Genomic DNA, 43,179 nt, shown 5'->3' with positions numbered 1-43,179 from the left:
TTATGAGTTCAGTATAAAAACCACGAATTTCACGGATTAACACGAAGATATTTGATGTAATTTAAATAAAAACAATAGGCAAATTTAAATAAAATTCGATAATAATACCTTTTTAGAGTGGACTCATATTATGTAAAGAATCAAAAACATTTTAGCATGCTAAAGTGTTAGATCTTTGGAAAGAAGTATTCTAAGGCAGCAAAGCCGCAACGTAATTCGAGCTTCAGCTCGAGGCTTTGGTAAGAACAAAGCATTCACAAAGTTCGAAAAGATTGCAATTGGAAAATTGCAAAACATCTTAACATATAAAAGTAAAATTCAGCAAAGCGTCACAATTTGCTCCCCTTCCCTTCTTTTAATACAAGGAAGGGGGCGGGGGGTTAGGATCTTCAGCCTTTTCTTGGTACTGTAAAACAAAAGGAAAATGGCACGCATCGATTTCCATTTGATGTTGTACCTGAAAATGTGTAAATTGCTTTAAGTAATGTTAATTACCGGCTGTCTGAGCCACAGGAGGAAGAACATGGACAAAGATCATTTGATTGTAGAATATTTGCGCATCTATTTTCATTCCCATCCGGAGAAGGTGCCCGAAAATCCGGATGAAGCGTTTGCCCTTTTCCAGAAGATGCATAAAAAATACAAAGCGCGCTACATTAATGAATTCAAGGAAAAAAGCGAAAAATACGTGGATCGTTTTTTCGATCAGAAAGATAAAAATAACTACTATTAAAGCGTAATGAACGTAGCGCCCAGGACGATCAAGAACGTCCCGGTTAAGGCTTTCACGTAGTTGCGTTCTTTTAAAATAAAAAAGGCCAGCAGAGTGCTTACAAGTACCCCGGCTCGTTTGAAAGCGATGACGTAAGAAACGTAGGTAATCTTGATGGCCACCAATTGACACCAGGCCAGCGCTGCGCTCACCAATCCCAGTCCTAAAAGCCCCTGCTTTGTACGCGTTGATGGGGTAGGCAAAGATGAGTTCTCCTTTTTATGCCCCCATCTTATTCCTCTTTCCAGTACAATAAAAGCCATACCCAGGGTCAGATGGATGGTCGCTCCGTAAAATTCCGGAGAACTGGAGTTTACTGCAATTTTCTCAACGCTGGCTGTGATGCTCCAGATAAAAGCGACCAGTACCATAAGCCATATGCCCTTTTCCTGCCAGTTGAAGGCGTGTTTCCAATCTTTAATTTGCCAATCTTTTGGCAGTTGAAGAATAAAGGCTCCGCTGACAATTAGTACAATTCCTACGACTTTAACACTGGTCAGACTTTCGCCTAAAATCAGATAAGAGGTTACTGTCAGGAACAGTGGGGTCAGTCCGACAAAAGGCATGACCACCGAAACCGGATAATGACGGATGGCTTTTAATAATAAACTGTAGGCTACAATATTGAGTGCCAGGCTGACAAAGAAACTTGTAAAAAAGGGGCCTGGTTTAACGATTGTTGTACTAAAAAAAATTGCAGGAAGGAGAAAGATTCCTGCAATGAGAAACAAATATTTTAAAATAACGGTTTGCGGCAAAGAAACCGAAAGCATTTTAAGGAAAATAGATTGAACCCCAAAAAGAACTCCCGTTAAAACGGCTAATAACACCCATAATTCCATTTAACGCTTATTTTTTGGAGTGATTGTTCTTTCGGTCTCTGGAGATTTTCCCAAATGAAACTCCTTTAATTCTTGTATAGAGTTCTTCCCTGTAAATTTCCACATCTTTAGGAGCATCAATTCCAATTTTGACCTGATTACCGCTGATATCAACGATTACAATCCGGATATCATCCCCTATGGTAATGGCTTCTCCCAACCTCCTTGTTAATACTAACATATATCCTCCTCCCGCTTGGTTCAACTTTTCCACTTTGGATTTCGTTTTTCCAGAAAGGCATTAATACCTTCCAAAAACTCGTCGCTGGCTCTGAACTGTGCATTGAGTTGAGACAACTGCTCAATTTCTTCAAAAATGTCCTGATCGGTGTGTTTTAAGAACAATTGTTTTGTGCTGGCCATGGCCTGCGGACCGTTGGCGCACAGAGTTTCAATCTGTTCTTTAACCGTACGGTCAAGCTGTTCAGGTGCTACCAGGCTATTGATCAGGCCATAATCCAGTGCCTGCTGAGCCGATAAAATTTTACCGGTTATTAACAGCTCACGGGCTTTTCTTTCTCCGATCTGTCTTTTTAAAAAGGCTGAAACAAGGGCAGCGACAAAACCAATTTTAACCTCAGGATAACCGAATTTAGCATCTGGCGTGGCAATAATCAAATCGCACACCGAAGCCAGACCACATCCTCCAGCCAGCGCCGGCCCTTCGACCACGGCAATAACCGGTTTGGAGAACGAATACAGCTGCAGGAACAGATTCCCTAAATGACGGGAATCGGTTAAATTGTCCTGGTAATCAAATTGGCGCAGTTCTTTTAAATAGGCCAGATCTGCTCCGCTGCAAAAAGCCTTGCCTTCCCCTTTTAAAACGAGCACGCGTACATTTTCGTCGGACTGTAGCTTGCTTAAAGCGCTCTTTAACTCATCCACCATCTGGCGATTTAAGGCATTCCGCTTTTCCGGCCGATTGAGAATGATTTCTACCCAGTTTTCTTGGCGAACAATTTTAATCGTCTGAAATGGGCTCATGTCTGGAGCACTCCCGGATTAAACGGTTCAATTTCAGGAATGTGGCTCACGGCCTGCAGCGCAACTATGAGCTGTTGCCTGGTTTCTTCAGGTAAAATCAATTCATCGACCCACAAACGGGCTGCTGCATAGCGCGGATCGGTTTGCGCATCGTACGTTTGCTTGATGTTCTGTAAGAGCTCTTCTTTTTCCTGGTCGCTCAGTTTTTTACCGGAGCGCTCCAATTGCCGGACGCGCAAATCCAGCAATGTATTAGCGGCCTGTGCCCCGCCCATCACGGCGTATTTGGAGGTCGGCCAGGAAAAAATGAAATTGGGGTCGTAAGCCTTACCGCACATGGCGTAATTACCCGCGCCATAGGAGCCACCGATGATCAGGCTAATCTTGGGAACTACTGAATTAGAAACCACATTTACCATTTTGGCTCCGGCTTTAATAATGCCACTTTGTTCGGCCTCCCGTCCGACCATAAAACCATTTACATCATGAATGAAGAGCAAGGGAATGGTATTCTGGTTACAATCCATGATGAAACGGGCTGCTTTTTCGGCGCTTTCGGTGTAAATGACCCCTCCAAATTCAGGCGGTTTGCCCGGCTTCTTAATGTGCAGTTTCTGATTGGCAATAATCCCCACTGGATAGCCTCCGATATGCGCATAGCCACAAACCAGGGTCTGGCCATATTCTTTTTTATACTCAATAAATTCAGAATTATCGATCAGACGAGCAATGATTTCCCTCACATCATACTCTTGCATGGGGTTGAAAGGCATGATTTTGTAAAGGTCGCCGATGGGATACCGCGGCTCTCTGGCTTCTGTTTTACGGATGGGGGAAGGTTTGGGATGCCCCATCTGTTTGACCAGTTTGCGAATATGTTGAAGAGCCGAAGGATCGTTGGGCTCTTTAAAGTCGATGGTGCCGCTTATTTCGGCATGCATCTGAGCTCCGCCCAGCTCTTCCGCAGAAACAACCTGACCTATAGCGGCTTTTACCAGAGCCGGGCCGCCCAAAAAGAGTCCGCTGCCTTCGGTCATCAGAATGGTGTCGGTCATGACCGGCAGGTAGGCACCGCCAGCTACGCACATGCCCATGATGGCTGTAATTTGAGGGATGCCCCTGGCGCTCATTCGGGCATTTAGATAGAAAACGCGTCCGAAATCATCCTGATCGGGAAACACATCTTCCTGCAAAGGAAGAAAGATACCGGCAGAATCGACCAGGTAGATGGTTGGCAGATGATTTTTGTAGGCAATGGTCTGGGCGCGGATCACCTTTTTTGCTGTCATAGGGAAAAATGATCCAGCTTTAACTGTGGCGTCATTGGCAATAATCATACAGAGCCGGCCTTCGATGTAGCCAAGTCCGGTAATGGTTCCGGCGGCCGGGGCGCCGCCCCACTCTTCGTACATTTTGTAAGCGGCAAACGTGCCCAACTCATAAAACGTCGATCCAGGATCGATCAAATGTTTAATGCGTTCACGAGCGGTCAGTCGATTTTTGGCGTGCTGCCGTTCGATATTTTTAGGCCCGCCGCCTAAGTGAATCGTTTTCCTTTGTTCTTCAATGCGGGCTTTTTCTTCCTGCCAAAAAGCGCGGATTTCCTGTGATATCTTTGAAGAAAAGTCAAAATTTGATTGAATGATATCTCCGTTATCTTTTTTCAATGCACTCTCCCTGTTTGATCAGATATCACCAATAATTTAATAAAAAATTAAGTTAGAAACTTTTTTAAAAAAAGCGCTGTGTCCATGATCAATTTTTTATCTTTTATTGAAAAGGGTAACACATGATTATCAGGGAAATAATCTTGATATTGTTTAAGGGTCCTCTTCAATTGATTTTTAGACAACTTATCGGTTTTGGTCAACAATATGATGAAGGGCTTTTCGTGAAACTGTAACCAATCCACCATTTGCGCATCCGACTTCATAAGTTCATCTCTCCGGCTATCGATGAGCAGGCAGAGTATTTTAAGCCGTTTTGAACCCAACAAATAGCTCTCAATCAGCTGCTGCCACTTTAATCGTTCGGATTTGGAAAGCCTGGCAAAACCATAGCCAGGCAGATCAACAAAAAAGTATTTTTTGTCCACCAGAAAGTAATTGATCCCCCTGGTTTTACCCGGCGAAGAGGAGGTCAGCGCCAGATTCTTCTTGCTTAAAAGGGCGTTAATCAAGGAAGATTTCCCCACATTGGAACGGCCCAGAAAGGCCACTTCGGGATACACGGGCTTTAAAATTTTATCGGCGCTTTTGACCGTTGTAAAAAATTCTGCTTGTTTAAAAACTGGTTTTGCCATAATGGTTCTGCTTTAAAATGAAAAAGAGCCCAACCAGGTGAGCTCTTTAGGTGATTAAGTGATTAATTATCCTAAATGAGGTAAGAGTTTATCCAGTATTACTTTTTTAGGCACGGCCCCGATAATCTGATCCACAGGCTGGCCATTTTTAAAAATTAGTAAGGTTGGGATGGAACGAATACCGTATTTCATGGAAACTTGCGGATTACTGTCAACATCCAGTTTACCCACTTTTAGTTTACTGGCGTACTCAGTGGCCAATTCTTCAACAATGGGCGCAATCATTTTGCAAGGCATACACCATTCAGCCCAAAAATCTATCAGAACCGGTACATCGGATTGAAGGACTTCCTGTTCAAAGTTATCATCGTTCAAGATAACATAATTCCCCATGAATTTGAACCTCCTGTGTTAGCTGTGAATTCTACTTTTCTTTTCCCAATTTAATAATCGTTGCTTTGATCGTCGTTGTGCCCTTTTCAATAAAATCCAGTTCCTTGGCAGCCTGTAATGAGAGATCGAGGATGCGATTGGCTTTAAACGGCCCCCGATCATTGACTCTGACTTTTACTTTTTTGCCATTGGACAAATTTTCTACTTCTAAAATCGTACCAAAAGGCAAGGTACGATGAGCAGCGGTTAAATCGAACATATTGTAAATTTCGCCGCTGGCCGTTTTCCGCCCATGAAATTTACTAGCATAAAAGGAACATTGGCCTTTAAAAACCTGTCCTTCATAAAATTTGTTACTTCGTTTTAAACCGGGCAAAGAATCCGAACGGCTACTGAAACGTACAGTTGACGAACAGTAAGATGTTGCCAACAAAATAAAAACAATTAAAATAATAAAAATTTGATTAGAAAAAAAGATGGATGCAAAAAAAGAGCTGAACTTTTTTTTCATATTACAATTCTCTTGCTTTATTCTTGTGGGGTTTAACGGGCGCTGGCTTACGCTCTTCCCTGTCTCTTTCTGCCTTGTCTTCCTGGTTCAACTGCACCGGTTTGCCTTCAATTTCCGTTTTTTGCTCTTCTGTGCTTGATGCTTCCTTGTTCTCTTCTGCCGGTTCTGGTTCTGGGGGCGGTGGCGCAATTTTCTTTTTGGCTATTTGAGCAAACCGCGAATCAGGATATTCTTTGAGCAATGCGGAATAGGCCTCAATGGCTTTCTGAACATCGTTCAAATATTTTTCATAAAGATAAGCAATGGCAAATCGTGCCTTTTGAGCCCAAATACTGCCCGAATCGCTCTGCGCAATTTGCCGGAAAAGATGCATGGCCTGTTCGTATCGTCCGGCATCCATCAAATTTTCTGCCTGCTGATACAGAGTCTGGGATTGGGAGACGGTTTCCATGTCCACTTTTTGCTCAACTATGCCACGCAGCTTCTTGCCGTATATCGTTTCAGGATATTTTTTGATAATTATCCGTTTTAAAGAATCGGCTTTAAGAGAATCGTGCATTAAATCATGGTAAATGTAATACAGAGCGTAATAGGATTTGGGCGTAAGAATGGAATCTTCGAATTGTGAAATAAAGCTGGCGTAAGCCGTGGCTGCACTGTCGTAATGCTGATACTTCAACAAAAAGAATTCGGCTTTGGCAAAGCTGTTTTTCATGTAACTCTCTTTTACCTCTTCTGGCGAACGACTGACCAGAACTTTTCTGGCCCGCTTTTTAACTTTTTTCTTTGGAAAAATTTTTAGACTATCTTCGTAGGTTAATGAGGTGTCTCTACGCACGCGCTGAATCGAATCTTTGTAAAAGCTTACCCTCTGCCAGAATTCTTCGTTTTCTTTTTCGGGAATCTCGAATTTTACTTTTGGTCGCTTACCAAATTTGGTTTCAACCATAGCCACATTCTCATTTTCTGCCTTGCCTACCACAATGCTATCACCGGTTACTTCCATGCTATCGGTTAACAGGGAGTCGCCGCGTTCCAGTTTCATCAGATCTGCATGGTCTTTGCGTAATTGATTGCGAAGTTTAAGGTACTCCTGCAACATTTTTGTCTTTTGTCGCGCATCTTCCAGAACTTCCGGATTGGATTTCAGGTTTTTTACTTTTTCGTAATAGGCCCTGGCCGAATCAAAATTGGCGTAATCGTACTCGTACATCTGGCCAAGATAGTAATAGCTTAAAATGGCTCCTTCTTTTCTGGGATATTTTTTGATGATTTCATAATAGTAATCGCGGGCCAGATCGGTTTGTCCCTGGATTTCATAGAGATTAGCCAGTCGCGTTTCAATGAGGGAATATTGATCTTTAAAGCGAGGCGAGCCCAGCATTTTGCGCAGGATTCGTTCTGCCTCTTCATATTTTTTGAGCTCAATTAACGATTCTACTTTTTTAGCCGTGGCTTCATATTCACGGATCACCGGAATATCCAGCTTACTGAGTTTGTCATAGCTGTCGATGGCGTTTTCATAGTCATTTAACTGGTAATAGGCATCACCCATCATAAACAGGGCGTCGCCCTTCATCTCATCATCGTGCGTAATATCAACCGATTTTGAAAGATATTGATTGGCCTCTTCAAATTCACCCTGCTCAAAATGCAATTTACCTAAAATGTAGAAAGCTTCCGCTGCTAAACGCTTGGGCAATTTTTGCGAAAGGAGGCTATTCAGGAGTTCCAGAGCCTCTTCTTTTCGTTCCTGAGCCACATAGGTACGCGCCAACCACAATTTGGCTTCAGGGATCAATTTACTTTTTAGAAATTTGAGTAAAAATTGTTTAAGCGTCCGTTCGGCCTTGACGTACTCCCCTAAATTGTAATAGGCCTTTCCAATCAATAATAAGGCATCGTCTGCGTACTTATTGCTGTCGCCGTAAATTTTAATCAATTTCCAGGATTTTTCAATGGCGGTCTGGTAGTTTTTCTTAACGTCTCCGGGTAAGCGTTGTCCGCTTTTGGTATTCTTTTGTTTTTCCAGCGCCTGATCGTAATAGCGTCTGGCATTAAAGAAGGTGTTGTAATAAGCACAGCCTAAAATAAATAGGAGCAGTACTATAAGGCCCGTCTTTTTATTGAAATGGTTCATGGTCACCCTAAATTAAATTTTCTCTAACAAGAGCGCCAGCCCGGTTAGTAATTTGGCCGGATTTTCATCCACAAATTCATCCATATGATCGGTTAATGGCGTGGGCCGAAGATTTAATTCAACCAGGTAAGCGCCATTGGCTTTGGCAATTAAAGGTAAAGCTTGATGATCCTGATGGACGTCATTCAGGCACACCGTGATAAAGAGCTCGGCTTCGGCCGCTGCCTGCTGCGCTCTTTTTAAGATGGTCTCATCAATCGATTCGTCATTTAGTAGTACATCCGGTCTGGCTTTCTGCCCACAGGAAGGACACAATGGAATTATGGGATCGCCTTCTCTCAGATGGAAAAATGACGTATGACACTTCAGGCAAACGTTACGGTGAATATTGCCGCGCAGTTCGATCAATTTTTTATTTCCGGCTCTGCGATGTAAGCCGTCAATGGAAGTGGTAATCAATGTAAAATCCTCAAAACGATTTTCCAGATCCACCAGCGCATAATGTCCTAAATTGGGTTTCAAGGCTTTAAATTCCTGTCGAATGCGTTTCACATTTTCCCAGAATTTTTGTTCATCCCGGGTTAAACGATTCATAGTAAACAACTCTTTGAGCTGGTTATTGTTCCCCTGAATAAAGTTGTCATGCGATTCAGTACACAAAGTATCTCCTGTCAAAACAACAATTTGACAGGCTTTTAAAAAACGCTGGATAAATTTATTGGAAAACATGCCACCCTTTCAAGGCAATTTTTAACACCCGAATATTTTTCTTTTACTCTACCCCGCTGGTAGAGCCTCTATTGTATTTACTCATCTTTCTTTTGAAATAGGTCTCGCTGTTCCCCTCACCTTTTGCATTTTTCTACAGGCCTCCGGGCCCTTATTGATTCTGAAGCAGTCGGTTTATTCAACAGGTTTTAAACGGGCCGTAAAATGCCTCAAGAATTCAGACTCGTATTCGATGGTAAAACCACTCAATTTATCCCGTTCCTGGTAAATCTGAATGAGGGCTTCGGCCACGTATTGCATATGCATGTTGGTGTAAACGCGCCTGGGGATTGCCAGACGAACCAACTCTAATTTAGGAGGAATCATCTCGCCGGTTTGAGGATCTTTCTTGGCCATCATCAGGCTGCCAATTTCCACGGCGCGAATGCCCGCTTTTTTATAGAGTTCCACCACCAGCGCCTGGCCAGGAAATTGATGCGCAGGAATGTGCGGTAAAAACTGTTTGGCGTCGATGTAAACAGCATGGCCGCCTACCGGCTTAACAATGGGAATCCCCTGTTCATCGAGCATTTCGCCCAAATAACGCGTCTGGTTTACACGAAAGCGCAGATAATTTTCATCCAGCACTTCTTTTAATCCCCGGGCAATGGCTTCCAGGTCGCGTCCGGCCAATCCGCCATAGGTTTTAAAACCTTCGATCAGAATGAGCATATTGGTAATGCGCTGGGCCCATTCGTCATCGTTCAAAGCCAGAAATCCACCGATATTGACCAGGCCATCTTTCTTGGCGCTCATAGTGCAACCATCGGCATAGCTAAACATTTCCTGAGCAATTTGCAAAATGGACTTGTCCTGATAGCCTTCTTCCCGTTCCTTGATGAAGTAACAATTTTCGGCAAAACGACAGGCATCGAAAAAGAATGGGATGTCGTACTGATGGGCCAGGGCGCTCACTTCTCTGATATTTTGCATGGAAACCGGCTGCCCTCCCCCGCTGTTATTGGTTACCGTCAGTATGATGATAGGTACATGCTCTTTACCAAAGCGCTGGATGGCCTGTTCCAGTTTAGCCAGATCCATGTTGCCCTTGAAAGGATGCGGGTTCTGTGGGTCCAGTCCTTCGTCAATGACGCAATCAATGGCCTGAGCGCCGTGATATTCAACATTGGCTCGGGTGGTGTCAAAATGAATGTTATTGGGTACCACATCGCCTTCTTTTAAAATATTGGAGAAGAGTAAGTTTTCGGCCACTCGACCTTGATGGGTTGGAATAATGTTTTTAAAGCCAAATATCTGGCGCACGGTCTGTTCGAAATGATAATAATTCTTACTGCCTGCATAAGATTCATCGCCCAGCATTAATCCGGCCCACTGATTGTCGCTCATGGCCGACGTGCCGGAGTCTGTAAGCAAATCGATGTAAATGGATTCGGCCGGTAGCATAAAGATATTGTAGCCGGCCTCTTTGATCAATCTTTCCCGTTCCTGTTCGCTGGTAATTTTTAACGGTTCTACCACCTTTATGCGGAATGGTTCAGCAGGAAATCTCATGGATGTCTCCCTATTTAATGACCTTTTCCGTTTCAGGATCAAAGAAGTGTAGTTTGTCTGGTTGCACGGCCATTCTCAGGGTATTGCCTACGCGGATCTGATCTGATGGCTGAAAACGGGCATTTATGAGCGTACGACCGCATTTCAGGTAGGCATAGGTTTCGGAACCCATGGGCTCAATGACCTCGATTTCGGCTTCGATTTGCGGCCAGCTCTGTAATTGAGGGTCGGCAATGATCTGAAAATGTTCCGGTCTGATGCCTAAAATGATCTCATTTTTATTGTAGGATTTCAATCTCTGTTCGTGCTCTTTGTTTAAATTCAGTTCCAGGTCAGGGGCTTTAAATTTTAATTGGCCATTACGTTGTAATTCACCTTGAATAAAATTCATGGCCGGACTACCGATAAAACCGGCCACAAACAGATTGACGGGATTGTTGTACAGCTCCAGCGGAGAAGCTACCTGTTGAATAAAACCATCTTTTAAAACCACAATGCGGTCGCCCATGGTCATGGCTTCCACCTGATCGTGCGTTACGTAAATCATAGTTGTGGCTAGCCGCTGATGAAGTTTGCTGATTTCGATGCGCATCTGAACACGCAATTTGGCATCCAGATTGCTCAGGGGCTCGTCAAACAAAAAGACCTGCGGTTGTCGGACAATAGCCCTTCCCACAGCTACGCGTTGCCTTTGCCCTCCGGAAAGAGCTTTGGGCTTGCGATCCAGAAAATCGGTTAAACCCAAAAGCTGCGCCGCCTCATGAACCCGTTTTTTAATTTCTTCCTTAGGAAATTTACGCAATTTTAAACCAAAGGCCATGTTGTCAAAAACGGTCATGTGAGGATACAGGGCGTAATTCTGAAAAACCATGGCAATATTGCGATCTTTCGGTGGCACATCGTTAACCAGTTGCTCACCGATGTAAATGTTTCCGCGAGTCACTTCCTCCAATCCGGCTATCATGCGTAACAAAGTCGATTTACCACAGCCGGATGGCCCAACCAGTACGACGAATTCTTTGTCTTTAATATCCAGATTGGCGTCATTGATGGCCGTTACCTTGTTATCATAAACTTTGTAAACATGTTCCAGTTTGACCGAGGCCATTTTATTCTCCTTTTGCTAATAATATATGAAAAAGAGAACCGGCACAGCAACCGTGAACGTCAATCCCAGCTCGCTCCAGAGATGCAAACGAGACAGATTGTACATCAGGTACTGATATTGAAAACCGGTTTTTACTTTTTGCCTGTTGTAATACAATTGAATCATCATCAAGAAAACGACTACACTGAACAGAAATATAATTATCCAGGACAAAACTGCCAAAAAAAGATGAAACTGATTCAGGATTTGCCGCAGGTCTGCAAACAGTAAATTTTGGTAATGAATAACAGTAAACAGGCAGAAAATGATCAACACCAGGTAGTTGAAACTGTAAAGCGTTAAACTAAACTTGTTGGTCTCTTTTTTCAAATTCCAGAAGGATAGTAAACTTCCCATAGCAATGATGGCCAGACCCAGTAAATACAAAGCAGACCAGGCCGGTTCCTGGAAAGGAACGCTTACGTGTTCTAGCTCAAATTGCCCTAACAGCAGGTTAGCACTAAGCAAAAAGTAGATGAACAATCCGCCCATCATATCCCAGATGGCAACGAAAACCAGTTGCGCAAAGATGTTTTTGGAAAGCGTAAGGGCAAAGCGCTGTTGAAAATTTTTTCTAATACTGAATTTAAAGATCAAATAAAAATACATGGCGCAGACCAGCAATTGCCACAAGATATGTACTGCCGTTTGCAGCACCATGTGATTATCCATGGCCTTTTGCTGAAGTTGAGCGATCAGCAATACAACATGCAAAATTTTTAAAAAGATGATCCCTAAAAAGGGACCTGTAACAACCAGGTCCAACCAGGCCCGGGCTTTGAAGCTGTCGTTGCTTGTCTGGAGTAAACGTCTTTTTAGAAGAAAGAGGGCAAAGACAGCAGTCCATTCCAAAGCGAGCGTTACAATGAAAAGATAGTCAAAAAGCAAATTGCTTTCTCCTGTTTAGCCAAACACCTGGTGGAATGTTTTGTACAATGTATCTATTGCCTGGTCAATGTGTTCTTTTTGTATGATTAACGGTGGGACAAAACGCAAAGTATTTCCGCCGGCAACATTGCACAACAAACCCTGTTCGGCTGCGGCAAACATCATCTCTGGCGCCCGTTCTTTCAATTCCAGACCTACCATCAAGCCTTCGCCGCGAACCTCGGCCACCTGTTCATGGAAGCTGGCAGCCAGCGTTTGCAGTTGCTGTTTAAAATAGATGCCCATCTCTTTTACGTGATTCAGAAATTCTTTTTCCGATATGAAAGAAACCGCTGTCAATCCACTGGCGCAGGCCAGAGGATTCCCGCCAAAGGTGGTGCCATGTTCTCCCACATTCAAAACATTGGCCAGTTTTTCATTGATCACAAAGGCGCCCAGGGGCAGTCCGCCGCCTAATCCTTTGGCCGTAGCAAACCCGTCAGGCTGAAAACCGTGCTTTTGAAAATAATAGAAAAAACCGGTGCGCCCCACTCCTGTCTGAATTTCGTCTGCAAAAATCAGGAAATCAAAATCTTGCCTTAACCGGTACATAGTCTTTAAAAATTGCGCATCAAGCGGGCGAACTCCTCCTTCGCCCATGATCCCTTCGTAAAAGATGCCTAATGTACGTTCATTCACTGCGGTTTTTAAAGCCTCGACATCGTTTACGGGGATGGCCCGGCAGTTGGCTAATAAAGGCAAAAAGCTTTTTTGATATTTTTCCTGCATGGTAATGGAAAGGGCCCCCAGAGTTCGCCCATGGAAACTGCCCTGTAAAGCCAGTATTTCCTGTTTGTGATTTAAATTTCCCCATTTTTTGGCGATCTTGAGCAAGCCTTCGATGGCTTCGGCGCCGCTGTTGGTTAAAAATACCCGGTCGTATCCCGTAAGCTGCAATAACCGACGGGACAGATCGATCTGAATGTCCTGAACAAAATAGTTGCTGAGATGCAGATTTCTTTTGAGTTGCTTTAAGATGGCCTGCTCAATCAGAGGGTGCTGATGGCCAAGTGCATTGACAGCAATACCAGAGAGAAAATCGAGATAGGCGCGTCCCCGGGTATCAAATAAGTAAACGCCCTCCCCTCTTTCGATTTCGAAAGGAAAGCGTTTATAAACATTTAAAAAAGGCTGAGCTGGATGGGAAGAGGTATCCATTATTTTTGGGCCAGCAATATGAGTTCTGCTTTCGCGTCGTTAAACCGTTTTGACTTTTTGTATTTTTCTACGATTAATTGAAAGGCATCGCGCGCTTCATCGATTTTACCGGCTTTCACAAAATTACGACCGGCTAAATAGAGATAATTGGAAGCCTCAATGAAATCGGGCGCCATTTTTTGGGCTTTTAAATAGTAGCGGGCCGCCTCCTCGTGCGCGCCTCGATGTTCCAGACAGGATGCATAACCGGCATATCCGGAGGCTTTGAGAATGGGACTTCCATCATATTCATCAATGAATTTTTTAAAAGCGGTTTCAGCTTCTTCATATTTGCCTTGCTGGTAATTCAGATTGGCCAGCACAAAATAGCCCTGAGTAGCTGCATCGGTGCCATCATATTCTTCGAACAGACGTGTGAGAAACTGACGGGCTTTGCTGTAGTTCATGTTCTGATATTCAACCTGTGCCAGTCCCAGCAATGCGTTGGCTTTCTCCAGCCGCGTTTCATGATAATTTCTGTAAACCATGATCAGCACAACCAGCGCCAGAATGGCTACCACCGCTATAGTAACCTGTTTTTGATTTTCTTCAAAATAGGTTTTTGCTTTTAAGGCCGACTCGACAAATTTATCTTCTTTCAAATTTTTTTTGGTAATCTTTTTCTTTTGTGGCTTTAACATGGACCTTCTCCTCTTTCACTTCGGTTTTAATTTTTTCGTAAATAATTAAAAGTAACAAATTTAAAGATTGAAATGGATAGAATCAAATAGAAATTTAATTCAAAAATTATTCTGATTTTTCTAAATTTAATATGTTTTGAAACAAAAACAATTATTTAGATTCATCACTGTTTTAATATCTGTTAGGGCAACTTGTAATTTCAAAAAGAGCACGAAAATTTTTCGCCTTAAGTGTAGATAGTTCGTTTTCTTATTCTTCATGTCTCTCTTTTTTTTTGTAATTGTAGTATTTTGAGATTGGCCTGGTTTTTGTAATGTTTTATTATTGTCGTAAATTAGAATGCTATTCAATCTAAGGGAGGTGATCTGAATGAAACGCCTTACCCTGATTTTTATTACGCTCTTCTTATTTTTTTCTAACCTACATTCACAGAATCAGAATTTCAATTTGATTACGCACTGGCCAGAAGGGCCGGCTACCGACATTTGCCCTGGCTTTTATGGCGGCAAATTTCTTGCACATGGCGCATCTATCAGCGTAATCGAATCTCCTATCATGGCTCCATTACGTTTATTTTACAAAATCAATACCATTGCCAAGCAGATGATCTACAGCGACTCTCTCCTTTTTATTCTGGGAAGAAAAAATAACATGAGTATTTACCAGCTATCGTTAAGCAAATTTGAGGAGATTGCTTCCTTTGCTTTAGATGAATACGGAAGAGCAGAATACATGGTTTTAAATAAAAATTTCCTTTACATCGGCACCAATCACTCGTTGCTCATTTTTGATGTGAGTAATGCCAGGCAACCCGAGTTTTTAAAAAGTCTGGATATTCCCGTCTTTTCCTTAGCATTAAAAGATTCGATTTTAATTGTTGGTAGTTATGAGCTAAAAATCTTTAAATTGCATGCTCCAGACTCTTTGACTTTAATATCCACGCTTGATCTTTTTACACAATATCCTTCTCGTTTTGCCTGGAGAGATAACTATCTTTATGTGGCCGGTAATTCTTTCACCACCTGCATCTGTTGTTCAGGAGAATTTTTTGTAATTGATGTATCTGATGTTTCAAATCCTGAAATAAAATCCAGCCTTGCTGTACCTACTGATTGCAGGTCCGGGACAAATGGTGTAACTGTAAATGACTCCATAGCTTTTGTAGGCTACTTTTCCGATCTGGGTAATGGTATTATGGTTGTCGATGTTAAGGATGCAGAGAATCCTCGAATTCTCAATTCCCGATTAGCGGCAGATGATCCAAAACAATTAATGATCGATCATGATATTTTGTATGTTGTTGATAATTACAATGGTTTGTTAAAGTACATAATTAGCGAACCTCAACATATTGAACTTATTCATCAAGAAAAAACAGGGGGGGCCTCCAGAGGCTTGTTTGTAAAAGATTCATTAGTATTTTTAGCCAATGGAAAATGTGGATTAAAAATTTTCGAATTGAAAACGATTAACCTAAAATACATGCTATTTCCATTTAGCTCGCTTGATAACTCGCACTTTACACCTTTTGATCTAAGTGATTTAGTTGTTCATGAGCAACGCGCTTACCTTTTGAATACTTCCAAAGGGCTTTACGTTGTGGATGTTTCTGATCTCAAGCAACCTAAAGAGATTGCATTTTTAGATAGTATTGGTGGCTACCATCTGAACTATAGCGGAAATCACTTATTTGTGGCCGATAGAAACAAAGGTTTAATAATTCTGGATGTTTCCCAAGCTGAACAACCTGTAGTCGTTTTCGAATCAAATGAAGCGAACGATTTTGGCCGGGATATTCAGGTAGTAGATTCTGTTTTGTTCTATTTAAATCAAGCAGGAATCAGAATTTACAAAATTAAAGATCCACATCAGCCAGAATTACTGAGTGAATTGAACAAAAAATGGATTACTTCTTTTGACGTTTTTTTAAACATACTGGTGATTGCATATTTTGAAATCAGTGCAAATCAGGAATTATTAAAAATGAGTCTTTTTGATATTTCCGATTTAACAAATCCGGTAGAACTTTCAACAAACACTTTCACACATGGATATTTAACAGAAATTGAAATTACAGAGAATGTAATTTTTTCTGCTGATTATCATAACGGTTTAAGAGTTTATAGTTTTGACAAGACGGGGGACATTCAGGAAATTGGGAATTACTCTACATTGGACATTGCCCAGGCGATTGCAGTAGATGATAAATTCATTTATTTAAGTGATAATGACGATGGTTTATATGTATTTGACCGTTATTTGACAAATGTAGCGACAAACTCTGTTCCTGAAGATTTTTTGCTTTTTCAAAACTATCCCAATCCGTTTAACCAGGCTACTACTATTGTTTTTCAAATTCCGTTTTCCGGATTAGTAACACTTAATATTTACAATATACTCGGTCAAAAAATAAGAACAATATTAAGAGGAAACTTATTAGCAGGAAAACATAGGATTCATTTTAATGCTGTCGAGTTATCATCCGGGGTGTACATTTATCAATTGGAATTTAGAAGTAACAGCGGTAGTGGCAAGTTACTTAAGAAATCAGGAAAAATGTTGTTAATTAAATAAACTTTTATTGCAAGCAAAGTTACTCAAAAAGGTGGCTTATGGTTTGCAAAATTCTCATTCTGCAAACATGATTTTAAGAACGGCATATAGAGGGAATTGTTCGATTTTGCGATTCTTTACATGATTTTTTGCTTTTACGCCACACTCTACTCTACGAAGGTTATTTTGTAAACGTAGTAAAAAATATTCTAAATGCCTCCTAACTGTTAGTTTTAATTTAAAAGGTAAATTTTGCCTTACATGTTTCTTTGTGCTAATTTTCTTTTTTTGTGAATAAGCAGGGATCAAAGTTGACGTTTGCAGAAATCGGACTCATCAGCCTGGCTCTGGCCATGGACGCCATGACCGTTTCACTTTCGGCCGCGGCTTCAGGTTTTACGCGAGAGAAACGCGCTACTTTTCGTCTGGCCTTCCATTTCGGTCTCTTTCAGTTTTTGATCCCTATTTTAGGCTGGTTAGTCAAGTCCAATTTTTTGTGTTAATTCCTTCCTTTAATGAGAACCCAGCGGAGGAACCGGAATGGAACGCCTTCCCGGCTGACACCGTCCAGACCTGTCAGGCTGAGCCTTGCCAGACTGGCGGGCCTGTCCGGATGGCTCTGTCCTTTGGTCGGATAAACCTGTCCGGCTGGTTAAACATACTGAGAAGGTTGCTGGAAAATAATCGTAATTTAATAAATTTTGCTCACTTCTCATTGTGGCTTTACTGTCGTAGAATGCTTCCTTCGTAAGATATTGCGCATTAGCGTGCGAAAATTTTTGTGCTTAAGATCCTAGCCCCCCGCCCCCTTCCCTTATTTTAATAAAGGGAAGGGGGAGCAAATTGCGCAGCTTTTCTGAGTTTTACTCTAAGGCAGCAAAGCCGCAACCAAAAAATTTCTTTAAAAAATAACAGGCAGGTTCCCTGGAACCCTTTAACTCTTACACTCTTATGCTCTTAACTCTTCCCATCCAACAGTAGAAGTCATTTCACGAATTAGCCCTCACCCCCTCGATCCCCCTATCCCAGAATGAAAATCTGGGAGAGGGGGAAGGCTTACCACCTGTGTTGAAGATTTTCTTTCATGGCCCCATTCACGATCAGTGTGAATTCAGAATGTCAGCCCGATGCTCATTCAACCATTCAACAAATCAACAATTCATCAGTTTCAATCCACCACACGGCACAAAAATTTTCGCACGCTATTGCATTACATCTTCTGAAGGAAAGTATTCTAAGGCAGCATAGCCGTAACCTTTAAAAACCGCTGAGGTCGCAAAGAAGTCACAAAGATCACAAAGCATGTTTTAAAAAAATTACCATCACTCCCCAGCCACCTCTTGCCGAAAATCGGCGAGAGGGGAAACAGTGGAGGTCTCGAGCTGAAGCTCGAGTTACGTTACGCATGCGAATTGTTGGCAGAGGAATAACGGGAACCCCCCATTGTGTTATTGCAGGAAAGACTTGGCTTCTAAAAATTTGGAGGTAATCCGTGGATGACGCATGAAAAGATTTAAAAAAAGCGTCATCCACTGTTAACCTCACAAACGGAGCTGGTTCAAGTTTTTAAACTGCCGATTACCTGTTCAACCGTTTCTAAAATTTCTGCGGATTTGACCAGCCCTTTCATTTTTGTGTGATCCGGGTAGAGGGGCCGGTCTTCATCCAGATAGGGCACATATTTGCGTATCACTTTGTGGGCCGTTTGCACGCCTTTGCCAAACCGGTGCTCTCTAAAATCGAGGGCCTGGGCTGCAGCCATGAACTCGATTCCTAATACACCGTAGGCGTTGTCCAGAATCTGATCATTCTTAATGGCCGTGTTCATCCCCATGGACACGAAATCTTCCTGGTCGGCCGCTGCCGGAATGGATTGAATGGAAGCCGGCATGGAGAGAATGCGTTGTTCCACGATCAGGTGGTCGGCTGTGTATTGACTGAGCATCAGGCCGGAAAACATGCCGGCGCCTTTGGTTAAAAAGGGAGGCAAGCCTGCGCTGAGCGCCGGATTGTTCAGGCGATTCATGCGTCGCTCGGACATGACGCTGACCATGGTAATGGCTGCTCCTACCATGTCCATGGGCAATGAAACCGGCGTACCCTGGAAATTAGCGCCGGTTAAGGTGAGTTCGTCTTCCACAAAAAACACAGGATTATCGCCCACTCCGTTGAGTTCAATTTCCACCTGGCTCCAGGCGTAGTCGAGAGCATCGTGGGCCGCTCCAATCACCTGCGGGGTCGAACGCATGGAGTAGGCGTCCTGCACCCGTTGTTTGATATTTCCGGTGTACAAATCGCTGCCCTCCAGACATTTGCGGATGGCCCGGGCGCTGCGTACCGCGCCTTTGAATCCCCGAGCCTGATGCAGGCGTTCATCATACGGTTTGAGATTGGCTAACAGGGCCTCCAGCGACATGGCAGCAGCGATCTCAGCCTGACGCAACCAGCGCTCCATGTCGTAAAGCTGCAGGGCGCTCATGGCCGTTAACAAATTGGAACCATTGATCGTGGCCAGTCCATCGCGTGCTTTCAGGCCAGGAATCCGAATGCCGGCTCTGTCCATGGCTACTTTACCCGGCAAACGCTGGCCCTGGTAAAAGGCCTCGCCTTCGCCCAGCATTAACAGGGCAATCTGCGACATGGGGGCCAGGTCGCCGCTGGCGCCTACGGATCCCTTTTGACAAACAACAGGTGTTACTCCTTTGTTCAGCATTTCCACCAGGGTTAAGGTGATCGCCGGCCGAACGCCGGAACGTCCTTTAGCGTGTACATTAATTCTGCTGGCCATGGCCGCACGAACATATTCAACAGGCGCTGGCTCGCCGATGCCTGCCGCGTGATTGTAAATTAAATATTTTTGAAATTGCTCCACCTGTTCGTCGCTAAGAATGACTTCAGAAAATTCTCCAATGCCGGTGTTAATACCGTACATGACCTCCCGCGCTGCAATCTTCTTCTCCAACATGGTTCTACAGGCCTTGATGCGTTGCAAAGCCTCATCGGCCAGTTCAACCTTTTCGTTAAAGCGCGCAATCCGAACCAACTTTTCAATCGTTAAATGGTTTCCGTCAAGAACAATGGCCATCGTTCATCCTTTCGTTTGGTTTAAAAAGAGCTTAACAAACGAAAATTACAAAGAATATGATTTGTATTCCATAGTTTAAATAAATTTTTTACAAAATATGATCGGGCGCACCCGGAGAGAGAAATGGCGCTTGAGATGGGACATAATCTTTTCTGAGAAAAGGGGCTGTTCAAGGTTTCGCCGGCCCTTATCAAAAATAGAGACGATCTGCATGCTCATATTAATGCACAGGGCTAAAAGGGTACCACTCTGTTTAAGCCAGGCAGGATGGGCTCAATGCCTTGCACTGCAACAATTACCATGTTTAACAAAATCAGAAAGCTGGCCCGTTCTGCACGTTATCGGATTTTTAGCGCCAGATTCAGAGCCTCGCCAATATCGGCAAATTTTTGGTCATAATCTTTACGGCCTCTGCGAATGACCTCAAAGGCTTCTTCCCGGTTGTAAATGCCCGTTATCTCTGTCCGATGCTTTTCGCTGCCCGGAATATCTTTGTAGGTCAGAAAGTAGTGACGCAGTCGCTCGATCAACGGAGCCGGTACATCGCCAATATCTTTCCATTTCTGAAAAATAATGTCGTTTTTAAGGTAGGCCACGATTTTATCATCGGCTTCATTGTTGTCGATCATTCGAATGCCACCGATGACCACGGCAGGAACCAGGATATTGCTTTTGGTAATGGGGCGTTCTGTTAAAACGCAAATGTCGATCGGGTCGCCATCGCCGATGATGTCATTACGCCCTGTTTTTTTATTGCAGTACTGAGCGCTGCTTTTGCCGGAATAGGTGCGTGGAATGAAGCCGTACAACATGGGCGGCATGGAGGAAAAGCGCTGAGGGCGATCTACTTTTAATAGTCCGGAAGTCTTGTCCAGTTCGTATTTTACTGTATCGGTAGGCACCATTTCGATGTAGGCGTTGACAATCTCTGGCGCTTCTTCGCCCACATCGACCCCGTGCCAGGGATGAGCTCTGAACAGCAAGCCCATCAATGATAACACCTGTTTGTCTTTTCCAGCCATAGCTTCCTCTCATTCATTTGAATTTTTTAGTTAACATGTTTATAATTAAATCTATTGACAAAATATTTCCTAATCCAGTCCAATTTTTTCGGAGGAAGGCATGAGTAATGCAGTAAAATGGCTATTAGCCGTTGTTTTAACAGTTTCCGCAGCGATTTACCAGCGTGTGACCGGTCCTACCTATCCAATTAAGGTGAAAGTTACGATTCATGAAACGGTTTACAAATTCAAATTCCCCCGAAGCCATGCCGGGTTCAGTCCGCAGACAATTCAGCTAGCCATTCCCGATACCTCTGTTCATGCTGAACTCCATTTCCGGCGATTTAAAGTGGATGAAGATTGGATGGTAGTACCCATGTCACGACAGAACGGCTTGCTTAAAGGAGAGCTGCCTGCCCAACCCCCTGCCGGTAAATTAGAATATTTTGTACAAATAACCGATGGACGCCAACAAATCACTCTTCCGGAAAAGAATGCGGTGGTTATTCGTTTTAAAGGAAAGGTTCCGCTTTATGTTTTGATTCCCCATGTACTGTTCATGTTTTTGAGCATGTTGCTGGCTATGTATTGCTTTTTTGAAGCGTTGACAGAAGGCGAAAGATTAAAAACATTTACTTTACTCACCAGCGCCATTCTGTTTTTAGGCGGGATGATCTTGGGCCCACTTGTTCAGAAGTTTGCTTTTGGCGCCCTGTGGACGGGCATTCCCTTTGGCTGGGATCTGACCGATAATAAGACCTTGATTGTTCTGATTTTCTGGCTCATTGCCTTTTGGCAGGTCTGGCGGAAAGGAACTACAAAAGCAAAATATTGGGTCATCATGGCCGTTGTGGTTATGTTTGTCGTTTATTTGATTCCCCACAGTGTGATGGGATCAGAATTCAATTACCAGACCATGCAGGTGGAGACCAGCAAGCTGTGAAGTGAATAGGAGATATTACGGCATCCGTAAAGCCTGAGCACTACTGTGTACGCGTCTTCACGTTCCGTGAGCTTTCAAAATCAATTGTAGAGTTGTTGATGTTGCAAAAAATTCGCTTCATTTTTTGGCGTCTGGGCCATAGCGCTGACCGACTCAAGCACTGCATTCATATCCAGGGGCGGCTGATTAAAGGTGATTGCGCCGATGTTAAATTCCAGGGGCCAGTTAGCGGCAATGGATTTTAAGCGAATGAGTGACTGAATTTTTTGTAAGGCTGTGCGGGCCCCACCGGCATTAACATCCGGCAACATAATTAAAAAGTTATCCTCATCAACACGCGTAAATAGGTCTGTTTTTCGCAAATTCTGTTTCATAATTTGTGCAATGTTCTGCAGAATCTCTTTTTCATACTTAAAGCTTTGATCCTGGCGAACGGCCTTCAATTTTGAACAATCCAGATAGGCCAGAGTAATTGGCCTTTTGTAGCGATGACTGCGATGCAATTCTTCCTCAGCCCTTTGTAAAAAAAGGGCTTTGCTCAACCCTCCGGTTAATTCATCCTCAAAGCGTCTGGCCCTGCTCAGGTCCATTTGTGTTTTCAATTGCAAACTAATAAAACTGATCCAGAAGAATAACAGCCCATTGGTAGCCAGATTAAACGTTGATGGATCTGAGACTTTCCAATGAATATTAACCAGCAGATAAACCGCCAGGGAGAGCACAGAAACGATTAATCCGTGCATCCTGGGGGCTAAAAAGATGGTCAGACTAACTGGAACAAGGTAGAGGATGAAAAGATTATGATCAATGGTCAAATCGAAATACGAAATAAGTCCTAATAATAACAGGGCAGACAGGCTGTAAAAATAGGAGGGCAGCGTTTTTAGTTTTTGGATCATTAACATGATCAAATTCATTGTGGCCTCCAATATTGATTTACCGTTTTAAAAAGGTACGGCAGAGTATCTGACAGCGGTGGCAGAGCGTTGAAGTTACTTTTGGAACCGCTAATATTAGTATCGGATAGTAAATCCAAAAATTAAATTTTTAATTCACTTCCCTGTAGGTTTTTAAATTCATACTCCAGGACAATCTGATAAAAACGCAATGTTTGAATTTCCATAGCTTCAAACGTAAATATGAGCTATTTAGTTCCGAGGGTGCAAATAAAAAATCCCGATAGAAAAACTATCGGGATTTTGCTCCAGTGGAGCAGGGGTGTTCAAAGAAGTGCTTACACTATTTACGGTCGGCTTAAGATTTAGTTTCATTAATAAAAAATCAAATTCTGTTAAGAATATAAATTCTATGGCAGGATAGCTACAACCATTCAACAAATCAACAATTCAACGGTTCAATAGATTTATTCCCTCACACAGCACAAAAATTTTCGCACACTAATGCATTACCTCTTTTGAGGGAAGTATTCCAAATTAGCGTTTTGTAATAATTTAAAAAGTTACTGACGCTTTTGTTTGTGGCTCTGCTGCCTTAGTTAAAAAGCAAACGAACGATAACCGCCGGCAAGGCAGCCACCAACAAACTTAAAAAAGATCCGATCAAAAAATATTCGGCAAAAGGTCTTTTATTTAGTTCGTTAAAACGAGCCAGAGATTTCAGGGCCACAATCAGGGCAATGGCTCCAATTTGATCGAAGATAATCAAAAAATAGATGAATGTGCGTTCTAAAATACCAATCCACTTGCCCCGTTCATATTCATCCTGATCGGTCTCCTGTTGATCGTCGGAAACCGGCGTTGTTTTTAACCCGTTGAGCGCCAAACGGATTACAATAGTACCCTCTTTCAAAATAAGGATGTAACCCAAAAAAATCGTGAGCAGATGTTCCGTATTTTCCGTTTCTGGAATCCAGCCAGGAATCATTTGCCCCACTGGCAGATGAAAAGGCCACAGTGCAACCAGAAAAGGAGCCACAATGAGTGCAGCGTACCAGAGTATGCGACGGCCGGTATTTTGAGGTGTCACCAATGTGTCAAGCATTGTAAAGAAAAAATAGAAACCAAAATAGATCAGAGCCAGCCAGGCATTGGGAATAAAAACAAACAATCCAAGAGCCAGAAGAATTCGATACCAGATATTCTTTTTAGGCGTTTTTTCGCCTTTTATTACCTGATTCATATCCAGAAAAAAAAGTCGGCCCAGGAAAAACAGGATTAAGTAAATTAATGCATTTTGCATAACGCCTCTCTAAAGCAAAGTCTCTATTTGTTCTTCCAAATATAGTTCACTTTTCAAAAGCAGTGAGAAATTTTCTCTGTTAATGTGTTGTGAAACAGCCGGTTGGGAGATGTTTAAAATTCGGGCAATTTCTTTCTGCCGCTTTCCCTGTCTGTGTAAAAGCAATATTTTCCGTTTTTCAGACGGCCAGCCACGAAGTGTTAGATCAATCCACTGCAATAATAGCTGCCAGGCTGTGCTGATCTCCGATTGCGGAGAAGAGATGAGCACATATCTGCGATTTTCTTTACGGGCGGTCTCAATCGCTGTTCTGGCATTATGAAAGGCGCTGCCGTCCATTCCAATGGCAGCCTTTTGATTAATTGGCGTCGCAATTGAACCCAATCCGAGTCCAAAACGCATTTCCACTGGTTGCATCTCAGCCTCAAACTGGTGCAGAGCCAGAAAAAGGTTAACGGTAGATTTGCACACAGCCTGAAATTCATCACCAATAGTCAGGGTAGGGGGAGAAAGAAATTTTTCTTTTTCTCTGATCTTCCAGTGGTCAATAGCGGAAGAAAATTTTTCCTGTACCAGGCTGCGGTCTGGCATCTGTCTTGATTTAATGATGTCGCCAATTATTACAAAATAATATTTCATCGCTCTGTCTCTTTATTCCCAGACTACACGCGTCAGAGATCACTTCTGGCAAAAATGGGCGAAACAGACATGCCGGCCATCACGGCAGTTTCTGCTCTTCCCAAAACCATTTTGCGATCTCCGGGCTCCTGTTCCGACCTTCTATAAGCTGATACCTTATAATTGGTTCGATATAAGTAATTTTCTTATTATGCGCACAATATAAGAAATATTTTTATATTGTCAAATTTTTTATAAAAACTTGACTCCAGAGTTTTCTACTCGTAAAATAAGATAACCATAGAATTCTGCAAGATGTAAATTTTAGTGTCATTTCGAGGAGTTATTAGAATCAGGACGATGAAAAATCTTTTGTTTTTGTGTTTAGGTTAAAAGATTTTTCGAAATGATATAGATGCGCATTTTTCAGAACTCTAAAGACAACCAACATTGGGAGGAGGATTTTATGGCTATCAATATTTCAACTGCCCGGGAAATTATTAAGGAATATCGCAGGGAATTGCATAAAAAACCGCATGTAGTTGCAACAGGGATTGGTTATAAAGTGGTGAATGGCGTAAAGACTGATGAACTGGCGGTAATCTGTTCTGTTGACACAAAAGTATCCAAACAGCGTTTACTGGAAAGCGAACTGCTACCTTCGAGTATTAATGGTTTGCCCACGGATGTAAAACCAACGGGTATCATACACGCCTTATTTGATCACACAGCCAGATATCGTCCGGCTCCTGGGGGCGTCAGTATCGGGCATATCAACATTACCGCCGGGACGCTGGGCTGCCTGGTGCAACGAGATGGCGAGGTGTACATCCTGTCGAACAATCATGTGCTGGCCAACAGCAATGAAGCGGAGATTGGAGATCCCATTTTACAGCCGGGGCCGTATGATGGCGGCTCTTATCCGGACGACCATCTGGCGCGTCTAAGCGAGTTTGTCCCCATCCATTTCGAAGACGAAAATGGCGGTAATAGCACATGTTCAATCGGACAGACGGTAAGCGGTGTTTTGAACGCTCTGGCTTCTCTGTTCGGCAGCCGAACCCGCTTAAAAGCCGTGCGTGAACTCGATACGCAGGCCACGGAAAATTTAGTGGATTGCGCGATTGCCCAACCTTTAAATCCGGATGATGTGGGTAATGAAATTGCGGAATTGGGAAGTATTCAGGATGTGGCCGAGGCGGAGTTGGGAATGAAAATACAAAAGAGCGGACGCACGACAGGCTGGACTACTGGAGAAATTGAACAGATTGACGTTACGGTGACCGTCAGTTATGGCGACGATAAAAAGGCTGTTTTTGTAGATCAACTGATGGCCGGTAATATGAGCGCTGGCGGTGATAGCGGTTCCGCGGTTCTCAATTTGAATAGCGAAATAGTGGGCCTGCTTTTTGCCGGCAGTAGTTCCACTACGGTGATCAATCGTATTCAAAATGTATTTTCTGCTCTTAATGTCGATATTATTCGTTATTAAAGAAAATGAAAGACGCGGATTATCAAAAGATCAGAGAACTTAAAAAAAGAGTGGAAAAAGAGTGGTTAAAGATTCCTGGCGTGGTGGCGGTAGGTATCGGTCAAACTGAAAAGGGGAGAGCCGGACTCGTGGTTTCTGTAACGGAATTTTCGCTCGAAGTACAAACCATGATTCCGGTAGAGATTGAAGGCATTCCGGTTGAGTTAAAGATTAGCGGACCAATCCAGGCCCTGTAAATCTATTTCCGTCCCTTCATTTTTTGCTTGAAGGGAGGGTGATGCCCGCCAGGTTCAAGGCCTCTGATGCGGGGCCGCCGGCCCTGCAAAAAGCCCTTTTTCCCTTTTCCGCGATGTTGCAGAAAATCATTAATGCCGTCGCCATCCAGGTCTCTGAAGGCCGGGCGTTTTTTGTGTTTGCTCTTCAACCAGTCCGGATCGAGACCATTGGGGATCCCGTCTCCATCATGATCAGGAGCATTGTCGTTGTAACCATCGCCATTTTTGTCCACAAAATTAAGAGACGGATGTTGTTTTTTGACCTTTGTGCTGTCCTGAGCCCGGATTACTGAGCTCCCGGCAAATACGATCAGTAACAATAAGGTAATAAATGGTAGCCCTTTCACTCTGACATCCTCCTTTCAATACAAAAATATAAACAAATTTCATACCAGATAAAAACAAAAAAATATTGCGCTTAATTCAATAAACCTAAAGGGGGGTAGAGCGCCATAAAATCTTGCTACAATATTTTAATTTTGATTGTTTTCTTAATGTAACATTTCGTTTTTTAAACAAAAAATCAATAAAATAACTAGAAAATAATTACTAACGGAATTTTGGGATGGAAATTAAAAGGAATAATTTGAATTCTATTTTGGGTTTAAAAAAAAAATTAATTTTAGTCGATTAATACTGCGTAGGTCGACCTGTAAGTCGATTGGTTAGTCTGGCAGGGCGAAATTTAACATAATAGACATGGTTACTTATAAAGGAGTGTAGTGATATGCCTACACAACAACTGAAAAATAAAATATTCAAATATTTCATGATCGGACTTTACCTCGTCTCCATTGGTTTTCTGGTCTATTTTATGTATTCCGGCTGGGATTACTATCGCTTACCGTTACAGCAAAGAATCCGACATCTACACTATCAGGAATTAAAGCCGGGCGGCACCATAAGTCATGGATTGGGCATTCTTGGCTCATTGATGATGATTGCACTGCTGGCCTATTCAATTCGTAAAAGAGTTAAGATGTTTAGAAGATGGGGTGCTCTGAATCGCTGGCTAAATTTTCATATCTTTTTGGGAATAATGGGGCCGCTCTTTGTCATTTTGCACACAACTTTCAAATTGAACGGCCTGGTAGCCGTGAGCTTTTGGTCGATGATTGCAGTGGCCCTATCTGGTGTTTTTGGCCGTTTTATTTATGTCCAAATTCCGCGGAATATCGTGGGTATTGAACTGAGTAAAGAAAAAGCTTTAAGATTGAACAATAAAATGAAAGAACAAATAAAAGCGGATTATCAGCTAACGGACCAGGAATTTGTAACCCTGGAGGAAGAGATCGGTGTTCATTTTACTTCCCAATCTTTTTTTAAGGTGTTTGTTTCTTTACTTTTTATTGACATGATCCTTTTTTTTAAACGACCATACATTACCAGAAAAGTAGGGGCGAAACTGAAAATTTCGAAAAAGAAAATAAAGACATTAATCGATGTAACGGTGCAACAGGCGAAACTGGAGCAACGCATTCATTTTTTAAACCAAATTCAACAGATTTTTCATTACTGGCATGTGATCCATAAACCATTTGCTGTGTTGATGTACTTAATTATGGTTATCCACATTGGCATTGCAGTCTGGTTAGGATATACCTGGTTTTAACTTGAGGGGGCATGATGTTTTTAAGAATATACATCATTGGATTTTTATTCCTAATGCTGTTTTGTTCTCTTTCTTTTGGACAATTATCACCTGGTAAATTGCACAAAGCGCATAAAAATTTAGAAGGCGTTGAAAATTGTACAAAGTGCCACATCAGTGGGCAGCAGTTGTCGGGCGATCGCTGCCTGGATTGCCATAAATTGTTAAAAGAAAGAATTCAACAGGGTAAAGGGCTGCATGCCAATAAAGAATACAAAAAGTGCCAGGATTGCCATATTGAGCATCAGGGTAGAAATGCAGAATTGGTGTATTGGAAAGGGGGTAAGGAAAAGTTTGAACATAGTAAAACGGGTTACGAGCTACAGGGAGCGCACAGCGCATTAAAGTGCGAAGATTGCCACAATGCGAAACATATTAAAAACCAAAAAGCATTAATCGATCAGAGTAAAGATTTAAAACGTACATTTTTGGGTCTGAACTCCCAATGCCTTTCCTGTCATATTGACGAACATCGCGGTCAGATGAACGAAAATTGTCTGAATTGTCATAATATGAAAGCCTGGAAGCCTGTGCCGAAATTTGATCACAATAAAACGCAATTTAAGCTCACCGGACTCCACCAAAAAGTAAAATGCCAGCAATGTCATCAAGTTAGAACGGATCGTCCCCTTGGAACAGACAGGGCCTATCTCGATTTTAACGTACAACACTTTAACAGGTGCAATGATTGTCATAAAGATCCACATGCGGGTCGATTCTGGCAAACTTGCCAGAAATGCCATACTACACAGAGCTGGAAAGCCTACAACAAAAAAACATTTAATCACGATCTAACTCCTTTTCCTTTACGCGGGAAACACCAAACGGTTGAATGCAAAAATTGCCACAAAACGACTGCATCGTGGAAGATTGCACGGTTTAAATCCTGTACGGATTGCCATCAGGATTATCATAAAGGACAAATGGCCAATAGTAAGTCAAAGGGCTACTGTGAGCGTTGCCATACGGTTGAAGGCTTTTCACCCTCCACTTTTACTATGAAAGATCATCAGAAAACCAATTACCCACTGTACGGCGCCCACCAGGCTGTTCCTTGCATTGCCTGTCATAAAAAAATAGACGCCGGTACTCCGCGGGAGACGATTCAATTCCGGTTTGAAAGCACGCGGTGTGTTGTGTGCCATAAAAATCCGCATGAGAATCAGGTAGATAAATTTTTAAACATGGTTTCTCCCAAAAATATAATGAAAAGTTGTGAGCATTGTCATAGTGTTGAACGCTGGGATTTGATTACCTTCAACCATAACCTGACTGACTTCAGGTTAGAGGGGCGCCATAAAAAGGTGGTCTGCAGGGAATGTCACCAGCCTGATGCGCGTGGTATCTTTAAATTTCGGGGCGTGTCCGATCAATGCCAGGATTGTCACGAAGATAAGCATGCCGGGCAATTCAAAACCGCGTCAGGAAGTGTAGAGTGCCAACGCTGCCACACCCCGCAGGACTGGCAAGCGCGCAAGTTTGATCATAATAAGGATTCACGGTTCAAACTTTCCGGAGCACACACAAAAGTTCCCTGTTCCGATTGCCATAAAAAGACCATTACCAACGGTAAAAGCGTTGTAAAATATAAACCCCTCTCCCTTACCTGCAAAGCGTGCCATGGAAAAATATAAAACAATCAGGAGTGAACTGATGTACTGGTTACTCGTTGTATTGCTGTTTTCCATGGTAACAGCCCAACAGCCTGCAAACTTTGTCCATGGCCCAGATTTTAATATGGATTGCATTCTTTGCCACAATACCGAGAATTGGAAAGTTGACCCACAGCATATTATTTTTGACCACAATTCGACAGGCTTCAGTCTTTTAGGAGCGCATCGTCAGGTGGATTGCCAGGGATGTCACACTTCTCTTGTCTTTTCTCATATCGGGCACAATTGCATTGATTGTCATCAGGATGTACATCAGGGACGGATGGGAAATGCGTGTGAACGCTGTCATTCTCCAAAAAGCTGGGAGAACCGTTTTGAAATATTTGAAATCCACCAGAATACGCGCTTTCCACTCTATGGCATCCATGCTACAATTGATTGTCAATCCTGTCATGATCGGGAAGACCGCCAGGACTTCACTTTAAAGAGCGTGGAGTGCCAGCAATGTCATATCAAGGATTTTATGAAGACTATCAATCCTTCGCATCAGAAGGCTCGTTTTTCTTTGCAGTGCGAAGGCTGCCATCTGATCAACGCCTCCTCCTGGAAGCAGGCGGTCTATGAGCATAGCCAGCAGTTTCCTCTTGTGGGCGGGCACGGTAAACTTGAATGTATTGATTGCCATAGCGATCGGTTTCAGGGAGTACCAGTGGAATGCTACGCCTGTCATCAGTCACAATATGAACAAACTACCAATCCTAACCATTCCCTTTTTGGTTTTCCTACCAATTGTGAAGAGTGCCATACGATTCAAAAGTGGGAACGCAGTGTGTTTGACCATTTAGCGGTCAGCGGTTTTGCCCTGGTCGGTGTGCATGCCCGTTCGCAAGAGGTACAGTGCATTGATTGCCATGTCAATAATCAAATACGTGGTTTGCCGCGGGATTGTTATGGTTGCCACCAGAAAAATTACAACCAGACCACAAATCCCGATCATGTTAATGGCCATTTCCCACAGGATTGCCTGGTGTGTCACAACCAGGAAGCCTGGTCTCCGGCAGATTTCGATCACAACCGCACAGCGTTTCCTCTCACAGGTGCTCATCAAAACCTGGCCTGTGAAGATTGCCATACTGGCGGACAGTATTCCGGCATTTCAGCGGAATGTTTTTCATGCCATGAGAATGATTTTAACCAGACCAGCGATCCAGATCATCAGCAAAGCAATTTTAGCCACGACTGTACTATCTGCCATTCAACTACGGCCTGGAGCCCGGCAACCTTTGATCACAACCAGACGAACTTTCCGCTAACCGGCGCCCATCAAAATGTACAGTGCATCGATTGTCATCAGAATGGCTATCAGAATACGCCTACCGATTGCGCTTCGTGCCATCAGCAGGATTACGATCAGACCACCGATCCAGACCATCAGGCCGCTAACTTTCCGATCACCTGCCAGGATTGCCATTCCACGACGGGCTGGAGTCCGGCCAAATGGGATCATGACGCTCAATATTTCCCCATTTATTCGGGAAAACATCAAGGAGAATGGAACACTTGCGCCGACTGTCATGTGAACAGCGCCGATTATTCGCAATTCGAATGCATAACCTGTCATGAACACAATAGAACCAAGATGGATGATAAACACAGAGAAGTGAGTAATTATGTTTATGAAAGCCGCGCCTGCTATGATTGCCATCCACGGGGAAGAGAGGAAGGTGATTAAGTATGAGTTGTAAGTTAAAAATTTTTATTGTTATTTTTTTATTATTTACAATGCACTGGGCCAGCGGCCAGGAAATGCCCCATAAAGTACTTAAGTTACCATGCGAACGTTGCCATGTAACACAAAACTGGCATGACATGGTATTCGATCACAAAACAACCAACTTTGAATTAAGCGGGGAGCATCAAAAACTTGCCTGCGCCTCCTGTCATTCTCTGGAAAATTTTTCTGACATTCAATCCCGTTGTAATTCCTGCCATGCGATGTACACCAGGATCGGTTGTACCCTGAGTGTGAACGATGCCATACAACGCAAAGCTGGATTGTAATGGATCCCTATCGTGCTCACAGCCATACTTCCTTTCAGCTCCTTGGAAAGCATGCCAATCTGGATTGCAGGACCTGCCATCGCGGTGAAATAGAAGGCGAGTGGAGAAGATTGTCATCCAATTGTACGGATTGTCATCTAAGCGAATATAAAGCCGCGACCAATCCTGTACATACTGCTCTGGGCTTTGGCCTTGTGTGTGAAGATTGTCATTCGTTGTTCGCCTGGAAGCCCGCTTCATTTAAAAAACACGATAGTCAATATTTCCCCATATTTTCAGGTGCGCATGCGGGCGAGTGGGAGAGCTGTACAACCTGTCACTATGATTCTGGTAATTATTTAACCTTTTCATGTTTTTTAAATTGTCATCAACATAATCGCGCAGCAACCGACGGTAAGCATCATGAAGTGTCGGGCTATCGATACGATAGTAACGCCTGTTACGAATGTCATAAAGGTGGAAAAGGAGGGGACTAAACATGACCCGTTTTAAAATGCTGTTCATTTTATTATTGTTATTTAGCCTGATAAAAGGGCAGCAAATAGAAATAAAAACGTTTAAGATCAAATACATTTCTGCCAGTCATGTCTATTTGCAGGGAGGCGAGAAAGACGGCCTGGAAGTAGGCGATGAATTAATCGTTTTTAGAGGGGCGGAAAACATCGGGCGCATTAAAGTTGCCTTTGTTTCGCGCTATAGCGCATCGGCCTCTATTCTTGAAAAAAAACAGGCAATTAAGGTGGGAGATGTTGCTAAATTAGTCAAAGAAAAAAAGGCGGTGAAAGTTTCCGAAAAAAAACAAAAATCGGATTCACTGTTGAGCGCCAGGAAAACGAAACCTTACAAAAAATCGCCGTCAGGGATACCATCGTTAAAAACAAGGATTGATGGCTACGTTTCAGCTCAGTATTATTATTTTAAAGACCTGGGCTCACGCCGGCTCAATTTTCGACAACCAACCATGCGTTTTCGCCTGAGAATCAAGAATCTATGGCGCCGACATTACAATTTTGAGTTAAGGTTTCGCTCGCGTTATAATGTAAGAGACAAAAGTTTTAGCGATAATGTACCTAAAAATGAATGGCAAAACCGCTTGTATGAATTTACCTTTGAATACGATGCGCCGGATGCCTTTTTAACCTATAAATTGGGTCGTGTCATCTCGAGTGCTTTTAGTGGTGTAGGTTACATTGATGGCGCTCTGGCCAATTTTAAATTGAGAAAATCATTGTATTTTGGTTTGTTTGCCGGTACTCAACCCGATTGGCGAACATCGAATTTTCAGACAGAAATCCAAAAATACGGAGGCTATCTGCAGTTTGATCGGGGAAAATTTGGCGGGCATAAAATGAACGCCACGCTGGCCGCTGTAGGCGAATACCATGCGGGTGTGGTAAGCCGGGAGTTTGTGTATGTGCAGATGTCCTATTATCACGGAAGAAAATGGAGTTTTTATCAGAATATGGAATTGGATGTAAACCGAGGCTGGCGCAAAAAACGCACCGGCCAGAGCGTTAGTTTGAGTGGGCTCTATTTGAATACAAACTATCACATTACGTCCACCATCAGCGCATCTTTGAGTTATGATAATCGGAAAAATTACTATACCTATGAATTGAGAAGTCTGGCCGACAGTCTGTTTGATGCTGCCTTTCGCCAAGGTTTGCGGGCGAACTTTTATTTTAATGCTTTAAAAGATTATCAAATTTCTATAAATTTAGGAATTAGAGAAAAATCAACCGATGTTAATTTCTCTTACAGCGGGGGAGTAAATGTTGCCCGACGCAATTTTTTCAGTAAATACAATCGACTGAGTTTTAGATTTTCTGGTTTTGACAATATTTTTGCTACGGGTTTTAATCCCAATGTAACGTTTTCAAGATATTTTTGGGGTGGGCATTCTGTAACCATCTCCTATGGGAATTATTATTACCAGCTTAAAAATTTAAAAGATAATAAATTGAACCAATGGATGCGCCTGTTGGGTCAGGTGGAATTACCTGCGCGTTTTTATCTCAATGCGACCTATGAATACAATTGGGGAAGCGATGTACAGGGGCATCGAATCTTATTTGAGCTTGGGTATCGATTTTAAGAGGATAGTAAAATGGAAAATATGATAATCTGGATTATCACTTTCGTTGTAGTTTTGATCATTTTCGTCCCATATTTTATTCAGTTCCGGAGGAAATTAAACCGGGATAAAGCGCTTAAAGCGGAAGCACAAAAACTGGGCGCCGATCAACCCATCGCTCAGTTTCCGCAAATCAATCAGTTGGAATGCATTGGCTGCGGTTCCTGTGTGGATGCCTGCCCGGAGGGCGGTGTACTGGGCATTGTAATGGGCAAGGCGACCATTATTAATGGATTAAAATGTGTGGGCCACGGAATGTGCGCTGAGGCCTGTCCGGTGGGGGCTATTGAAGTGGGTCTGGGGGATATTTCGAAAAGAGATGATATTCCTTTTACAGACGAACACTATCAAACAAACATCCCCGGATTGTATATTGTAGGCGAATTAGGCGGCCTGGCTTTAATTCGTAATGCCATTCAACAGGGCAACAAGGCAGTGGAGCATATTGCCAGTTCTTTAATTAAAGAAAATGAAGACCAGGGTATTCTGGATGTGCTGATTGTTGGAGCAGGCCCGGCAGGACTTTCGGCAGCCCTGACCGCTGTAAAACACAAGTTGAGGTATCTGGTGATAGATCGCCAGGGGGCCGGGGGAACCATATTGCACTATCCGCGCAAAAAATTAGTCATGACGCGGCCGGTGGAAATTCCTCTGTATGGCGTGCTTGAAAAACCGGAATACACAAAAGAAGAGTTGCTTGAAATCTGGGAAACGGCACGGAATAGGTTTCAATTAAATATTAAAACCGGACTGAAGCTGGAAAATGTGGAGCGCCAAAATGGGTATTTGAATGTAATCACCAACGCAGAAGATTTTAAAGCGCGTACCGTGGTACTGGCCCTGGGCAGGAGAGGAACGCCCCGCAAATTAAATGTACCTGGTGAAGAGCAGGGCAAGGTAATGTACCGATTGATTGATGCCGAATCGTACCAGCATGAAAAAATTTTGATTGTCGGAGGAGGAGATAGTGCCGTAGAGGCTGCCATCGGACTGGCGCATCAAAAGGGCAACACCATAACCATTTCTTACAGAAAACATAAATTTTTCCGTATCAAAAAACGCAATGCTCAGCGCATTGAACAATTAATAGACGCCAATAAAGTGCAGGTTATTTACAATTCTACCGTTAAAGAGATTAAAGAAAATTCGGTTGTCTTAAATACAGAAGACGGGGAAGTGGATATAGCGAATGATTACGTGTTTATCTTTGCCGGAGGCGAGCCGCCGTTTGCCTTGCTAAAAAAAATCGGTGTGCAATTTGGTGTTGGTGAAACGGATCAAAAAGCCCTGGCCGGTTAGTTTTTCTTTTTTTTAAATACCCAAAACTCACTTAGTAAAAAGTTGGAGATCATCCCCAGCCCGATGCCCATTAAATTACTTAAAATGTAAGGCCAGCCCACTACTTTGGTCAGGATTAAGAGGGTTACATAATTAATCACTCCGCCCAGCGCCGCCGAGGTGTAGTAACGAATCAGACGATGAAAGTAGGAAAAATGCCGTTGGTGGCGATCCTTTCCCCAGGTGAACAGATCGTTCCAGGTAAAATTGTTAAAAATGGCGATAGCAATGGCCAGAGGAGAAGCCAGTTCCAGCGCCAGATGCATTTGACCGTGAAAAATCCACAAAAACAAATTGTTAACAATCAAACCAGAGGTGCCAATCATTCCAAATTTGATCATGCGAATGGCGCGTTCTTTAGTCTGCTGAACCATGGTAATTCCTTGCCAGATAGCAATAGATGGTGCGAGTGTGAAAACGATCTAAAAATTTGTATTCAAATTTTTCGAGCAGTTGAACAGAATCAAAATATTGGCGCACATATTTCAGATCGTCCTTGTATTCTTTGCGGTCGTCAATAACGTACAAGGCGTCTTTACCTGCCAGCGAATCGGGGGTGCCCCAGATGTCAAACTGCAAAGCCGGACGATTGTAAATGTTTTCGGCGTAAGTGTCCTGATGATCGGGCAGGTAGAATTTAAGCAAAGCGGCGCTCTTGTAACCATTAGAAAAAATAAAAATCTGTTTGCGCCCGCCCAGCTTTTTCTGCAGATTGTAAATTTTATTTGCAGCATCCGACCATCCACTCCAGGTGTTGCCCTCGCCTAAAGGCATATTGGGCACCAGTTGAATGGAATGGGCTAAAATCAACAAAAAAACAGAGAAATAGAAACCAGCTTTCATCCAGCGGAACGTTGTAAAAGCCGTGGGTTTTAGAACCAGAGTGGCGCCCACAATCCAGCCCAGATAACCGGGCAGTAGCCAGTTCATTTTAACCAACGAACGAAGGCTGACATAGATGAATCCGCCAATGATAAAAAAACCACTCCAGAAAAGCAGGTTCAACAAGCGGTCGCTAAAGCGCGTTTGAAATTGGCGCCTGAGAAATTGGAACAACACACCCATTCCCAGTGGGGTCAATAAGAACAATTGGCTGAAAAAGAGCTGAACCACGTATTTGCTGGTGAAAGGCTTTAGTTTGGCTGCCCGATTGCTGAACTGAAAGGCGAACGAAGCCCAATCGTGCTGCGCATTCCAGAAAATCACCGGTGAAAATACGGCCAGCATGATGGCCAGCATCAGGTAGGGATGGGGCCTGAACAGCCAGCGTCGTAATTTTGCATCAAAGAGCAGAAAAGCAAACAGGCCAGGCAACAGAGCAATCATTGTGTATTTGCTGAGTAAACCCAAGCCCAGGGCGATTCCTATCCCATACCACCAGCGTGGCTGTTGGGTCTGGTAAAATTTTAAAAATAAAAAGAGAGTCAGCATCCAGAAAAAGAGCAGCGGGGTATCCGGTACAATGAGAATGGCATAAAGGTGAGCGAAGATGGTTAAATTAAAAAGTAGAATGGTCAATAAGCCGGTTTTTTCTGTTTCTTGCTGCGGCAGGCCCTTCAGCTGAGCGATGACAAGCGTACTTTTGAGTAACAAATAATTGATGCCCAGGAACCAGATCACAGCCAGGAATTTCACTCCGAAGACGGTATTGCCAAAAAGCAGGGTTCCCAGCCCGATGGAATAAGCGGCCATGGGTGGATGATCAAAATAAGAGAGCGCCGGGTATTGAATGTAATACCAGTAATAAGCTTCCTGCGGAGTAATAGGCAGGAACAAAAGATAGATCAGACGAAAGAGCGTTAAGCCCACAATGAGATTCATAGCCATTTTAACTGGCGATTTTGTTTGCACAAGCACGTTCATGTACATCCGTTTCTGAATTTATTAAAAAAACTAAGTTTACGATTCTACTGATTTTCTTGCAAATATTAATGATCCGATTTCGACGAAAGGTTAATGGACTGTGAGGATGTTTAAATACTACCCTTAAAAGATCTATCCCGCTAAAGCGGGATGCGAAAATTTTTGTGCTGTGTGAAGAAGCAAAACTGTTGAATTGTTGAATTGTTGAATTGTTCATTGGTTGAATGAGCATCGGGCTGACAGACCAAATTCCCATTGATCGTGAATTTTACATGATAGGAAATCTCTAACACATTTGGGGAAATTTAACATTCAAGTCTTCACCCTCTCCCAGATTTTTATTCTGGGAGAAGGGGATCGAGGGGGTGAGGGCTAATTCGTGAAATGACTTCTGCTGTTGGAGGAGAAGAGTTAAGAGTGTAAGAGTTAAAGGGTTCCGGGGCATCGGCCTGTCATTTTTTAAAGAAGTTTTTTGGTTGCGGCTCTGCTGCCTTAAAATAATCAAAAGACGGATTGAAACCTGATGCTTCAATCCGTCTAAAAAAAAGACAATGAGCTGAGAAAGATGCTAAGGTTTGCTCAGAAATTTTAAGGCCTGCTGCATGAACTGATCTCTAATTTTCTGATCGATGATGCTTTCAAAAGGGAAGCCCAAAGTAAGGACTCTGAAAAATCCTTTAAAGGCGATTCCGGCGCTGAAACCATTTTCGGCATAGCGTAAACAGGTCCAGGAATCGGACATGGGGTAAAGAGCATCGGCTGATTCGACCTGGTAGATGCGCGGGTGGTAACGGGTATTAAAACGAAAGACGGGCAGGTTAAAAATAGAATCACGCAGAGCCCTGGTGACCTTTCCAGTGCGGCAGGCATGATCAACCGCGCTTTGCATGCGTAACCACTTTCTGGCAAACAATATGTTGTGTGGCTTACTGGTCTTGTGATTAAAAAGATCGCTGCCCACATAAGCGCCTGAAATCAATAAGCCCTTTCCGGCTGTTAAATAGGCTTGAATAACTTTTTGCAGCTTGCCTGGAAAGGCGGCAAAAGTCGAATCATGATAAATTTTGTTTTGCGTAAATGGCCAGGGCGTATGCTTTTCTTCGCCTAAAATCAAATCCATTACCGGATAGTCCGTAGCCCGCACCAGACCTTCCATCAGAGCCTCGTCACTGCAAGAAACAAAATTGAATCCGGCCGTTTTAATCGATTTACCATGTTCATAAACGAAATCGAATGTATTGCCCGGTATGATTTTGGTTTCAAAATCAGCAAAACTGGCTCCAAAACCAGGAGCATCATTGGTCATAAAGGGCGCATTTAAAAGGAAATTGTGTTGGTAGCCGGTGAAATCAAGACTAAAGCGGTCGGGCACGCCATTATCCAGCCAGCCTAAAAATCCGCCAATGCTGTCCAACTTAAAATAGCTGGGGCCGCAAATCCGGTCAAAGCCGTTAACGATCAGGACGGTTGGAGCTGGGAGTTTTGATCGATAAACCGCCAGGACTTCGGAGGGGAAGCTCTGGCCACCGGAATTTAAAGCGCAAACTTTAAAACTGTAAATTTTACCGGGTTCAATGTTGTGAACTGTCGCCACGGTATCTTGAACCAGAAAACCATTGTCAAATCCGTTACTATCGATGCGCGTGTAAACGATGTAGGCCTCCGGTCTCGCGCTGGGCTCCAGGGCATCCGGTTGCGGTTTCCAGCTCAGAATCACATTGCCGGAGGTGTCAAATTGGGCCTTAAAATGCGTTACGGGTAAAGGTTGCACAACAAACGGTTCCTGGTGCTCAGAATTAATGAACTTGAGCATGGCTTTGTAAATGGAACGACTGACGGCAAATCGGAAGCGCGGATCAAGCCCCAATTGCATGTCCCGAAAGTTCTGGTGGGAAAGCAGTTCAAGTAAAGCGCCGGGCACATTGGGCCGGAAGCTCTCGCTGTATTGCGCCTCGAGTAAGGCCCTTCTTTGCCAGGTAGAATCAAATTGAGCGCGGATGTCCTGTACAATCTGTGTCTGCAAAATATCGGCAAAGTCGCGATTGGCCAGGCGTGAAACGCTGTCAGGAAATGTGCGTTGGGAATCGGCATCCAGAATGCTGTAAATAGAAAGCGTACCGATGGTGCTGTCGTTGTTTGTAATTCCGGCGTCGGTGTGGAACGCCACAGTAAGATCGATGGGGATACCCAGGCCTTTTGCCTGGCGGTCGCGATTGGGGCCAAATGGTCGTCCGTAGAGATAATTAGCGTACTCGGCCCGACACATGTAATCATCTTTGTAATCGTTGGAGTCGGCATGTAAATTGTAAACAAGCGTATCTGGCATGCCCGCATATTGCAGATAGTAGCGGGCGCCTTCTTGGAAACGGGGCCGTCCGCTGGTTGTGCCCTCTCTGGCGATATTGCCCATCCCACCGCCAAAACGAACGGCATCGGCCGTTACCTGTTTACCGGCTTGCTGGCTGAGATTGGTTAAGACCACGCTTCCCGAATCGGGATGCAGACCTTTTTTGAACTGAAAAGTGCCTAAATAAATCCAGGTGCCACCGCCAATGGTCTGGTTGACTTTAAAACTGGTTCGTCCTCCTGCATGGTAAACCGTGTAATCGGCATCGGTTACGGCATTGGAGTCGCTATGGTAAGAGATATAGACGGCGTATGAACCGGCTTGTGGAATGATCGGCGCCCATTGAACGAAAGCGGAGGCAACCGTGTCGCTTAAAACATAGCGGTAGCTGCCCTGTAAAAACGGATTTACTCCAGATTGATAAGGGACGTGGCCTACGGCAAAACCAGCTTCCTCACCTTTTTTAAAGAAATGGCGGTTGTCTTTTGAGGTTTCAGAATAGTGTCTGCCTGCTGGTCCGGTTGAATCATTATCCACAATGACTTCATGAACCTGAATGTCACGTTCTCTGGGTAAAAAAACGCGGGCTCCAGCATTTTCCAACATGGGAATCAGATAAGGGAGAACAAATGAAGTGGGAAGCAGGTCTTCGACGGTTTCAAACAGGCGAGGGCGTTGCCATTCCCAACGCCCGACTCTATTGTTAAAATACCAGCCGTGACTATTCCACAAGACAATATTTCTGCCAGCCAGGCCCCGATCGATTTTCCAGGGGTGTTCAGGCCGGACGATAGGTACAGGTCGTGTAACCGCTCTGGGCAGCCTTTGCTTGTCCGGAGGAAAGACTTGTTTTCTGCAGAAATTGGGCACCAGTTCTTCGATGGGGACTTGCAGGCTCAGGATAGTTAATTGGTATTTTTTGAACTTGCGGCCCAACCTGTGTCTAATTGATTCGTAAACTTGCCGAACATTCGTCTCCCTGAAAGGGACGTAGGAAAACGCTTTGTTAAAATAGATAGCAATCTGTTTGTTTTGTTCATCAACTCTTACGCTATCAATACGTGTGCCAGGAAAAATTTTGATTGGCTGACTGCTCTTGCTGGCATAAAAAAGGAATTCCTCCACTTTTTTGTGTACTCTTATCTCATTTTTACTTAAACCTGTGTAATCATAGATGGGCCGCTTTTTGATTAATTTGGGCTGACAGGAAAACAACAAGAATATTGAGAGGAAAGTAAGCAGCAGATATTTCATTCTGACCTCCGATTGATTAAATTTTTGTTGCATTAAATAAAATTTTCTTTATATTCTGTTTAAATCATTTAATCATTAGTTCGTTTTTTAATCATTCTGTTTAATCCGTATTGTATTATTTAATCAAATTAAAAACAATTTTTTTTTTGAAGAAAAGTAGGATTAATATGACAGAAATGTTCTTTCATGTTGGAGTTACCCATCAATATTGATGAATTGGCCTTTGTGTTACATCGCGGAGCAGATTTGCGCATGGAGTGTTTCCTCGACTGTGAAACAGGGGAGATTATTTACATCCCTACCGACACTTCCGCTTTAAATGCCATGTTTAAATCGGTTTTTGAACCAGAACGCCTGAATATAGAGGGCCTGGCCAGAGATATTATCCGTAAAGAGAGCGCATTAAAGTATATTCCCGACAACTTTTCCCAGTGTGTGTTTGAACTAATGAACAGCTTTGTTAATACCACCTCTTTTCCCGATTACCTGAAAAATAAATTAGTAAAAGCCATTCAAGGTAAAAATGGCTACGCCGAATTCCATTCTATATTGAAGAGTGCGCCCAAATATTTTAAAAAATTTTTGAACTTCAGGGATGAATTTTTTGTGTTAAAAGCTATTGAATGGTTAAAAGAAAACGATATCGTAATTAAGACCTGAAAATTGTTGGTAAAAAACGATTCACCGTTTTTTGATAATGTTTATAATGCGTACCAAATGTTTCCACCATCTTTCTTTCTTCTAAACTTGATCCCAAACGGAAATAGAGCACTAACCAGGTGAGCAGGAGAAATTTAAAGAGCGTCATATGCGGTTCAAAGAGGAAAATGATTATTGTAAAAAAATAAAGCGGATGGCGCATGAATTTAAAAGCGCCCTGGGTATGGAACGATTCACTATCTATCCGCGCTAATGCTGAAATAGAGGCCCCTTGATTTTTGAGTTGAGCGAGGCCAAGAAAGGCCTTTAAATCGAACGAGCTTAACGCCCAGATGAAGCCCAGCGAACCGAGAGCCTGCATAAAGCGAAAGACCCAGTAGAGCGTTCCCTGCATTTTCCATACCAGCCCCGAAGGTCGTGGCAGATAAACAAATAACAGTAACAAGAGAATACTTTGCGCTATTGTGTAAGTTATTCTGTAAAATGGGGCAAACCAGGGTAGGTGTCGCAGAAACCACTGTTTAGTTCCTTTAGCGGCAAAGAAACTATGGAGAATGGAGTAAATCAGAAAAGAGATTATGATAACGCCAATCTGGGCTAATTTAGAATCGCTGTACATTTCCATTGCTTTTTTGAATGAAACATTGTACTTTATAAAAACGAAAAAAGAGACTGGTACATTCCATGGCAAAGAAAAGAGTGGGTATAACCCTCGGTGATCCTGCGGGAATTGGGCCCGAAATTGTTTTGAAAGCCCTGTTAAATCATCCCGAAATCCATGAATTGTGTACCCCTGTTGTGTTTGGTCCTTACATTATCTTGAAAAATTATCTGCATTTGTTAGGTTTGCAAGCCAGTCTGATCACTGTGTCTAACCTGGACAAAATTCCTGAGCATCTGTTTGATGGCGACATTCTGGTTTTCAATACACCGCAGGTGGATCCGTTACCTGCGCCCGGAGAAATTTCTTCAGCGGGTGGTCAGATGGCCTTTAAAGCCATCACGGCTGCCATTGATCAGGCTCTGGAGAAAAAGATTTGTGCCGTGGCCACGGCTCCTATTAATAAACTTTCGTTGAAGGCCACCCAGGTTCCTTTCTTAGACCATACCGCTATTTTTACCAATTTTACCGATAGTTCCAATACCATGACGCTTTTTATGACAGGAAACTTGCGCATCTTTTTTTACTCAAGACACATCCCTTTCAAAGAAATTGTCAATGCTCTGGATCAGAAAAAATTATTGACCACAATTCGCCAGTGTCATCAATATCTAAAGCAAATGGGTTTTGAACACCCTCACCTTGCGGTGGCTGCTTTAAATCCCCATGCCGGAGAAGAGGGCTTGTTTGGTACCGAGGAGATCGATATCATCACGCCGGCCATTGAGCAAGCGCGCATGGAAGACATCAGAGTTACGGGGCCAATCCCGGCAGACTCTGTATTTCACCTGACCTCCCGCGGGCGGTACGATGCCGTCCTTTCTTTGTATCATGATCAGGGACATATTGCAGCTAAAACGCTCGATTTTTTTCGTACCATCAGTTTAACCCTGGGCCTGCCTTTTTTACGTACCTCTGTGGATCATGGTACAGCCTTTGAAATTGCGGGTAGGGGCATCGCCAATGAGACCAGCATGGTGGAGGCTATTAAGGCAGCGGCCCTCTATAGCTGGAGCTAAAGATAAAAATTTCTTTGTTTCTGAATAGCTCATGATTAATAATGGCGATGGAACTATTTTTTTGCTGTTCGTTCATACTACATAATGTAGTTTTTTCTTGCAATAATCCAAGGCAGCGGAGCCGCAACCAACATCAACCGCAAAGAGCACAAAGATTTAGAAAAAAATAAAATTTATTGACATGTAAGGCTAGGACTCAGCAAAGCGGCACAATTTGCTCCCCCTTCCCTTTA

General features: G+C 43.2%; 39 protein-coding genes. 15 read left to right on the top strand and 24 right to left on the bottom strand.

The annotated features are described in order from the left end of the window. Window positions 1-523 precede the first annotated feature (523 nt). Complete coding sequence (locus tag ACWB0I_RS04655; RefSeq protein WP_479386872.1) at window positions 524-733, top strand: hypothetical protein; 210 nt, start codon at window positions 524-526, stop codon at window positions 731-733. Here ACWB0I_RS04655 and ACWB0I_RS04650 read toward each other — a convergent pair. The 14 genes from ACWB0I_RS04650 to ACWB0I_RS04585 all read right to left on the bottom strand — a co-directional run bounded on the left by ACWB0I_RS04650 (window position 730) and on the right by ACWB0I_RS04585 (window position 14,178). Continuing rightward, window positions 730-1,614: an EamA family transporter gene (locus tag ACWB0I_RS04650; RefSeq protein WP_479386871.1), complete on the bottom strand. Its 885-nt coding sequence runs from the start codon at window positions 1,612-1,614 to the stop codon at window positions 730-732. The two genes, ACWB0I_RS04655 and ACWB0I_RS04650, sit on opposite strands and share 4 nt — an antisense overlap. Window positions 1,615-1,621: 7 nt before the next feature. Next, a complete protein-coding gene (csrA, locus tag ACWB0I_RS04645) occupies window positions 1,622-1,834 on the bottom strand; it encodes a carbon storage regulator CsrA (RefSeq protein WP_479386870.1) in 213 nt (70 codons plus the stop codon). A 20-nt stretch (window positions 1,835-1,854) separates the two neighbouring features. Beyond that, entirely contained in the window at window positions 1,855-2,640 is a 786-nt protein-coding gene (locus ACWB0I_RS04640; protein WP_479386869.1) for an enoyl-CoA hydratase/isomerase family protein, read from the bottom strand. Further along, on the bottom strand, window positions 2,637-4,241 hold the full coding sequence (locus tag ACWB0I_RS04635; protein ID WP_479386873.1) for an acyl-CoA carboxylase subunit beta: 1,605 nt from the start codon (window positions 4,239-4,241) through the stop codon (window positions 2,637-2,639). Before ACWB0I_RS04635 ends, ACWB0I_RS04640 begins: the two co-directional genes overlap by 4 nt. Before the next feature lie 113 nt (window positions 4,242-4,354). Further along, window positions 4,355-4,942 (bottom strand): ribosome biogenesis GTP-binding protein YihA/YsxC, encoded by a 588-nt coding sequence (gene yihA, locus ACWB0I_RS04630; RefSeq protein ID WP_479386868.1) that lies wholly within the window; start codon window positions 4,940-4,942, stop codon window positions 4,355-4,357. A 66-nt stretch (window positions 4,943-5,008) separates the two neighbouring features. Continuing rightward, window positions 5,009-5,335, bottom strand: a complete 327-nt coding sequence (trxA, locus tag ACWB0I_RS04625; RefSeq protein WP_479386867.1) for a thioredoxin — start codon at window positions 5,333-5,335, stop codon at window positions 5,009-5,011. A gap of 31 nt (window positions 5,336-5,366) precedes the next feature. Continuing rightward, window positions 5,367-5,846 (bottom strand): septal ring lytic transglycosylase RlpA family protein, encoded by a 480-nt coding sequence (locus tag ACWB0I_RS04620; RefSeq protein ID WP_479386866.1) that lies wholly within the window; start codon window positions 5,844-5,846, stop codon window positions 5,367-5,369. Window position 5,847: 1 nt separating this feature from the next. Further along, window positions 5,848-7,986, bottom strand: coding sequence for a tetratricopeptide repeat protein (locus ACWB0I_RS04615; protein WP_479386865.1), 2,139 nt, complete (start codon window positions 7,984-7,986; stop codon window positions 5,848-5,850). Between the two features lie 12 nt (window positions 7,987-7,998). Continuing rightward, on the bottom strand, window positions 7,999-8,715 hold the full coding sequence (locus tag ACWB0I_RS04610; protein ID WP_479386864.1) for an SIR2 family NAD-dependent protein deacylase: 717 nt from the start codon (window positions 8,713-8,715) through the stop codon (window positions 7,999-8,001). A 174-nt stretch (window positions 8,716-8,889) separates the two neighbouring features. Further along, a complete protein-coding gene (locus ACWB0I_RS04605; protein ID WP_479386863.1) occupies window positions 8,890-10,266 on the bottom strand; it encodes a tryptophanase in 1,377 nt (458 codons plus the stop codon). Window positions 10,267-10,276: 10 nt separating this feature from the next. Beyond that, window positions 10,277-11,374 (bottom strand): ABC transporter ATP-binding protein, encoded by a 1,098-nt coding sequence (locus ACWB0I_RS04600; protein WP_479386862.1) that lies wholly within the window; start codon window positions 11,372-11,374, stop codon window positions 10,277-10,279. 15 nt (window positions 11,375-11,389) lie between these two features. Then, window positions 11,390-12,301 carry a hypothetical protein gene (locus tag ACWB0I_RS04595; protein WP_479386861.1) on the bottom strand — a complete coding sequence of 304 codons (912 nt, stop codon included), beginning with the start codon at window positions 12,299-12,301 and terminating at the stop codon, window positions 11,390-11,392. Window positions 12,302-12,316: 15 nt separating this feature from the next. Continuing rightward, on the bottom strand, window positions 12,317-13,498 hold the full coding sequence (locus ACWB0I_RS04590) for an aspartate aminotransferase family protein (RefSeq protein WP_479386860.1): 1,182 nt from the start codon (window positions 13,496-13,498) through the stop codon (window positions 12,317-12,319). Continuing rightward, window positions 13,498-14,178, bottom strand: coding sequence for a tetratricopeptide repeat protein (locus ACWB0I_RS04585; protein ID WP_479386859.1), 681 nt, complete (start codon window positions 14,176-14,178; stop codon window positions 13,498-13,500). Before ACWB0I_RS04585 ends, ACWB0I_RS04590 begins: the two co-directional genes overlap by 1 nt. 370 nt (window positions 14,179-14,548) lie before the next feature. On the opposite strand from ACWB0I_RS04585, the gene ACWB0I_RS04580 reads away from it, so the two are divergent. Next, window positions 14,549-16,753, top strand: a complete 2,205-nt coding sequence (locus tag ACWB0I_RS04580) for a T9SS type A sorting domain-containing protein (protein ID WP_479386858.1) — start codon at window positions 14,549-14,551, stop codon at window positions 16,751-16,753. Between the two features lie 290 nt (window positions 16,754-17,043). After that, window positions 17,044-17,235: a hypothetical protein gene (locus ACWB0I_RS04575; RefSeq protein WP_479386857.1), complete on the top strand. Its 192-nt coding sequence runs from the start codon at window positions 17,044-17,046 to the stop codon at window positions 17,233-17,235. A 1,055-nt stretch (window positions 17,236-18,290) separates the two neighbouring features. On the opposite strand, the gene ACWB0I_RS04570 is transcribed toward ACWB0I_RS04575, so the two are convergent. Together ACWB0I_RS04570 and ACWB0I_RS04565 are read right to left on the bottom strand one after the other, a co-directional pair. Next, window positions 18,291-19,817 carry an HAL/PAL/TAL family ammonia-lyase gene (locus ACWB0I_RS04570; RefSeq protein ID WP_479386856.1) on the bottom strand — a complete coding sequence of 509 codons (1,527 nt, stop codon included), beginning with the start codon at window positions 19,815-19,817 and terminating at the stop codon, window positions 18,291-18,293. A gap of 338 nt (window positions 19,818-20,155) precedes the next feature. Next, window positions 20,156-20,839: an inorganic pyrophosphatase gene (locus ACWB0I_RS04565; RefSeq protein ID WP_479386855.1), complete on the bottom strand. Its 684-nt coding sequence runs from the start codon at window positions 20,837-20,839 to the stop codon at window positions 20,156-20,158. A gap of 100 nt (window positions 20,840-20,939) precedes the next feature. On the opposite strand from ACWB0I_RS04565, the gene ACWB0I_RS04560 reads away from it, so the two are divergent. After that, entirely contained in the window at window positions 20,940-21,761 is an 822-nt protein-coding gene (locus tag ACWB0I_RS04560; protein WP_479386854.1) for a hypothetical protein, read from the top strand. Between the two features lie 80 nt (window positions 21,762-21,841). Here the strand turns inward: ACWB0I_RS04560 and ACWB0I_RS04555 are convergent, their stop codons facing one another. From ACWB0I_RS04555 to ACWB0I_RS04545, 3 genes are all read right to left on the bottom strand, one after another. After that, window positions 21,842-22,678: a GGDEF domain-containing protein gene (locus ACWB0I_RS04555; RefSeq protein ID WP_479386853.1), complete on the bottom strand. Its 837-nt coding sequence runs from the start codon at window positions 22,676-22,678 to the stop codon at window positions 21,842-21,844. Window positions 22,679-23,252: 574 nt separating this feature from the next. Continuing rightward, window positions 23,253-23,960, bottom strand: a complete 708-nt coding sequence (locus ACWB0I_RS04550; protein WP_479386852.1) for a hypothetical protein — start codon at window positions 23,958-23,960, stop codon at window positions 23,253-23,255. Between the two features lie 9 nt (window positions 23,961-23,969). After that, entirely contained in the window at window positions 23,970-24,599 is a 630-nt protein-coding gene (locus ACWB0I_RS04545; protein ID WP_479386851.1) for a SatD family protein, read from the bottom strand. Window positions 24,600-25,044: 445 nt separating this feature from the next. Between ACWB0I_RS04545 and ACWB0I_RS04540 the strand changes: the two genes are divergently transcribed. Then, window positions 25,045-26,070, top strand: a complete 1,026-nt coding sequence (locus tag ACWB0I_RS04540) for a trypsin-like serine protease (RefSeq protein ID WP_479386850.1) — start codon at window positions 25,045-25,047, stop codon at window positions 26,068-26,070. A gap of 5 nt (window positions 26,071-26,075) precedes the next feature. Further along, on the top strand, window positions 26,076-26,306 hold the full coding sequence (locus tag ACWB0I_RS04535) for a hypothetical protein (protein ID WP_479386849.1): 231 nt from the start codon (window positions 26,076-26,078) through the stop codon (window positions 26,304-26,306). 2 nt (window positions 26,307-26,308) lie between these two features. Here the strand turns inward: ACWB0I_RS04535 and ACWB0I_RS04530 are convergent, their stop codons facing one another. Continuing rightward, window positions 26,309-26,692, bottom strand: a complete 384-nt coding sequence (locus ACWB0I_RS04530; RefSeq protein WP_479386848.1) for a hypothetical protein — start codon at window positions 26,690-26,692, stop codon at window positions 26,309-26,311. 380 nt (window positions 26,693-27,072) lie between these two features. Between ACWB0I_RS04530 and ACWB0I_RS04525 the strand changes: the two genes are divergently transcribed. From ACWB0I_RS04525 to ACWB0I_RS04495, 7 genes are read left to right on the top strand one after another with little or no spacing between them, the layout of a single operon-like run. After that, window positions 27,073-27,957, top strand: coding sequence for a hypothetical protein (locus ACWB0I_RS04525; RefSeq protein WP_479386847.1), 885 nt, complete (start codon window positions 27,073-27,075; stop codon window positions 27,955-27,957). 11 nt (window positions 27,958-27,968) lie between these two features. Continuing rightward, window positions 27,969-29,630 carry a cytochrome c3 family protein gene (locus tag ACWB0I_RS04520; protein WP_479386846.1) on the top strand — a complete coding sequence of 554 codons (1,662 nt, stop codon included), beginning with the start codon at window positions 27,969-27,971 and terminating at the stop codon, window positions 29,628-29,630. 19 nt (window positions 29,631-29,649) lie between these two features. Further along, a complete protein-coding gene (locus ACWB0I_RS04515) occupies window positions 29,650-31,341 on the top strand; it encodes a hypothetical protein (protein ID WP_479386845.1) in 1,692 nt (563 codons plus the stop codon). A gap of 2 nt (window positions 31,342-31,343) precedes the next feature. Continuing rightward, complete coding sequence (locus tag ACWB0I_RS04510) at window positions 31,344-31,670, top strand: hypothetical protein (RefSeq protein ID WP_479386844.1); 327 nt, start codon at window positions 31,344-31,346, stop codon at window positions 31,668-31,670. After that, a complete protein-coding gene (locus tag ACWB0I_RS04505; RefSeq protein ID WP_479386843.1) occupies window positions 31,670-32,146 on the top strand; it encodes a hypothetical protein in 477 nt (158 codons plus the stop codon). The genes ACWB0I_RS04510 and ACWB0I_RS04505 overlap by 1 nt, the downstream gene beginning before the upstream one ends. Window positions 32,147-32,148: 2 nt before the next feature. Next, on the top strand, window positions 32,149-33,765 hold the full coding sequence (locus tag ACWB0I_RS04500; protein ID WP_479386842.1) for a hypothetical protein: 1,617 nt from the start codon (window positions 32,149-32,151) through the stop codon (window positions 33,763-33,765). A 12-nt stretch (window positions 33,766-33,777) separates the two neighbouring features. Continuing rightward, a complete protein-coding gene (locus ACWB0I_RS04495) occupies window positions 33,778-35,103 on the top strand; it encodes an NAD(P)-binding domain-containing protein (RefSeq protein ID WP_479386841.1) in 1,326 nt (441 codons plus the stop codon). On the opposite strand, the gene ACWB0I_RS04490 is transcribed toward ACWB0I_RS04495, so the two are convergent. The 3 genes from ACWB0I_RS04490 to ACWB0I_RS04480 form a co-directional block, all read right to left on the bottom strand. Next, window positions 35,100-35,516 carry a GtrA family protein gene (locus tag ACWB0I_RS04490; protein ID WP_479386840.1) on the bottom strand — a complete coding sequence of 139 codons (417 nt, stop codon included), beginning with the start codon at window positions 35,514-35,516 and terminating at the stop codon, window positions 35,100-35,102. The genes ACWB0I_RS04495 and ACWB0I_RS04490 overlap by 4 nt on opposite strands. Next, window positions 35,500-37,005 (bottom strand): glycosyltransferase family 39 protein, encoded by a 1,506-nt coding sequence (locus tag ACWB0I_RS04485; RefSeq protein WP_479386839.1) that lies wholly within the window; start codon window positions 37,003-37,005, stop codon window positions 35,500-35,502. The genes ACWB0I_RS04490 and ACWB0I_RS04485 overlap by 17 nt, the downstream gene beginning before the upstream one ends. A 568-nt stretch (window positions 37,006-37,573) precedes the next feature. Further along, on the bottom strand, window positions 37,574-40,606 hold the full coding sequence (locus tag ACWB0I_RS04480) for a golvesin C-terminal-like domain-containing protein (RefSeq protein WP_479386838.1): 3,033 nt from the start codon (window positions 40,604-40,606) through the stop codon (window positions 37,574-37,576). A 186-nt stretch (window positions 40,607-40,792) separates the two neighbouring features. Here ACWB0I_RS04480 and ACWB0I_RS04475 point away from each other — a divergent pair, with 186 nt between their 5' ends. Next, on the top strand, window positions 40,793-41,266 hold the full coding sequence (locus tag ACWB0I_RS04475) for a UPF0158 family protein (protein WP_479386837.1): 474 nt from the start codon (window positions 40,793-40,795) through the stop codon (window positions 41,264-41,266). On the opposite strand, the gene ACWB0I_RS04470 is transcribed toward ACWB0I_RS04475, so the two are convergent. Then, window positions 41,256-41,885: a methyltransferase family protein gene (locus tag ACWB0I_RS04470; protein WP_479386836.1), complete on the bottom strand. Its 630-nt coding sequence runs from the start codon at window positions 41,883-41,885 to the stop codon at window positions 41,256-41,258. The two genes, ACWB0I_RS04475 and ACWB0I_RS04470, sit on opposite strands and share 11 nt — an antisense overlap. A 65-nt stretch (window positions 41,886-41,950) precedes the next feature. Here ACWB0I_RS04470 and pdxA point away from each other — a divergent pair, with 65 nt between their 5' ends. Further along, entirely contained in the window at window positions 41,951-42,946 is a 996-nt protein-coding gene (pdxA, locus tag ACWB0I_RS04465; protein WP_479386835.1) for a 4-hydroxythreonine-4-phosphate dehydrogenase PdxA, read from the top strand. The last annotated feature ends 233 nt before the right edge of the window (window positions 42,947-43,179 follow it).

The sequence above is a fragment of the Caldithrix sp. genome (genome assembly GCF_056497305.1).
This window is presented reverse-complemented; position numbering and strand designations above follow the sequence as displayed.

What these genes read in the sequence shown, in the direction of transcription:
- trxA (WP_479386867.1), bottom strand. Translation starts at nt 5,335, where the DNA reads ATGGGGAATTATGTTATCTTGAACGATGATAACTTTGAACAGGAAGTC.
- ACWB0I_RS04495 (WP_479386841.1), top strand. Translation starts at nt 33,778, where the DNA reads ATGGAAAATATGATAATCTGGATTATCACTTTCGTTGTAGTTTTGATC.
- ACWB0I_RS04520 (WP_479386846.1), top strand. Translation starts at nt 27,969, where the DNA reads ATGATGTTTTTAAGAATATACATCATTGGATTTTTATTCCTAATGCTG.
- ACWB0I_RS04475 (WP_479386837.1), top strand. Translation starts at nt 40,793, where the DNA reads ATGTTGGAGTTACCCATCAATATTGATGAATTGGCCTTTGTGTTACAT.
- yihA (WP_479386868.1), bottom strand. Translation starts at nt 4,942, where the DNA reads ATGGCAAAACCAGTTTTTAAACAAGCAGAATTTTTTACAACGGTCAAA.
- ACWB0I_RS04550 (WP_479386852.1), bottom strand. Translation starts at nt 23,960, where the DNA reads ATGCAAAATGCATTAATTTACTTAATCCTGTTTTTCCTGGGCCGACTT.
- ACWB0I_RS04610 (WP_479386864.1), bottom strand. Translation starts at nt 8,715, where the DNA reads ATGTTTTCCAATAAATTTATCCAGCGTTTTTTAAAAGCCTGTCAAATT.
- ACWB0I_RS04490 (WP_479386840.1), bottom strand. Translation starts at nt 35,516, where the DNA reads ATGGTTCAGCAGACTAAAGAACGCGCCATTCGCATGATCAAATTTGGA.
- ACWB0I_RS04480 (WP_479386838.1), bottom strand. Translation starts at nt 40,606, where the DNA reads ATGAAATATCTGCTGCTTACTTTCCTCTCAATATTCTTGTTGTTTTCC.
- ACWB0I_RS04470 (WP_479386836.1), bottom strand. Translation starts at nt 41,885, where the DNA reads ATGTACAGCGATTCTAAATTAGCCCAGATTGGCGTTATCATAATCTCT.
- ACWB0I_RS04565 (WP_479386855.1), bottom strand. Translation starts at nt 20,839, where the DNA reads ATGGCTGGAAAAGACAAACAGGTGTTATCATTGATGGGCTTGCTGTTC.
- csrA (WP_479386870.1), bottom strand. Translation starts at nt 1,834, where the DNA reads ATGTTAGTATTAACAAGGAGGTTGGGAGAAGCCATTACCATAGGGGAT.
- ACWB0I_RS04650 (WP_479386871.1), bottom strand. Translation starts at nt 1,614, where the DNA reads ATGGAATTATGGGTGTTATTAGCCGTTTTAACGGGAGTTCTTTTTGGG.
- ACWB0I_RS04545 (WP_479386851.1), bottom strand. Translation starts at nt 24,599, where the DNA reads ATGAAATATTATTTTGTAATAATTGGCGACATCATTAAATCAAGACAG.
- ACWB0I_RS04510 (WP_479386844.1), top strand. Translation starts at nt 31,344, where the DNA reads ATGAGTTGTAAGTTAAAAATTTTTATTGTTATTTTTTTATTATTTACA.
- ACWB0I_RS04605 (WP_479386863.1), bottom strand. Translation starts at nt 10,266, where the DNA reads ATGAGATTTCCTGCTGAACCATTCCGCATAAAGGTGGTAGAACCGTTA.
- ACWB0I_RS04555 (WP_479386853.1), bottom strand. Translation starts at nt 22,678, where the DNA reads ATGAATTTGATCATGTTAATGATCCAAAAACTAAAAACGCTGCCCTCC.
- ACWB0I_RS04580 (WP_479386858.1), top strand. Translation starts at nt 14,549, where the DNA reads ATGAAACGCCTTACCCTGATTTTTATTACGCTCTTCTTATTTTTTTCT.
- ACWB0I_RS04600 (WP_479386862.1), bottom strand. Translation starts at nt 11,374, where the DNA reads ATGGCCTCGGTCAAACTGGAACATGTTTACAAAGTTTATGATAACAAG.
- ACWB0I_RS04640 (WP_479386869.1), bottom strand. Translation starts at nt 2,640, where the DNA reads ATGAGCCCATTTCAGACGATTAAAATTGTTCGCCAAGAAAACTGGGTA.
- ACWB0I_RS04500 (WP_479386842.1), top strand. Translation starts at nt 32,149, where the DNA reads ATGACCCGTTTTAAAATGCTGTTCATTTTATTATTGTTATTTAGCCTG.
- ACWB0I_RS04485 (WP_479386839.1), bottom strand. Translation starts at nt 37,005, where the DNA reads ATGAACGTGCTTGTGCAAACAAAATCGCCAGTTAAAATGGCTATGAAT.
- ACWB0I_RS04505 (WP_479386843.1), top strand. Translation starts at nt 31,670, where the DNA reads ATGGATCCCTATCGTGCTCACAGCCATACTTCCTTTCAGCTCCTTGGA.
- ACWB0I_RS04560 (WP_479386854.1), top strand. Translation starts at nt 20,940, where the DNA reads ATGAGTAATGCAGTAAAATGGCTATTAGCCGTTGTTTTAACAGTTTCC.
- ACWB0I_RS04590 (WP_479386860.1), bottom strand. Translation starts at nt 13,498, where the DNA reads ATGGATACCTCTTCCCATCCAGCTCAGCCTTTTTTAAATGTTTATAAA.
- ACWB0I_RS04620 (WP_479386866.1), bottom strand. Translation starts at nt 5,846, where the DNA reads ATGAAAAAAAAGTTCAGCTCTTTTTTTGCATCCATCTTTTTTTCTAAT.
- ACWB0I_RS04585 (WP_479386859.1), bottom strand. Translation starts at nt 14,178, where the DNA reads ATGTTAAAGCCACAAAAGAAAAAGATTACCAAAAAAAATTTGAAAGAA.
- ACWB0I_RS04540 (WP_479386850.1), top strand. Translation starts at nt 25,045, where the DNA reads ATGGCTATCAATATTTCAACTGCCCGGGAAATTATTAAGGAATATCGC.
- ACWB0I_RS04655 (WP_479386872.1), top strand. Translation starts at nt 524, where the DNA reads ATGGACAAAGATCATTTGATTGTAGAATATTTGCGCATCTATTTTCAT.
- ACWB0I_RS04525 (WP_479386847.1), top strand. Translation starts at nt 27,073, where the DNA reads ATGCCTACACAACAACTGAAAAATAAAATATTCAAATATTTCATGATC.
- ACWB0I_RS04515 (WP_479386845.1), top strand. Translation starts at nt 29,650, where the DNA reads ATGTACTGGTTACTCGTTGTATTGCTGTTTTCCATGGTAACAGCCCAA.
- pdxA (WP_479386835.1), top strand. Translation starts at nt 41,951, where the DNA reads ATGGCAAAGAAAAGAGTGGGTATAACCCTCGGTGATCCTGCGGGAATT.
- ACWB0I_RS04535 (WP_479386849.1), top strand. Translation starts at nt 26,076, where the DNA reads ATGAAAGACGCGGATTATCAAAAGATCAGAGAACTTAAAAAAAGAGTG.
- ACWB0I_RS04570 (WP_479386856.1), bottom strand. Translation starts at nt 19,817, where the DNA reads ATGGCCATTGTTCTTGACGGAAACCATTTAACGATTGAAAAGTTGGTT.
- ACWB0I_RS04615 (WP_479386865.1), bottom strand. Translation starts at nt 7,986, where the DNA reads ATGAACCATTTCAATAAAAAGACGGGCCTTATAGTACTGCTCCTATTT.